Annotated in this window: 62 protein-coding genes, 3 tRNA genes and 1 pseudogene (1 of these 66 only partly in view); 35 read left to right on the plus strand and 31 right to left on the minus strand. The window is 44.6% G+C overall.

Annotation, left to right across the window (positions count from 1 at the left end; all coding sequences use genetic code 11):
- Positions 1-234: 234 nt before the first annotated feature.
- Both gap and KO531_RS06890 read right to left on the minus strand, forming a co-directional pair.
- Positions 235-1,245 carry a type I glyceraldehyde-3-phosphate dehydrogenase gene (gap, locus tag KO531_RS06885; RefSeq protein ID WP_006081590.1) on the minus strand — a complete coding sequence of 337 codons (1,011 nt, stop codon included), beginning with the start codon at positions 1,243-1,245 and terminating at the stop codon, positions 235-237.
- Between the two features lie 201 nt (positions 1,246-1,446).
- Positions 1,447-2,346 carry a DUF2989 domain-containing protein gene (locus KO531_RS06890; RefSeq protein ID WP_219250725.1) on the minus strand — a complete coding sequence of 300 codons (900 nt, stop codon included), beginning with the start codon at positions 2,344-2,346 and terminating at the stop codon, positions 1,447-1,449.
- Positions 2,347-2,549: 203 nt separating this feature from the next.
- Here KO531_RS06890 and KO531_RS06895 point away from each other — a divergent pair, with 203 nt between their 5' ends.
- From KO531_RS06895 to KO531_RS06915, 5 genes are all read left to right on the plus strand, one after another.
- Positions 2,550-3,983, plus strand: a complete 1,434-nt coding sequence (locus tag KO531_RS06895) for a glyceraldehyde-3-phosphate dehydrogenase (RefSeq protein ID WP_028759978.1) — start codon at positions 2,550-2,552, stop codon at positions 3,981-3,983.
- A gap of 374 nt (positions 3,984-4,357) precedes the next feature.
- Positions 4,358-4,433 (plus strand) — tRNA-Gly (locus KO531_RS06900).
- A 24-nt stretch (positions 4,434-4,457) separates the two neighbouring features.
- A tRNA-Cys gene (locus tag KO531_RS06905) sits at positions 4,458-4,531 on the plus strand.
- Positions 4,532-4,580: 49 nt separating this feature from the next.
- Positions 4,581-4,667: transfer RNA gene (locus KO531_RS06910), tRNA-Leu, on the plus strand.
- A 393-nt stretch (positions 4,668-5,060) separates the two neighbouring features.
- Positions 5,061-6,254 (plus strand): amino acid aminotransferase, encoded by a 1,194-nt coding sequence (locus KO531_RS06915; protein ID WP_028759977.1) that lies wholly within the window; start codon positions 5,061-5,063, stop codon positions 6,252-6,254.
- 113 nt (positions 6,255-6,367) lie between these two features.
- Here the strand turns inward: KO531_RS06915 and KO531_RS06920 are convergent, their stop codons facing one another.
- Entirely contained in the window at positions 6,368-7,288 is a 921-nt protein-coding gene (locus KO531_RS06920; protein ID WP_219250726.1) for a YvcK family protein, read from the minus strand.
- A 310-nt stretch (positions 7,289-7,598) separates the two neighbouring features.
- On the opposite strand from KO531_RS06920, the gene KO531_RS06925 reads away from it, so the two are divergent.
- On the plus strand, positions 7,599-8,411 hold the full coding sequence (locus KO531_RS06925; RefSeq protein ID WP_219250727.1) for a glucosaminidase domain-containing protein: 813 nt from the start codon (positions 7,599-7,601) through the stop codon (positions 8,409-8,411).
- Positions 8,404-9,027 (plus strand): DUF2987 domain-containing protein, encoded by a 624-nt coding sequence (locus KO531_RS06930; RefSeq protein WP_219250728.1) that lies wholly within the window; start codon positions 8,404-8,406, stop codon positions 9,025-9,027. Before KO531_RS06925 ends, KO531_RS06930 begins: the two co-directional genes overlap by 8 nt.
- 186 nt (positions 9,028-9,213) lie before the next feature.
- Here KO531_RS06930 and ttcA read toward each other — a convergent pair whose 3' ends face one another.
- The 11 genes from ttcA to ccoN form a co-directional block, all read right to left on the minus strand.
- The gene (ttcA, locus tag KO531_RS06935) at positions 9,214-10,182 is read right to left on the minus strand and encodes a tRNA 2-thiocytidine(32) synthetase TtcA (protein WP_219250729.1); all 969 of its coding nucleotides are present in this window, start codon (positions 10,180-10,182) and stop codon (positions 9,214-9,216) included.
- Between the two features lie 78 nt (positions 10,183-10,260).
- A complete protein-coding gene (gene uspE / locus KO531_RS06940; protein ID WP_105252478.1) occupies positions 10,261-11,193 on the minus strand; it encodes a universal stress protein UspE in 933 nt (310 codons plus the stop codon).
- A 222-nt stretch (positions 11,194-11,415) separates the two neighbouring features.
- Positions 11,416-12,168 carry an electron transport transcriptional regulator EtrA gene (gene etrA, locus KO531_RS06945; protein WP_006081599.1) on the minus strand — a complete coding sequence of 251 codons (753 nt, stop codon included), beginning with the start codon at positions 12,166-12,168 and terminating at the stop codon, positions 11,416-11,418.
- A 55-nt stretch (positions 12,169-12,223) separates the two neighbouring features.
- Entirely contained in the window at positions 12,224-12,916 is a 693-nt protein-coding gene (locus KO531_RS06950; RefSeq protein ID WP_219250730.1) for a sulfite exporter TauE/SafE family protein, read from the minus strand.
- Complete coding sequence (ccoS, locus tag KO531_RS06955) at positions 12,913-13,161, minus strand: cbb3-type cytochrome oxidase assembly protein CcoS (RefSeq protein ID WP_028759970.1); 249 nt, start codon at positions 13,159-13,161, stop codon at positions 12,913-12,915. The genes KO531_RS06950 and ccoS overlap by 4 nt, the downstream gene beginning before the upstream one ends.
- 38 nt (positions 13,162-13,199) lie before the next feature.
- Positions 13,200-15,599 (minus strand): heavy metal translocating P-type ATPase metal-binding domain-containing protein, encoded by a 2,400-nt coding sequence (locus KO531_RS06960; RefSeq protein ID WP_219250731.1) that lies wholly within the window; start codon positions 15,597-15,599, stop codon positions 13,200-13,202.
- A gap of 22 nt (positions 15,600-15,621) precedes the next feature.
- Positions 15,622-16,101, minus strand: a complete 480-nt coding sequence (locus tag KO531_RS06965; protein ID WP_105252481.1) for a FixH family protein — start codon at positions 16,099-16,101, stop codon at positions 15,622-15,624.
- A 110-nt stretch (positions 16,102-16,211) separates the two neighbouring features.
- The gene (gene ccoP, locus KO531_RS06970) at positions 16,212-17,180 is read right to left on the minus strand and encodes a cytochrome-c oxidase, cbb3-type subunit III (RefSeq protein ID WP_028759967.1); all 969 of its coding nucleotides are present in this window, start codon (positions 17,178-17,180) and stop codon (positions 16,212-16,214) included.
- The gene (locus tag KO531_RS06975; RefSeq protein WP_006081605.1) at positions 17,180-17,356 is read right to left on the minus strand and encodes a CcoQ/FixQ family Cbb3-type cytochrome c oxidase assembly chaperone; all 177 of its coding nucleotides are present in this window, start codon (positions 17,354-17,356) and stop codon (positions 17,180-17,182) included. The genes ccoP and KO531_RS06975 overlap by 1 nt, the downstream gene beginning before the upstream one ends.
- An 11-nt stretch (positions 17,357-17,367) precedes the next feature.
- Positions 17,368-17,994 carry a cytochrome-c oxidase, cbb3-type subunit II gene (gene ccoO / locus KO531_RS06980; RefSeq protein ID WP_028759965.1) on the minus strand — a complete coding sequence of 209 codons (627 nt, stop codon included), beginning with the start codon at positions 17,992-17,994 and terminating at the stop codon, positions 17,368-17,370.
- Between the two features lie 13 nt (positions 17,995-18,007).
- Positions 18,008-19,444, minus strand: coding sequence for a cytochrome-c oxidase, cbb3-type subunit I (gene ccoN, locus KO531_RS06985; RefSeq protein ID WP_219250732.1), 1,437 nt, complete (start codon positions 19,442-19,444; stop codon positions 18,008-18,010).
- A 257-nt stretch (positions 19,445-19,701) separates the two neighbouring features.
- Between ccoN and KO531_RS06990 the strand changes: the two genes are divergently transcribed.
- Entirely contained in the window at positions 19,702-20,154 is a 453-nt protein-coding gene (locus KO531_RS06990) for a hypothetical protein (RefSeq protein ID WP_105252482.1), read from the plus strand.
- Positions 20,155-20,214: 60 nt separating this feature from the next.
- Here the strand turns inward: KO531_RS06990 and KO531_RS06995 are convergent, their stop codons facing one another.
- Positions 20,215-21,786, minus strand: a complete 1,572-nt coding sequence (locus tag KO531_RS06995; protein ID WP_219250733.1) for a DUF3369 domain-containing protein — start codon at positions 21,784-21,786, stop codon at positions 20,215-20,217.
- Positions 21,787-21,966: 180 nt separating this feature from the next.
- Between KO531_RS06995 and KO531_RS22370 the strand changes: the two genes are divergently transcribed.
- Entirely contained in the window at positions 21,967-22,185 is a 219-nt protein-coding gene (locus tag KO531_RS22370; protein WP_105252484.1) for a hypothetical protein, read from the plus strand.
- Between the two features lie 61 nt (positions 22,186-22,246).
- Positions 22,247-23,542 carry a site-specific integrase gene (locus KO531_RS07000; protein WP_168827709.1) on the plus strand — a complete coding sequence of 432 codons (1,296 nt, stop codon included), beginning with the start codon at positions 22,247-22,249 and terminating at the stop codon, positions 23,540-23,542.
- 109 nt (positions 23,543-23,651) lie between these two features.
- On the opposite strand, the gene KO531_RS07005 is transcribed toward KO531_RS07000, so the two are convergent.
- The gene (locus KO531_RS07005) at positions 23,652-23,960 is read right to left on the minus strand and encodes a hypothetical protein (RefSeq protein ID WP_063882988.1); all 309 of its coding nucleotides are present in this window, start codon (positions 23,958-23,960) and stop codon (positions 23,652-23,654) included.
- A gap of 193 nt (positions 23,961-24,153) precedes the next feature.
- Between KO531_RS07005 and KO531_RS07010 the strand changes: the two genes are divergently transcribed.
- From KO531_RS07010 to KO531_RS07115, 22 genes are all read left to right on the plus strand, one after another.
- Positions 24,154-24,309: a hypothetical protein gene (locus tag KO531_RS07010; protein WP_219250734.1), complete on the plus strand. Its 156-nt coding sequence runs from the start codon at positions 24,154-24,156 to the stop codon at positions 24,307-24,309.
- A complete protein-coding gene (locus tag KO531_RS07015) occupies positions 24,306-24,533 on the plus strand; it encodes a hypothetical protein (RefSeq protein WP_219250735.1) in 228 nt (75 codons plus the stop codon). The genes KO531_RS07010 and KO531_RS07015 overlap by 4 nt, the downstream gene beginning before the upstream one ends.
- Positions 24,521-24,745: a hypothetical protein gene (locus tag KO531_RS07020; protein ID WP_198573985.1), complete on the plus strand. Its 225-nt coding sequence runs from the start codon at positions 24,521-24,523 to the stop codon at positions 24,743-24,745. The genes KO531_RS07015 and KO531_RS07020 overlap by 13 nt, the downstream gene beginning before the upstream one ends.
- On the plus strand, positions 24,736-24,915 hold the full coding sequence (locus KO531_RS07025) for a hypothetical protein (RefSeq protein ID WP_219250736.1): 180 nt from the start codon (positions 24,736-24,738) through the stop codon (positions 24,913-24,915). The genes KO531_RS07020 and KO531_RS07025 overlap by 10 nt, the downstream gene beginning before the upstream one ends.
- The gene (locus tag KO531_RS07030; protein WP_251068867.1) at positions 24,905-26,815 is read left to right on the plus strand and encodes a hypothetical protein; all 1,911 of its coding nucleotides are present in this window, start codon (positions 24,905-24,907) and stop codon (positions 26,813-26,815) included. Before KO531_RS07025 ends, KO531_RS07030 begins: the two co-directional genes overlap by 11 nt.
- Positions 26,794-26,994: a hypothetical protein gene (locus tag KO531_RS07035; RefSeq protein ID WP_198573983.1), complete on the plus strand. Its 201-nt coding sequence runs from the start codon at positions 26,794-26,796 to the stop codon at positions 26,992-26,994. Before KO531_RS07030 ends, KO531_RS07035 begins: the two co-directional genes overlap by 22 nt.
- Positions 26,987-27,217: a hypothetical protein gene (locus KO531_RS07040; RefSeq protein WP_198573982.1), complete on the plus strand. Its 231-nt coding sequence runs from the start codon at positions 26,987-26,989 to the stop codon at positions 27,215-27,217. The genes KO531_RS07035 and KO531_RS07040 overlap by 8 nt, the downstream gene beginning before the upstream one ends.
- Before the next feature lies 1 nt (position 27,218).
- Positions 27,219-27,605, plus strand: coding sequence for a hypothetical protein (locus KO531_RS07045; RefSeq protein ID WP_219250737.1), 387 nt, complete (start codon positions 27,219-27,221; stop codon positions 27,603-27,605).
- A 57-nt stretch (positions 27,606-27,662) separates the two neighbouring features.
- On the plus strand, positions 27,663-28,091 hold the full coding sequence (locus tag KO531_RS07050) for a hypothetical protein (RefSeq protein ID WP_219250738.1): 429 nt from the start codon (positions 27,663-27,665) through the stop codon (positions 28,089-28,091).
- The gene (locus tag KO531_RS07055) at positions 28,063-28,734 is read left to right on the plus strand and encodes a hypothetical protein (RefSeq protein ID WP_219250739.1); all 672 of its coding nucleotides are present in this window, start codon (positions 28,063-28,065) and stop codon (positions 28,732-28,734) included. The genes KO531_RS07050 and KO531_RS07055 overlap by 29 nt, the downstream gene beginning before the upstream one ends.
- A gap of 51 nt (positions 28,735-28,785) precedes the next feature.
- Positions 28,786-29,676 carry a hypothetical protein gene (locus tag KO531_RS07060; protein WP_219250740.1) on the plus strand — a complete coding sequence of 297 codons (891 nt, stop codon included), beginning with the start codon at positions 28,786-28,788 and terminating at the stop codon, positions 29,674-29,676.
- 254 nt (positions 29,677-29,930) lie between these two features.
- A complete protein-coding gene (locus KO531_RS07065; RefSeq protein ID WP_219250741.1) occupies positions 29,931-30,731 on the plus strand; it encodes a major capsid protein P2 in 801 nt (266 codons plus the stop codon).
- Between the two features lie 9 nt (positions 30,732-30,740).
- Positions 30,741-31,121, plus strand: coding sequence for a hypothetical protein (locus KO531_RS07070; protein WP_198573976.1), 381 nt, complete (start codon positions 30,741-30,743; stop codon positions 31,119-31,121).
- Positions 31,122-31,221: 100 nt separating this feature from the next.
- Positions 31,222-31,410 carry a hypothetical protein gene (locus KO531_RS07075; RefSeq protein ID WP_198573975.1) on the plus strand — a complete coding sequence of 63 codons (189 nt, stop codon included), beginning with the start codon at positions 31,222-31,224 and terminating at the stop codon, positions 31,408-31,410.
- On the plus strand, positions 31,350-31,748 hold the full coding sequence (locus tag KO531_RS07080; RefSeq protein WP_206766181.1) for a hypothetical protein: 399 nt from the start codon (positions 31,350-31,352) through the stop codon (positions 31,746-31,748). Before KO531_RS07075 ends, KO531_RS07080 begins: the two co-directional genes overlap by 61 nt.
- A complete protein-coding gene (locus KO531_RS07085; protein WP_219250742.1) occupies positions 31,748-32,542 on the plus strand; it encodes a hypothetical protein in 795 nt (264 codons plus the stop codon). Before KO531_RS07080 ends, KO531_RS07085 begins: the two co-directional genes overlap by 1 nt.
- A complete protein-coding gene (locus KO531_RS07090; protein ID WP_219250743.1) occupies positions 32,542-34,098 on the plus strand; it encodes a hypothetical protein in 1,557 nt (518 codons plus the stop codon). Before KO531_RS07085 ends, KO531_RS07090 begins: the two co-directional genes overlap by 1 nt.
- Complete coding sequence (locus KO531_RS07095; protein ID WP_219250744.1) at positions 34,098-34,799, plus strand: hypothetical protein; 702 nt, start codon at positions 34,098-34,100, stop codon at positions 34,797-34,799. Before KO531_RS07090 ends, KO531_RS07095 begins: the two co-directional genes overlap by 1 nt.
- Positions 34,753-35,148 carry a hypothetical protein gene (locus KO531_RS07100; protein ID WP_198573971.1) on the plus strand — a complete coding sequence of 132 codons (396 nt, stop codon included), beginning with the start codon at positions 34,753-34,755 and terminating at the stop codon, positions 35,146-35,148. The genes KO531_RS07095 and KO531_RS07100 overlap by 47 nt, the downstream gene beginning before the upstream one ends.
- Before the next feature lie 8 nt (positions 35,149-35,156).
- Positions 35,157-35,381 (plus strand): hypothetical protein, encoded by a 225-nt coding sequence (locus KO531_RS07105; protein WP_219250745.1) that lies wholly within the window; start codon positions 35,157-35,159, stop codon positions 35,379-35,381.
- A gap of 1 nt (position 35,382) precedes the next feature.
- Complete coding sequence (locus KO531_RS07110; protein WP_219250746.1) at positions 35,383-35,604, plus strand: hypothetical protein; 222 nt, start codon at positions 35,383-35,385, stop codon at positions 35,602-35,604.
- Complete coding sequence (locus KO531_RS07115; RefSeq protein ID WP_198573968.1) at positions 35,582-35,725, plus strand: hypothetical protein; 144 nt, start codon at positions 35,582-35,584, stop codon at positions 35,723-35,725. Before KO531_RS07110 ends, KO531_RS07115 begins: the two co-directional genes overlap by 23 nt.
- Positions 35,726-35,785: 60 nt before the next feature.
- On the opposite strand, the gene KO531_RS07120 is transcribed toward KO531_RS07115, so the two are convergent.
- Positions 35,786-36,280, minus strand: a complete 495-nt coding sequence (locus KO531_RS07120) for a hypothetical protein (protein ID WP_251068868.1) — start codon at positions 36,278-36,280, stop codon at positions 35,786-35,788.
- Positions 36,281-37,524: 1,244 nt separating this feature from the next.
- Positions 37,525-38,207 (minus strand): annotated as a pseudogene (locus tag KO531_RS07125) (transposase).
- A 35-nt stretch (positions 38,208-38,242) separates the two neighbouring features.
- Between KO531_RS07125 and KO531_RS07130 the strand changes: the two are divergent.
- Positions 38,243-38,407, plus strand: coding sequence for a hypothetical protein (locus KO531_RS07130; protein WP_219250748.1), 165 nt, complete (start codon positions 38,243-38,245; stop codon positions 38,405-38,407).
- A 223-nt stretch (positions 38,408-38,630) separates the two neighbouring features.
- Here the strand turns inward: KO531_RS07130 and KO531_RS07135 are convergent, their stop codons facing one another.
- Together KO531_RS07135 and KO531_RS07140 are read right to left on the minus strand one after the other, a co-directional pair.
- Positions 38,631-39,434, minus strand: a complete 804-nt coding sequence (locus tag KO531_RS07135) for a hypothetical protein (RefSeq protein WP_219250749.1) — start codon at positions 39,432-39,434, stop codon at positions 38,631-38,633.
- A complete protein-coding gene (locus KO531_RS07140) occupies positions 39,376-41,607 on the minus strand; it encodes a hypothetical protein (RefSeq protein WP_219250750.1) in 2,232 nt (743 codons plus the stop codon). The genes KO531_RS07135 and KO531_RS07140 overlap by 59 nt, the downstream gene beginning before the upstream one ends.
- A gap of 142 nt (positions 41,608-41,749) precedes the next feature.
- Between KO531_RS07140 and KO531_RS07145 the strand changes: the two genes are divergently transcribed.
- Complete coding sequence (locus KO531_RS07145) at positions 41,750-42,610, plus strand: WYL domain-containing protein (protein ID WP_219250751.1); 861 nt, start codon at positions 41,750-41,752, stop codon at positions 42,608-42,610.
- Between the two features lie 483 nt (positions 42,611-43,093).
- Here KO531_RS07145 and KO531_RS07150 read toward each other — a convergent pair whose 3' ends face one another.
- The 4 genes from KO531_RS07150 to KO531_RS07165 all read right to left on the minus strand — a co-directional run bounded on the left by KO531_RS07150 (position 43,094) and on the right by KO531_RS07165 (position 47,315).
- Entirely contained in the window at positions 43,094-44,629 is a 1,536-nt protein-coding gene (locus KO531_RS07150; RefSeq protein WP_219250752.1) for a hypothetical protein, read from the minus strand.
- A 132-nt stretch (positions 44,630-44,761) separates the two neighbouring features.
- A complete protein-coding gene (locus KO531_RS07155) occupies positions 44,762-45,016 on the minus strand; it encodes a hypothetical protein (RefSeq protein WP_219250753.1) in 255 nt (84 codons plus the stop codon).
- A gap of 17 nt (positions 45,017-45,033) precedes the next feature.
- Entirely contained in the window at positions 45,034-45,798 is a 765-nt protein-coding gene (locus KO531_RS07160) for a hypothetical protein (RefSeq protein WP_219250754.1), read from the minus strand.
- A gap of 35 nt (positions 45,799-45,833) precedes the next feature.
- Entirely contained in the window at positions 45,834-47,315 is a 1,482-nt protein-coding gene (locus KO531_RS07165; protein WP_219250755.1) for an alkaline phosphatase D family protein, read from the minus strand.
- 940 nt (positions 47,316-48,255) lie between these two features.
- Here KO531_RS07165 and KO531_RS07175 point away from each other — a divergent pair.
- Positions 48,256-49,335: a PE-PPE domain-containing protein gene (locus tag KO531_RS07175; RefSeq protein WP_219250756.1), complete on the plus strand. Its 1,080-nt coding sequence runs from the start codon at positions 48,256-48,258 to the stop codon at positions 49,333-49,335.
- A gap of 211 nt (positions 49,336-49,546) precedes the next feature.
- Here KO531_RS07175 and KO531_RS07180 read toward each other — a convergent pair whose 3' ends face one another.
- From KO531_RS07180 to KO531_RS07210, 7 genes are all read right to left on the minus strand, one after another.
- Entirely contained in the window at positions 49,547-49,831 is a 285-nt protein-coding gene (locus KO531_RS07180; protein WP_219250757.1) for a hypothetical protein, read from the minus strand.
- Positions 49,832-49,918: 87 nt separating this feature from the next.
- Positions 49,919-50,659, minus strand: a complete 741-nt coding sequence (locus tag KO531_RS07185; RefSeq protein WP_219250758.1) for a hypothetical protein — start codon at positions 50,657-50,659, stop codon at positions 49,919-49,921.
- Positions 50,660-50,918: 259 nt separating this feature from the next.
- On the minus strand, positions 50,919-51,512 hold the full coding sequence (locus tag KO531_RS07190; protein ID WP_251068869.1) for a DUF4157 domain-containing protein: 594 nt from the start codon (positions 51,510-51,512) through the stop codon (positions 50,919-50,921).
- A gap of 109 nt (positions 51,513-51,621) precedes the next feature.
- Positions 51,622-52,122, minus strand: a complete 501-nt coding sequence (locus tag KO531_RS07195; RefSeq protein WP_219250759.1) for a YbjN domain-containing protein — start codon at positions 52,120-52,122, stop codon at positions 51,622-51,624.
- Positions 52,123-52,144: 22 nt separating this feature from the next.
- The gene (locus KO531_RS07200; protein ID WP_219250760.1) at positions 52,145-55,777 is read right to left on the minus strand and encodes a DUF4157 domain-containing protein; all 3,633 of its coding nucleotides are present in this window, start codon (positions 55,775-55,777) and stop codon (positions 52,145-52,147) included.
- A gap of 135 nt (positions 55,778-55,912) precedes the next feature.
- Positions 55,913-56,320 (minus strand): hypothetical protein, encoded by a 408-nt coding sequence (locus KO531_RS07205; protein ID WP_219250761.1) that lies wholly within the window; start codon positions 56,318-56,320, stop codon positions 55,913-55,915.
- A 102-nt stretch (positions 56,321-56,422) separates the two neighbouring features.
- Positions 56,423-56,853 carry the 3' end of a hypothetical protein gene (locus KO531_RS07210; protein ID WP_219250762.1) on the minus strand. It continues 2,320 nt past the right edge of the window, so the window shows 431 of its 2,751 coding nt (coding positions 2,321-2,751); the start codon falls outside the window, past its right edge; the stop codon is at positions 56,423-56,425.

A 56,853-nucleotide genomic window follows, 5' to 3' on the forward strand; every position in this document is an offset into this window, starting at 1 on the left:
CGGAATTGTGGGCTGGGAAAGGTTATGGCAAGGATGGTTTAAACTGCAAACCATCCTTGAAGGTTACCAGCTAGCCTTGTCTCTTGAGCAAAAGATGTGATCAAGAGACAGACCATAGCGTGGGGATTTTTTATGTCTGTTGTTTTTATTAAAACTAAGGCAATAAAAAGCCCCGCAAATGCGAGGCTTAATTGAGTAACGCAGAATCTAGTGACTAGATTACTTTACGCTTACTTACTTGGCGTTCATCAGTGCAACCGCGTTATCTAACATACGGTTACTGAATCCCCATTCGTTATCATACCAAGACATCACTTTCACTAAACGACCGTTCACACGGGTTTGAGTGGCGTCAAAGTTTGAAGAAAACGCATTGTGGTTAAAGTCGATAGACACCAATGGCTCTTTGTTTACTGCTAACACTTCGCTCAATGGCGCAACGCTGGCAGCACGTTCAATAATGGCATTTACTTCTTCAACTGTCGTGTCACGGGCAGCGATGAAAGATAAATCCACGAGTGATACGTTAACTGTAGGTACACGAACCGCTAAACCGTCGAATTTACCTTGTAATTCAGGTACAACCAAACCTACAGCAGCAGCTGCGCCAGTTTTAGTTGGGATCATTGACAGTGCAGCAGCACGGGCACGACGTAAATCTGTGTGGTACACGTCAGATAAACGTTGATCGTTGGTATAAGCGTGAATGGTGGTCATCAGGCCTGATTCGATACCAATCTCGTCATTTAACGGCTTAGCAAAAGGGGCTAAACAGTTAGTCGTACAAGAAGCATTTGAAATCACTGTCATGTCTGACGTCAGTACATTGTTGTTCACACCGTAAACAACAGTGGCATCGACGTTTTTGCCTGGAGCAGAAATAATCACTTTCTTCGCGCCAGCGGTTAAATGTGGTTGAACGGTTTCTTTAGAAGTGAAGATACCAGTACATTCGAAAACCACGTCAACTTGCAACTCAGCCCATGGCAGTTTTGCAGGATCACGTTCTTGGAAAGTGAGGATCTTATCGCCATTCACATAAATGGCTTCGGCATCATGGTCAACTTTCGCATTGAAACGACCGTGAACAGAATCGTATTTTGTCAGGTGAGCGTTGATTGAAGCATCGCCTAAATCATTAATAGCGACAATCTTGATTGGGTAAGCTTTTTCGCTTTCGTACAAGGCGCGTAATACGTTTCTACCGATACGGCCATAGCCATTTATTGCTACACGGATAGTCATCTCATATCCCTCTGGTGATTATAAAATTCAACTGGTAGTAAAATTACCAAACTGACAGCTATCGTCAAGTTAAATCGGCATTTTACCGCTGTCTTGATTAACAAATTAGGTATTTTTTTTACATCGGTCGCGAAATCGCCATTTTTTACGCGTTTATTGGGTAAAAAATTACAAGATGGCAAACATTTTGCCATCGATTGCTTAGTCTGTTTTTTCGACTGGCGCAGGCAGCACAGCCTCGGTTTCAGTTGGCGCTTGGGCAACCGCTTGAGGATCAAGCCATTGTCTTACTGGACTCATAGAATAAGTGCCCTTTTTTAACACATCAATTAGGGCTTGGGCTTTTAAATCGAGTTCAGTCGCCAGCGTTTTATTGCCACCGAGCAAGGCTAGCATTTTTTCTTCAGAATACTTCTGCTGCGTAAGTAGTAAATTTGCTTTCGTCAGCATATAGGATTTATCTAAAACCTGTTGCTGGCGATAGGCAGATGCGAGCCCAAGTAACCAGTTAACGTCGAAATCATCGTATTGGATCTCCGCAAAGACTTTAAGATAGAGTTGTTGCGCTTTGATGGCATTTCGATTGCTGTAATAGGTTGCGACTTGGGCAAGTAGAAAGGGATCAGTCACTTCGCCGGCGTTTTCCTGTTCTAATAATCTATTTAACGCTGCGGTATCGCCAAAGCGAGTCCATTGGTAATAGGACATAAAAGGGTCTTGCCGTTCACGGGTTTGATCTTGTAGTAAACTTAAATTTTGAGTGCTTAGTCTAAAGGCTCTGGCTCTATCAGCTGTGCGATTGGTGTGGATGATATGCTGAACGCCAGAGGCGAGTTCAATGCAACGGCTGTAATCCTCAAGGTAGGTTAATTGTGAGTAGAGCTGCTTACCTGTGAGGTTTTCGTTGTCTTTTAACTTGTAGCGGTTTTGGATAAGTTTGGTCTTTTCAGTCAAACACCAGCTATCCTTATGCAAATCGGCACAAATTTCAGGATTATTTTTACAAATTGCTGAGATATTTCGGTCATTATCACAACCGAAAAGACCGAAAAAGCTCATCCCTAAGGTAAATGATGTAATTATTACTAGATTTTGTCTCAAAACACTCTCCAAACGATAATTTTTCTAATAAAATTACAGATTTACAGAAAATATCTTACTGGCAACAAAGCGCGACTTTCATTACAATGGCGCCGACCAAAACAGGGTTTTCCCTAAAACCCGCATTAGATTATTGGTCTTTTCGTCATGTTACTCAAACCTTTCAGTACATTTTATTGAAAAGTGAGATAAAGGATCTGTAAATGAGCGCTGATAAACACCTACAAAGTTGGCAAGAACGTTTTGAAATGGCAGAGGCGATGCAGCCTTTGTTAGGCAAGTTGTACCGTAACCAAGGCGTTGAAGTCGTGGTCTACGGCAAGCCGTTACTCAATGCTTCTACGATTGAAATCATTAAAGCGCACCGTTTAGTTCGTCGTCATGTCGGTGAAAAATTACGTTTACGCGAGAGTTTCCCCTTCGTTCAAGCTTTGAGCAAACTCGCAGTTAAACAATGTAAAGTGGATATTGGTAAGCTCGCTGTCAATTACTGGCGCGACCATACTGATGTCAGCGAAATTGAAAGCTATATGGCAAAAGAATTGGCCGATGCTATCGACCATGCCGATGATGTCGCGCCGCGTGACGTCGTGCTTTATGGTTTTGGCCGTATCGGTCGCTTATTGGCACGCTTGCTGATTGAACGCACAGGTCGCAGCAATAAGTTAAGGTTACGCGCTATCGTTTTACGTGGCGGTAAGAAAGGCGATTTAGAAAAACGCGCGAGTTTACTGCGTCGTGACTCAGTCCATGGTCCTTTCAATGGTTCTGTTGAAGTTGACGAAGAGAACAACGCCATCATAGCCAATGGCACTTATATCCAAGTGATCTATGCTAATTCACCCGACGAAGTGGATTACACTAAATACGACATCAATGATGCATTGATTGTTGATAATACAGGTATTTGGAAAGATGAAGCGGGTCTTGGTTTACACCTTAAGAGTCCAGGTGCCAGCAAAGTATTACTGACGGCTCCTGCAAAAGGCGCGATTAAGAACATCGTTTACGGTGTGAACGAAGGCGATATTACCCCAGAAGACATTATCGTTTCAGCGGCGAGTTGTACCACCAATGCTATTACGCCAGTACTGAAAGCTGTGAATGATAAATATGGTATCGAGAATGGTCACGTTGAAACGATTCATTCTTATACTAACGATCAAAACCTGATTGATAACTATCATACCGCTGACCGTCGTGGCCGTAGTGCACCATTAAACATGGTGATCACTGAAACGGGTGCAGCAAAAGCGGTTGCTAAAGCTTTACCTGCATTAGCCGGTAAGTTAACAGGTAACGCGATTCGTGTGCCGACGCCTAACGTCTCTATGGCGATCATCAGCATGAACCTGAATGCTGAAACCAGTAAAGATGAGCTTAACGAGTATCTGAAAGATACGGCGCTACAATCACCACTGCAAAATCAAATTGACTATACAGACTCTACTGAGATTGTATCGAGCGATTTAGTGGGTTCTCGCTACGCGGGTGTGGTTGATTCACAAGCGACTATTGCAGAAGGCAAGCGTGCCATTCTTTATGTATGGTATGACAACGAATTTGGTTACAGTTGCCAAGTGGTTGGCGTAATGCAAACTATGTTAGGTTTAACGACGCTATCTCTACCTGCGTAAATTGGCCCATGTAGTTTTTGCTCGAGTGATTAATGACTTTGCCTAACCTTTGAATAAAGCGCCCAATAGGGCGCTTTTGTTTTTCTATACTTCTACAATTTTATTGGACTCGACTCCATAGCTCACCATGATCCCTTGTTTATCTGCCGCATTTAATTAGCGGTAGCATCGGCATCAGTATCGGAAAAAAGCCTAAATTGATGAATGAAACATCAACTTTACTGAGGTGTGGCGGTTTATTGGGCAAACGATGCGGCTTAGATCATTTTTTAAAAATTGTTGATTGACTCTGAGGTCTAAATCGGTAGAATGCCAATCCGCAGTCAGGGGAAAGCATGCCGAGCATGAGTTCAAATGATTAAGCGCAATGATAGGCGACATTAGCTCAGTTGGTAGAGCGATACCTTGCCAAGGTATAGGTCATCGGTTCGAACCCGATATGTCGCTCCAAATTTTAATAAATTTGGCAGTTTGGGCGCGATGGCAGAATGGCTATGCTGCGGATTGCAAATCCGTCGATCTCGGTTCGACTCCGGGTCGCGCCTCCATAGATTAAAGTATTAATGACACGATTCCAGTTGTTAATATAAAGAGTTTGCCCGAGTGGTGGAATCGGTAGACACAAGGGATTTAAAATCCCTCGCTGGTAACAGCGTGCCAGTTCAAGTCTGGCCTCGGGTACCAAAAAACAGAAAAGCCCTGACTGATGTCAGGGCTTTTTTGCTTTGTAACTTCTACATCCACATTTTATGATTCTTAATCTAGTATCACTACAGCTATAGATTGGTTAGGCCCAAGCCTACTATTTTACTCATTCAGTATTGCGACTTCTGACCTGTTTCTTTTCTACAATACAAAACTGAGTGATTTTGTGATCTAGATGTTGTAAATCGCTTTATTTAAGTAATGTCACTATTTTGGTAATAATTGCGTAATAAAATGTACTTTTTATTGTTGAATCGACAATAGTGTAATAATTTCCCTAAGAAGGGACTTAAGTCGCTATTACCCCCTTAAAGACAGTGGTATAAATAAGCCGAAATTTCCCCCTACACGCGCATATTAGGATACGTAGTCATGATTTTCTCTCAAGTATTACTCGCACCCGCTGATCCAATTCTTGGTTTAACCGATACCTTTAAAGCTGATCCGCGTCAGGATAAAGTTAATCTTGGTGTTGGCATTTATAAGGATGAGGCTGGACAGACTCCCGTTCTGGCTTCAGTGAAAAAAGCCGAGGCCATTTTACTTGAGCAAGAGAAGACCAAAAACTACTTAGGCATTGAAGGCGTTCAAGCTTATAACCGTGTAGTACAAACATTGTTGTTCGGCGAAGGCAGTGCATTAATTTCTTCTGGCCGTGCTGCCACAGCGCAAGCTCCAGGTGGTACAGGAGCACTGCGTATTGCTGCTGAGTTTTTACTGCGTAATACCGATTCGCACACGATTTGGGTGAGTAATCCAACGTGGGCTAACCATCAGAATATTTTTGAAACGGCGGGTTTAACGGTTAAAGAGTACGGTTATTACAAAGCAGAAGCCCATGACATCGATTTCGATACCATGATGACTGATTTATCTAACGCGAATGCGGGTGATGTCGTGCTGCTACACGGTTGCTGCCATAACCCAACGGGTATCGATTTAACGTTGGCGCAATGGGAACTTGTTGCTCAATTGTGTGCTGATAAGAAACTCGTACCACTGTTTGACTTTGCTTATCAAGGTTTTGGTGCTGGCATTGAAGAAGATGCGGCAGGTCTGCGTTTAGTCGCGTCTAAAGTGTCTGAGTTACTGGTCGCTAACTCTTTCTCTAAAAACTTTGGTCTATACAACGAGCGTATTGGCGCCGTGACTGTGGTGGCTGAAGATGCTGATGCTGCCGTACGTGCTTTTAGCCAAGTGAAACGTACCATACGCGCCAACTATTCTAATCCGCCAGCCCACGGCGCACTGATCGTCAGCACGATATTAAATGATGCAGCTCTGAAAGCCATGTGGGTGCAGGAAGTCAAAGAGATGCGTGAACGTATCGCCGAAATGCGTACTCTGTTTGTTGATAGCTTAAAGGCTGAGGGCGTGACTCAGGACTTCAGTTTTATTTCTCGCCAAAATGGCATGTTCAGTTTCTCAGGTTTAAACAAAGCCCAAGTGGCACGTTTGAAAGACGAATTTGGTGTTTATATTGTCGGCTCTGGACGCATTAGCGTTGCAGGCATGACTAAGACGAATATGCCTGTTATCTGTAAAGCCATAGCACAAGTGTTGTAATGGTTATTGCAGCCTTATAGACAGACTAAAGGGACATTCCTTTTAGCTTTACAATATAAAGGACAGCACTTGCTGTCCTTTATTATTTCGATTGAATGATTAACAGGTAAGCGTTAGCAGGCAAGCGGTTGTTGAGTGAGATCATTGATCCGCAGCAGGGCGCTTAATGCATCTAATAAATTAGCTTGATCATGTAGATTGGGATTATGGCGGTTCTTCAACGGAAAATAGTTGATCAGTGGCCCTAAACGCGTTTGTTCACCGTGGCGAAGTACTTTGTGAATAATGGGTTTGCCAATCACTTGGTGACACCAAGCGATACGTTGCTCAATGCTAAACCGACCTGCGGGTGAGGCCTCTTCGGCAAGGTTATCGATAAAGATCACCTGTGCTTTAGTAGCAGCGAGGCTTTTCGCGAACTTAGGTAACAGCAGCGGCGGCATGATACTGGTTAAGAAGCTGCCAGGGCCTAGAATAACTAAATTTGCGTGCCGAACTGCCTCACAGGCTTCAAAGGTGGCATCGACCTGTGGCTCAAGGCAGAGCGCGATAGGCGCTTCATCCATACTGTCGACATTGATCTCCCCAAAGACTTTACTGCCACAGGCTTGCAGGGCCACTAAGTGAGTGGGCTGCTCTGACATGGGAATAAGTTGGGTTTCTATCTTAAGTAAGTTACGGATGAGATTAACCGCTTCTAATGGACGAACGCAGAGTTGATCAAGAGCCAGTAAAATTAAATTACCTAAATTATGGCCACTGAGTTCAGTGGCACCTTGGAAACGATATTCGAACAATTGCGAGCCAACGGAAGGACGATTAGCTAAATGGGATAAGCAGTTACGTAAATCACCCCAAGCAATACAGTCTTGCTCGGCTCTCAGTCGACCAGTAGAACCACCATTATCAGTGGTGGCGACAATCCCTGTAAGGCGGTTGCCTAAAAAATCGAGCGAGGATAATACTCGGCCTAAACCATGGCCTCCTCCGATGGCGACGACACGTTCAAATTGATTAAACATCAAATGCTGCATCTGGGTTTTTCCTTCCTGAATACCCGAAAATTTAATGTCATAGCCATCCATTGTCGCTATAAGCGGGATGACTCATGAGCCGTTGTGCAATGGTGATAACGCTAAGGAACCTTAGTATAAATACTCAGTCAAATGCTTGCATCTATAAATGACGGCGTAATAGCAAGCTCGACTCGATAATGGTGCCTCAGGCGTAATATTGTACCTGAGTTCGTGATCATGATGATGGGCAAATTTCGTGAAATCTGATAAATAGCTTATAATCCGGCCTTTATTTGCCCAATAAGGGCGTTACACCTAAGGTGAATGATTGAAAACGGGTAGAATCGGTTCGTTTACATTGGCATTAGCCATGGTCATAGTGGCGATTTTTGCATTACGAGTTTGGATCATTCCTCACTCGAGTGACTCATCCGCTATTGCGCCCCAATTCGTTAGCGATGTCGATCCTGTTACGCAAGTCCCTGACTTTTCAGCGATCAGCGACATTACCGAAAAGAAGAAAGCTTTTTTTGATTTCCTGCGGCCGATTGTTCAGCAACAGAATGCCATTATCTTGATGGAGCGTGGCTTTATCAATGAGATGCTTGCCTTAGTCGATAATGGTAAGAGTTTATCTGATACCGAATTAGCGCAGATCAATGCGTTACTTGATAAATACCAATATGCGGCGCGTAACGTAGATGCTAAGTCATTAGCAAGCTTACTTAAACGTGTCGATATCGTGCCGGAATCTATGGTGTTAATTCAAGCTGCGAATGAATCGGGTTGGGGTAGTTCACGTTTTGCCAGAGAAGGTTTTAACTTTTTTGGTGAATGGTGTTTTACTGCTGGCTGCGGCATAGTGCCGTCCTCACGTGGTTCGGGTAAAAGTCATGAGGTGAAAGTGTTTTCATCGGTCGATGAATCGGTTTCATCCTATATGCGTAATTTAAACTCTAATACTGCCTATGCGTTATTTCGCTCTATTCGAGCAGATTTACGTTCACAGGAGCTAGAGCCAACAGCGGATCAATTGATTTACGGTTTAGTGAATTATTCTGAAAGACAAGAAGCTTATATTGATGAGCTGCTTGATATGTTACGTCATAATGAAAAATATTTGGTGAATGTCGATGTATAAAAAACTGTTGTTTAGTAGCCTGTTTTTTTTGGCAACTAGCGCCGCTGCAGAAACTGTATCCCTTGAATATAAAGGCTTTTATGATAGGTTGAAACAAGTCAATAAAGGCGGTTATCAACTCGTGGAAGTGGCTTTTAGTGTTCCAATGCAAAAGAATTGTTTGATCCAAAGTGGTTCCATTTCCAGTGAAAAAACCTCAACGCCACTGACGTATACTGATGCTCAGCGGTTGTTCATTCCCTTAGATGATGATTTAAAAGATCAGCGAGCCTTGGTTAATCTGCATTTCGCTGGCAGCGCTGAGGGATGTGGTATTGCAATGCAAGTTAGAGCAAAACAGACATTAGCCGAGTACGATAAAACGCGCTTACAACAAATCATGACTGAGATGGACACGCTGCTCGGTGCTATGCAAGGCTTCCCGATGCGTTATTTTAGGGAATCCATTACTGGCTTAAACTTTGAATTCTCACCTGAACAAGAAGTCTATGTACGCCTTAATGGCCGTGAAGAAGCGATAAAAGGCAGTTATAAATTAGCCGCTAATGAGCTTGAAAGCATCACCACGCTAAGCTTCAGTGCCCAGCCATTAGTGCTGAGTCCTTGGGTGAAGTAATCATCTTTGTATCTTTGAATAGGCGTCTTGAAATAAGCGATTCACAAGCGCTGGCTCAAAGATAAACTTATTCTGTAGCCATAAAAATGCCCACATTAAGTGGGCATTTTTGTTGTGCTAATTTATCTTGTTTACTTTCGTTGCGTTAACTTCTCATACTGACTAGGGCGCTAAATTCAGTCTAAGTTAGACTTCGTAAGTGTTAACAATATCAATGCGTTTTGCTGTATCCAAATCGATACGACCGCTATTGGCGATATCAAGAAAATCGAATGCAGGTAGATTGGCTTCAGCAACATCACCACGCATAGGCGCATCTGGGTCACGTGTTAGAGACACAAAGTCGAATTGCTCACGGTCAACACCCTGTGATGGTGCGGTGTTTTGCATGGCGGTGAATATTGTTTCAATGCGGCCTGGGTATTGTTTATCCCATTGATTTAGCATGTCTTTGACTGCGGCGCGCTTTAAGTTTTCCTGTGAGCCACACAAGTTGCATGGAATGATTGGAAATTCTTTTAAGCTGGCATATTCTTCGAGATCTTTCTCGCGACAATAGGCTAGGGGACGTATGACGATATTAGCGCCATCATCCGACAGCAGCTTTGGCGGCATTGCTTTCATTTTACCGCCAAAGAACATATTTAAGAACAAGGTCTCGATAATGTCATCCCTGTGATGGCCTAGAGCGATTTTAGTGGCGCCGATACGCTGAGCAAAGCCATAAAGCGTTCCGCGGCGCAGGCGAGAGCATAGGGAGCAGGTGGTTTTACCTTCCGGAATTTTGTCTTTCACTATCGAGTAGGTATCTTTCTCGAGGATGTGATAAGGCACATTGAGCTTATCGAGATAGGCGGGCAATACATGCTCAGGGAAGCCTGGTTGTTTCTGATCTAAATTAACCGCAATGATTTCAAACTGAATGGGCGCGCGTTGCTGCAGATTCATCAAAATATCGAGCATGGCGTAGCTGTCTTTACCACCACTGAGGCAGCACATGATCTTATCGCCATCTTCAATCATATTGTAATCGGCAATCACGCTACCCACTTCACGACGAAGCCGCTTCTGTAATTTATTCAGACGGGTAGTTTGTTTTTTTGATAATTCTTCCGGCATAGGATTTACCGTAACTTCAGATATAGCTTCAAGCATAAAAAAGCGCCCAGTAACACAGTTTCAGGGCGCGTATTATTCCAGCTATCTTTGGCGGGGTAAAGAGCCGCGTATTGCTTAGGCTTCTTCTAACGGTGATTTATAACCGTCGGGCTTTATAGCCAATAAATCGCAGTTGATGCTATCGATAACATGTTCAGCGGTATTGCCTATCAATGCTGCTGAAAATCCGGTACGACCGACAGTCCCTAGGATCACCAATTCAGCATCAAGTTTTTCAGCCAGCTCAGGGATCACATCCTCTGGTAAACCTTCTTTTACATGGCAATGACTTGGATTAATATCATAAGCGCCCGCAAGATAACTCACGCGCTGCTCATGCTGCATGCGAATGGTTTCGTTGTATGACTGGGCATCAAAGTCAGGAAGCTCAATGGCTAGGTTAACTGGCGTGCCGGGATAACCATTGACTAAATGTACTTCAGCAGAGAACTTTTTCGCCAAATCTTTTGCATGTTCAATAATTTTACCGTTAAGCATTTGATGATCGGTATCTTCGGTTGCCACATTCACAGCACAGAGGATTTTGCCCGCGGCTGGCCAGTCATGGGCTTTCACCATCAACACTGGCACAGGGGCTTTACGCATTAAATGCCAATCAGTTGGAGTGAAGATCACCGCCTTGAGTTTGTCGTGGGCATGGGTGCCTTTAACAATCAAATCGTATTGCCCTGAAATAGCATGATTAATAATGCTTTCAAAGGGGCGATTATGCCAAATGACTTGAGTATCGATATTGAGTTGCAGATGAGTATAAGCGGCGAGTAAGTCTTGGATCCAAGCGAGCCGTTGATCTATGACACCTTGACGCATGGCTTCGCGTTCTTGATTCGACAAAATCGAAGTCATTTCGTAAGAGAAGTCGAAGATAGAAAGAAACACAGTGACTTGAGCGTTGCATTTACTGGCCAAGGCGACCGCTCGTGCAAGGGCAACTTGATTCTCAGTGGTAGGGTCAACCACAACCAGTATTTTTTGATAATCCTTCATGGGAGGTTCCTTTAGTCATAGGCTCAATATCATCATGAGCCTTTGGCAGTGAGCTGTATTGTTCTAGATCAAACTCATTTGAAATTGATTAAAACTCGCTTAAAAATCATGCCTTAATCTGCATGACATGTCTAGTAAGCACAGTTTTTACCATTAAACTGTTATGCTATTGGCGACAATTATTTAGGCTTGACCTCTCACGGTTAATGCTCTTGCGATTGACTATCTCGCGATGCGAGAATTACCCGCTAACAGATTTAGCTCTTGCGAGTCGAGGATAGTGATGTACTTACCCTTAACCTCAATCAAGCCTGACTTTTGGAAGCGTCCAAGTAAGCGGCTGATGGTTTCAACGGTTAAACCGAGATAATTGCCAATGTCACCGCGGGTCATGGTTAAACGGAATTCTTTAGGTGAGAAACCACGACTGCCGAAACGATTTGCTAAATTGCTGATAAATGCAGCCAGACGTTCTTCGGCATTTTTCTTACTGAGTAGCAGGATCATTTCTTGATCGCTCATGATCTCATTACTCATTAGACGCATGATCTGCTGACGTAACTTAGGCATAGTGCCCGAAAGTTCATCGAGGATATTAAAGGGGATTTCACAAACCATAGAGGTTTCGAGGGCCTGTGCAAAACTCTGATGTAACTGAGCGTGAATACCATCAAAACCAATCACATCACCCGCAAGATGGAAGCCAGTTATCTGCTCATCACCTTGCTCGGTAATAGTGTAACTTTTGATGGTGCCAGAGCGGATCGCAAACAGGGATTTCAACGCATCTCCTGACTTAAAAATTTGCTCGCCTTTCTGAATTGGCTTTTTACGCTCAATAATATCATCGAGCTGATCTAGCTCACTTGCATTGAGGGTAAAAGGAATACAAAGGGTACCCATACTGCAATCGTGACAATGGATTGTGCATCCGCTAGCGGCAGGACGACGATTCTTATTTTGTTCAATTGTCATGTTGATTCTCAAGTTTATCCACTGCAACCATGTTAAACCAATTCACTCACTTGGGCTAGTTTAGCTGCGCGAGTGCGATATATAAAGTTTGACCACCAAAGGCAATTAACAGTAAGCCGCTCAATAGTCTAACGGTTTTCTTTTGTACCCATGCAGCAAGGCGTTTTGCCGCCATGCCAGCGCTTAATAGGGCGGGTAAAGTACCCAAGCCAAAGGCTAACATAATCAAGGCGCCTTGGCTGGCAGAGCCAGATGCAACCGACCAAGTTAAGGTGCTATAGACGAGGCCGCAGGGGAGCCAGCCCCAAATGAATCCCGCCATGACTGCTTGGCTCGGATTCTTGATTGGAACAAGACGCTGCGCTAGCGGTTTTAAATATTGCCATAGCCATTGACCTACACGCTCAATTTGCACTATTCCAACCCAAATTTTAGCGATGTAAAGTCCTGTTGCGATCATCATCAGTCCGGCAATCATGCGCAGGACAATCAGATAAATATCCAGCTCAAATAAGTGACCAAGACCTGCCGACGATGCGCCCACTAAGCCGCCCGCTAAGGTGTAACTTAAAATACGGCCTAAATTGTAACTCAGTAAATATTTAAGCTGATGGGCCAGCTGGTTACCTATTTTAGGATGAGGGATTTGGGCGGAAAACGCGCCCACTAAACCGCCACACATACCAAAACAATGTGCCGCTCCCATCAAGCCGACGAGAAAGGCACCGGTGACATTGTACTCAATCACAAAGGCATGCCTTTTTGCTGATTTTTTATCGCTTGCTGCGCTGCGATGTCATCATGTTCTGCTGTTGACTGAATGGCGGGGGTGGCTAGATGGCCAGGTTTATCAGTATTTTCATCAAACAATATAGAAACACTTTGACGGTCAAGATCGTCAAATTGCTCAGATTTCACTGCCCAGAAAAATACCATTACCGCAATGGCGACGAAGATCATGGCAATGGGGATAAGCACATAAATAATTTCCATAATGACCTCTTACTATCTGGTTAAACGTTTTATTATGATCACACTTTTACCCGTAATAATCTCAGGCTATTACCGACCACAATCAAAGAACTCGCCGACATGCCAATCGCGGCAATATAAGGTGCCACATGACCAGTGACAGCTAAAGGCAAGATAAGGGCGTTGTAACCCAGCGCCCACGCTAAATTTTGTTTAATAATTTGCGTGGTCAGTTTAGCGACCGCGACAGCTTGGGTGAAACGGGATAGATGATCGCCCAGTAAAATCAAATCGGCACTGTTTTTGGCAATCGCACTGCCACTGCCCATGGCGACCGACAAATCAGCCCCCGCAAGTACTGGCGCATCATTGATGCCATCGCCAAACATCGCCACGCGAGTATGCTGTTGTAATTTCGTTACTAGGGCAAGTTTACCCGCGGGGGTTAATCCGCTGTGCACATCTTCAATTCCCAGCTCTTTGGCCAATTGATGCACATGTCCGGAGCTATCGCCGCTGGCGATACTAATGCGGCAACCTTGTTGCTTTAATATCTCAATCGTGGCCTTACTGTCTTGACGAATATTGTCTTGGATCTCAAAACTTGCAAGCACTTCAAGCTGCTCATTGGCTGAGCGTGCTAACCAAATCTTTTGGGTTGGGTCCTGAGTATCGACACGTGCACCAGTAAATACAGCATTACCAATTAAATAATCAGTCCCCTCGATACGGCCTCGAACACCAAAGCCGACTTCATGGTGAACTTGTTCTGCGACCAAGGTATTATCGGCAAATAGGGCAAATGCAGCCGCAATCGGATGACGAGAGCCCGTTTCCAGCGCTGCGGCAATAGCTAAGGCCTGCGTCTTTGTTAAATCGGCCATGCACTGCGTTTGCCCGATAGAGAGCGTACCACAGGTAAGGGTGCCAGTTTTATCAAAGACCACATGCTTAATCTGCGGCAGTTTTTCAAATACGCCGGCTTTGCGGGTAATGATCCCAAGACGGGTAAAAATGGCGGTTGCACAGGTGACGGCGGTCGGTGTCGCTAGCGCTAAGGCACAAGGACAAGTCGCGACCAGAACCGATAGCGTTACCCAAAAGGCATCCTCTGGGGAAATCTGTTGCCAAACCAAATAGGTGATCGTCGCGATTGTTAGAATCGTACCCGAGAAATAGCGGGATAATTTATCGGCTAATAGGGCTATCGCAGGTTTTGTATTGGATGCCAGTTCCTGCAGTCGAATAATTTCAGCCACGAGTTGGTCTTGCCCCAATGCGGTAACTTTAACTTTTATCGGTTGGTCGACGTTGATAGTACCAGCGTACACTTGCTGATCTTGCTGTTTTTCAATGGGCATTTGCTCACCTGTGAGCATAGCTTCATTGATATTTGTGTGGCCTTCAATCACCACACCATCGGCCGCAACCATTTCCCCTGGTTTCACAAGGATCACATCATTGAGGCGTAACTTTTTGGCCGGAATTTCTTCTTGACCATTTTCGGTGACTAAGTGTGCAGTGAGCGGCACCAATTTATGTAAATTACTGGAGCTGACCGAGGCCTTTTGTCTTGCCTTTTGCTCGAAGTAACGCCCAAGTAACAAAAAGAATGTAAACATGGATACGGATTCAAAATACACTTCGCCTGTGCCATTCACTGTGGCAAAACAGCTTGCGGTATAGGCACCACCAATGGCAATCGAAACAGACACATCCATATTGAGTTTGCCGCTGAGCAGGGTACGAATGGCGCTAAAATAGAAGGGTTGCGCCGAATAAAGCACCACAGGCGTGGCAAAAATCATGCTGACCCAGCGGAAATAGTCCCGATACTGCACGTCTAAATCGGTGAAGTAGCCAGTATAAAGGGCGAGGGCGAACATCATGACTTGCATAGTCGCAAAGCCAGCTAAGCCTAAACGCAGTAAAAATTTGCGACTATTGAGTTTATTGTTGAGCTCTTGTTCGTCAACTTGGTAGGGCGCGGCTTGATAGCCAATACGACTAATTTGTCCGAGAATATCGCTAAGTTTTACCTTGCGTTTATCCCAACTGATCATTGCGCGTTGGGTAGTTGAGTTGACTAGCACTTGGCTCACGCCCGCGAGTTGTTTGACTTTGTGTTCAATTAACCAAGCACAGGCGGCACAGGTGATACCATCGATGGAGAGTGATACTGATTCGACATTGTCCTCAGAATGCACAAAGTCTTGCTGCACTTCGGGCAAGTCATAGGCGCTAAATTGCGTTAATGCTTCGGGGACCAGGGCATTCTGTTTATTGCCAGGCTCAGTGCGGAACTTGTAATAACTGAGTAATCCCGCATCGACAATCGCTTGAGAAACCGCCTGACAGCCAGGGCAACACATAAGTTCATCACGGTCATTAATGCGAGTTACAAACTGCTGGCCCGTCAGAACGGGCTCTTGGCAGTGAAAACAACTTGGATACGTCATAGCGCTACTTATTTAACCACAATCAATTCAGCCAAAGTTGGACGTGATCTTTTAATTCAACGCGTTGGTGAATTCGCCATTTACCGTCGTAACTTTCGAGGCGTACTTCCCAAGGGCCAGTTAGGGTAGTAGGGATGCTAATGCGATACACATTGCTGGCATCGGCCGTCGCAGTGAGTTTCATATCTCTGTCGGCAATGGTTGGATGATAGAACTCGACTTTCAAGGCGGCTTGATATGCAGGTCCCCCTTGCTGCGTCAGTAAAATCTCATTATTGGCTTGATCGAGTGAAAAATTCATGCCTATTTGTTTGGCATACTTCACTTTACTTAAGTCCATATTAATGGCTTTGCCATCTTTGTAGTAATCCTCGGCGACTAAAGAGTCCGAGTTCGTAAGGGCAATTTTTAGCGTGGTAAAACTTGCGACGACGGCACATAAAGGAAGAATAATTAAAAACCAAGGCCAGAACTGCTTATACCAGGCTTGTTGTTCGCTCATGTCAGATACCCATTCAAAAAATTTGCGCCATTTTACCGTTAAAAGACGGTTTTAGCACTTTAAAAAAAAGGCCTCGAAGTCTTCGAGGCCTTAGTGTTACTTATACCTAATTACTTGTTTGACAAGCTATAAACATAAGCTGTAATGACGTGAACTTTCTCTTCACCTAGAACGTCTTTCCACGCTGGCATCACACCTGCGCGACCATGTTTAATGGTCTCTTCGATCATGCCACGGCTACCGCCATATAACCAAACATCGTCAGTTAAGTTAGGAGCACCCATAAACTTGTTGCCTTTAGCGTCCATACCATGACACGCAAAACAACCTTTCATGAATGAGCCTTGACCTTGTGCAGCGAGTTTCTCGTCATGCTCACGACCAGACAATTTAACAACGTATTCAGCTAAACCAGCAATCTCGCTATCTTCGATAGGCAAACCACCTTTGGGTGGCATCATGCCATGACGACCTGCCATGATAGTGGTCTTAATCGTGGCTAATTCACCACCATATAACCAGTCACCATCGGTAAGATTAGGGAAGCCTTTGCTACCACGTGCATCAGAACCATGGCACTGAGCGCAGTTTTGCAGGAACAAACGGCCACCCACTTTCAACGCTTCTTGGTTTTTCACTAATTCTTCTAGTGGTGTTGCCAAGTAAGCCGCGAAGATTGGGCCATATTTTTCATCAGCGTGTTTTACTTCTTGATCATACTGAACATAAAGACCTTCTTTTGCTGCTAGCTCAATCGCTGCGGCAGAATCGGCTTTAATGCCATGCTCTGTACCGATACTCTGGTTAGAACTCGTCCAGCCTAATAAGCCTTTGTAGTTACCTAAACCAGGAAATAGTGCCAAATAGATCAAGCCAAACACGATAGTGATATAGAACATATAACTCCACCATTTTGGCAGTGGGTTATTGAGTTCTTCAATACCGTCGAAACTGTGACCCATGGATTCGCCTTCTTTTACGTCAGTGGTGTTCTTAGAACACACACGCAGTAATAGAAAACAACCCGCGATCACGACTAACGAGAGTACAGTAATCCAAACACTCCAGAAGCTACTCATCACTTATTCTCTCCTGAGTCCTTCGATACCTTGCTGACTTCCTCATCGGAAAACACAAGGTTAGCTGCTTCATCAAATGATTTTTGACGACGCGAGCTATATGCCCAAGCAAATATACCGACGAAGGTCAGCATCACAATGATGGTTAAAATGCCTTGTAATGTGCCGTAATCCATATATTGCCTCCTTATTTGAGTGCGTGACCCAAAGACTGAAGATATGCAATCAAGGCGTCCATTTCTGTCTTACCTGCAACAGCCTGCTGTGCGCCTGCGATTTCTTCATCGGTATAAAGATCATTACCTTTGTAACCGCCTTTATGCAGGTTACGTAGGATAGTCATCTTGTCACCCGTTAGTTTGCCGTCTAACTTGTTTTCGGCTAACCATGGGAACCCTGGCATATTCGATTGAGGAACTACAGCACGAGGATCGATTAAGTGAACTTCATGCCATTTATCGCTATAACGACCGCCAACACGTGCAAGATCAGGACCCGTACGCTTAGAACCCCATTGGAATGGATGATCCCAAACTGATTCGCCCGCGACAGAGTAGTGACCATAACGTTCAGTTTCTGCACGTAAAGGACGGATCATCTGGCTGTGACAGTTATAACAACCTTCACGAACATAAATGTCACGACCTTCAATTTGCAGGGCAGTGTATGGCTTTAAACCTTCAACTGGCTCAGTCGTATCTTTTTGAAAAATCAACGGTGTGATTTCAACGAGACTACCGAAGCTGATAGCGATAACGGTAAAAATCGCTAACAAACCGATGTTTTTTTCAACTATCTCATGATTAAATTTCATCGAGTTTGCTCCTTTAAGCCGCTGTTGGTTCAGCCAATGCTGGCAATGAATCTTTAGAGGCTTTCACAGTACGGATCACGTTATATGCCATGATCAGCATACCGGTCAGGAAGAAACAACCGCCAAGGAAACGTACGAAGTAGAAAGGATAAGAAGCTTCCAGACTTTCAACAAAGCTATAAGTCAAAGTACCGTCAGCATTCACTGCGCGCCACATCAGACCTTGCATTACACCTGAAATCCACATTGAGACGATGTAAAGCACAGTACCAATAGTCGCTAACCAGAAATGGACGTTAATTAACTTGATGCTGTACATACGGGCGTGACCGAACAATACAGGGATCAAGTGATACAGAGAACCGATTGACACCATTGCAACCCAGCCTAGCGCGCCGGAGTGAACGTGACCGATAGTCCAGTCTGTATAGTGTGATAGCGCGTTAACTGTCTTAATTGCCATCATCGGGCCTTCAAAGGTAGACATACCGTAGAAAGACAGAGAAACAACTAAGAAACGTAACACAGGGTCAGTACGCAGTTTATGCCAAGCACCTGACAAGGTCATGATACCGTTAATCATACCGCCCCAAGAAGGTGCGAATAGGATCAGTGACATCACCATACCTAAAGACTGAGTCCAGTCAGGTAAAGCTGTGTAATGTAAGTGGTGAGGACCAGCCCAGATATACAGTGCGATCAGTGCCCAAAAGTGGACAATAGAAAGACGGTAAGAGTACACAGGACGACCTGCTTGCTTAGGTACGAAGTAATACATCATCCCCAAGAAGCCTGCGGTTAATAAGAAACCTACAGCGTTGTGACCATACCACCACTGCACCATAGCATCGACAGCGCCGCTATACAGAGAGTATGACTTGAACAGACTGACTGGTACTGCCATAGAGTTAACTATGTGAAGTACGGCAACGGTAATAATAAAGGCACCAAAGAACCAGTTCGCCACATAAATATGCGAAGTTGTTCGTTTGATAATAGTACCGAAGAACACGATAGCGTAGGACACCCAAACGATAGTAATTGCGATATCGATAGGCCATTCTAATTCAGCGTATTCTTTTCCTTGGGTGAAACCCATTGGTAAAGAGATAGCTGCTGACAGAATGATGGCTTGCCATCCCCAAAACGTAAATGCGGCTAACTTAGGTGCAAATAGTCGGGTTTGACAGGTGCGTTGTACGACATAATAGGATGTTGCAAAAAGGGCTGATGTACCGAACGCGAAGATCACCGCATTGGTGTGTAATGGTCGCAAGCGACTATACGTTAACCAAGGAGTGTCAAAGTTCAGCTGAGGCCAGATTAACTGAGCCGCAATTAATACGCCGACTGACATACCAACAATACCCCACAAAACTGTGGTTAAGGCAAATTGGCGGACAATGGCGTAATTGTAATCAGCGCCTGTTGGCTGGGAATGGTTCATCATAATGCTTCCACTGCTTATTACTTTTACTTTTAGTAAAGACAAGCTTTACCTGTTATAAATGACATAAAACTCAGCTTCCCTATTAAGGTTGCTGAGTGATGTCAATGCGTTACCCTGCATATTTTTGCTCAAATATGAGGTTTCGCAATGATACTTGAGCCATATCAAAAAAGATACCAAAGAAGGGGTGTGGAAAGTTGATCTAGATCAACCTACGCCATAGAATGTTAACATATTGCATCATAAGGTTAATCTTTGTGCTAACTCGTCTGAGTCCCTATTTATTTATTGCATTATTTAGCTTCAATCTCACAGCTTGTAAGGAAGATGCAAAGCAAGTCACACTTAAAAGCAGTCTTGATCCTTCACTTTGCCAATTTTCTAAGGGGGATTGTGTTAAAAAAGTTGGGGATGTTGAGCTCACTTTTCGCTTGTCACCAGGGAGTGCACCAAGCGAAAAGCCATTGACATTACAGTTGTTATCTTCCATGGCAATTTCTAATGTGCAAATCCGCTTAGAAGGAAGAGACATGTTTATGGGCGTTATTCCTGTAAATGTGAAGCAAACTGACGAAATGACTTATATCGGTCAGTTAGTCTATGGTTCTTGTAGTAGTGGCTACATGGTTTGGCGTGGCTTTGTGAGTTTTAGCGTTAATGGTGAAACTAAAACGGCTGTTTTCGATTTTCTCGCAGATGACAATGGTTAGATATATCTTTGAAAGTGCCTGATATGGATTTCTAAACATCAAGACAATCAACTATACAGATTAGTGATCCTTCCAGTTTTCTTTTACTTTGACAAAAATATCTACATTTTCAATAAAGAGCTGTAATAAGTGAGGATCAAAGTGTGTTGCCGCCCCTTTACGCATTTCAGCTAAAACCTCTTCTAAAGGCCAAGCTGTTTTATAGCAGCGGGCATGGGAAAGGGCATCAAACACATCTGCGATTGCCACAATCCGCGAGAAAATGTGAATTTCGTCTTGTTTTAGATTTGCAGGATAACCAGAACCATCATATTTTTCATGATGTTGCAGTGCAATAATTGATGCGGCCTTTAGTATTGGTCGCTCAGAATTTGCAAGAATTTGATGGCCAATCATAGGGTGCTGACGCATAACTTTCCATTCTTCGTCATCTAATTTGCCGGGTTTAAGTAGGACAGCATCGGGGATAGCAATTTTGCCTATGTCATGCATTGGTGAGGCACGGCGCAGTAAATCGGCTTCGTATTCACTTAAACCGGCGAGTAATGCTAATTGAGAACAATACTCCGCCATACGTTTCACATGATTGGCAGCTTCTTTCGAGCGGCTTTCAACAACATCACCTAAACGTAAAATAAGCTCTGATTGTGTATCTTCCACCTCCTGATTGAGCAGCAAATTTTCAAAGGCTATGCCCACGTTGATGGCAAAAATATCAATGAGTTTCTTATCAAGATCATCAATTCTATCAATACCATCCATATAAAGTAGATTGATTAAACCGCCTTTGGTGGGAAAGTAACCGATAAAACAATTGTCTTCATAAAGGCACCGCTGTTGGGTGAGCGCACTGCGCAGTAGACGATCAATATGTTCAGGTAGTTGCGTAATGTGGGATTTATTCGCAAATTGGCCAGTACCAGCAAGGATTTCTATATTGACAGGTTCAACATGACCACTAATCGCATCAATTGCATTACAAGTCAGCAGTAGCGTTTCTGAATCGAGATTAAGTAGAGTGGCCACTTGAGTCAGTAGCCCATCGGCGAATTTATGCAGGGTGCGCAGTTCAAATAATCCTGAGGTGGCTTCTAGTACTCTTTCTAAACCCTTACGATGATTTATTTGGGTGCGCCTTGCTTGCTCGATTTCCATGATATCGCGATAAGAGCGAAGGGCTGAGTAGACGCTGGTTATCAGCTTACGGGAATCGAGTTCAGCTTTTGCTTTGTAATCATTAATATCGTAATTGACGATAACGTCTTCTTCAGGTGCTTGCCCTGGCTGGCCTGTACGTAAGATCAATCGAGTGGTTTTATTCAGTAATTCTTCACGGATCCACTTTACTAGTTCTAACCCTGCATGGTCACTTTCCATGACAACATCAATAAAGGCAATGGCGATGTCATGTTCTTGATTGAGTAATTCTTTTGCTTGTTCGGCACTATAAGCATTGATAAAGGTGAGGGCACGGCCATCAAGTTTAAAGCGGGAGAGGGCAAGCTTAGTGACGGTATGAACATCAGGTTCATCATCGACCACTAATACCTTCCAAGGAATACCAGACTCTGTTGTCTCGGTAGACTTTTTACCGGAAAAAAGAGGGTTTTTCTTTGCAAGATCAATCAGCATCCGATACCTCATTCAAGTAAAAATAATGATCACATAATCAGTGTAGTAGACACATTTCAAAGCGGTGCAAAATCTTGCATAAAATAGCGAGGTGAGTGGTACTCCTTAAATTACATTGTTGATAACAATTCTCATTTGTGTATTCTATTACTATCAAACAATGATAGGGAGGGAAAGGGCATGACTAATCGAATTAACTTATCAATTTCAGCACATAAATTGGCACAGCTAATACATGATGGACACATCTGCGCATCTGACTTCACGTGCTTAGATAGCCAATCGAAACAGCAAGTGTGGCAGCTATGCTTGATCTGTTGCAAAAAGCGTATTACTTGTCAGCAATGTTCATTTTCAAGTTGCGCTAAAAATCTGACATATCTTGATGCCGATAAATAACATTATCGGCATTTGCGTTTAAGTATTATCATACAAGAAACTCTTATAATTCAGATGTAATATGCAACTTCCTCCAGTAATCCCGTTATTTGACTCATTTGAATTCATACAAGTTGGCAATAGTATTGTTAACCAATATATCACCCAAATTAGCATGAAAAAGGTGGTTGATGCGGGCTTAGTCATCGAGCATGCCAGTGATTGGCTATTTGAGCAAAAGCATAACGAAAACAACTATAAAGCTTATCGCAGTGAACTCACTACGTTTCTGCATTGGTGTTTTGATGTAGTTTCAATGTCTCCCATTCAAGTTACGCGCAAAGACATGAGCCGTTACGTTGATTATTGCCAAGCACCGCCGATAGCACTGATCGGTTATTTTAATGTGCCACAGTTTAAGTACGATAAACTGCATGATGAACGGGTTCCAAACTCGCAATGGCGACCATTTGTCGGCAAAAAACAACTCGGGCAAATCCAGCCTTATGTGTTAAGCGATAATGCGTTAAAAACAAAAATGGCCATTTTGTCTTCGTTTTATTCGTATCTGACAAGTGAAGAATATTGTGAGCGGAATCCTGCTCAAATCTGGCTTAATCACAGTCGATTTGCAGCAAACAGGCAATATCAGCGTCAAAGTCATGAAGATGAAAATAGTCTCGCATTCACTGAATTACAGTGGTCATATATTATGGCGACCGTTACTGGACTAGCAGAAGAATTTCCTGAGTTACATCAAAGAAGTTTATTCCTCGTTATATTGATTTATTGCTGTTATTTACGCATTTCAGATGTGTCTGCACGTGCGGGTTATTCGCCGGTGATGAACCAGTTTAAACGTAATCAGCAAACGGGCATCTGGAGTTTTCATATTCCGTTGAGTAAAGGTGGTAAAAGACGCAGTGTTGCGATTTCAAAAGCTTTGCTCGATGCATTAGTCAAATATCGTCAGTTTTTAGGATTAACGGATTATCCAGGACCAGACGAAAATCATCCTTTGTTTGTACGGCACAAAGCTGCTGGACGCGGCCGAGATGTTGGTATCCTCAATGCCAATCTAGGCATTCGTCATGTTCGCGACGAAATTCAAAAAATAATTAATCTGGCTGCAGAACGTATAGAAATCGATGGCTTTACACAAGATGCGGCGCAGATGCGCAAACTTACTGCCCACAATATTCGTCACACCGGCATTACGCACGATATCAATATCAACCGCAGACCGTTATCCCATGTACAAGCCGATGCTGGCCACGAAAGTATCGACACTACATCGCAATATTTGCACACAAGCCAAATTGAACGTCATGAAAGTGCATTCAACAAACCAATCGACCATTTGAAAGGCATAGAGTGATTAGATACAAAGCTGCGCACAATGTATAGATCGTTACATTATTGCAATTATTGTTAAGTTCTTTATTTCAAAGGTTTAAGAAGGGTAGTCCGACGAAACACTTTCTTGATTACTGACCTACCTCCTCACAAAATGAGTCGTCGAATTTAGCATGTGCTATCGCTTCAATTAGACGGCTTATTTGTGCTTTCGCTTCGGGATCTTTTTCTCGCCATTCAAGGCTATACAGCATTAATACCCCTGCATTTATCTGCAAGATTTTACCGAATTGGATTAAAACTGAATTCTTTGGAAAAGCGGTGTTATTTCGCCAGCACGATACGCCACCCCGAGAAAAACCAAATTTCTGTGAAACCTGATAGTCAGAAGTGAGGCTGTATGCGGCTCGAACTAAATCGAGTAAATCAGATGGGTTCATATTTTCTAAAATCCATTTCCTTGCCTTGTTGGCTAATTTTAGTCCATGTTTCAATCAAGTTTATATGTCAAATGCACATTTGACGGTTTAAAGTAAATTAAACATCATGTTCCTGCCTTGTGTTGGGCGCTGGTCGTAGGACGCGACCAGTTAGCCCAAATCCAAAACAAGGTTAAACACAGGAGCAGACTAAATGACCAGCTACAAGAAAGTACCTAATTCAAATATTGAAGTCCCCGTATGGATGGACGCCACAGCCTTAACTAAGCCAATCAGTAACGCTTTGCGCCAACGCAATGCGGAAATTATCCGCCGCCTGAAAGAAAAATTTTTCGGGGGTGCAAGATGATTATTCAAATGAACATCACCACAGAAATGCGCCAGCGCTTGGCTTTTGCTGAAACGCTTTCGGTTGATATCAGTGCTCACCCTGAAATAGCAGAGCTTAAGGCTGACTTGGTCGCCGCTCATGCGCATATTGAACATCTTCACAGCTTAGTCAAAAAATACAATCTGACGAGAAAAATTGCTGAGGTAGTTAGCGCTTGGGAGGAATCCCAATGTCAACTTTAGCCGCATCTTTTGAAGGCGTTCAGCGTCTAAACCCTAACCCTAAATGGTCGCATGTGCCGTTTTTCCTGTCGCAATGTGAAAAATACATTGAAATGTCAGAGCGCTACATTTTGCGTGGCCATATCAAATTAGCCGTCCAAGCATTTGATTGTGCGCAGGGATATTTGAGCCTTGCCAAAGATGCGGAGCTTAGGGGGCGTTCATGCAATTAACCGCCTACGCTCAGAGCCTTGTTGATTACGTCAACACACATACACGTTATGGCGAAATAGGTAGCCAAGTTTTTCTTGATGAATGCTTGGAGCCAAACTGGCGCTTAATGCAGGAACAGCCACCGATTAATGATGTGATCATTAGCGAAGGGGGCGACGATGACGAATAGCGCCGCCTTGCCACAGAATCAGGCCAAAACCCTACAACAGAGGAGTAATGAATTATGGACAACCGCTAAACCGATAAAGGGGGCGCGGGTGCCCGTTTCCAGTGTTGAGATAACAGAGGAAACGCCGCCGCTCACCTTCGAGCCGCAAGACCTAACCGCCCCAAGGGGCGGTATTTTTGTATCTGAATTTGAGCAAGCCGAAGCCGATAAATTAAAGCTGGATTTAATGCGTCGCAATGCCAGCTTTTTTGCTGAAATGGCACTGAAAAACCCAAGCCCCGCAGGGCGGCCAACGGCCGAGAAAGCTAGGCTAGTCAAGGATTGCAAAAGTCCGACACGCCACACAGTCGCCACGACAAACGCCCGTAAACAAGCCCGCATTGGCCGATATCTTGAACATTTACGCGCCAAGGATAGCGAGGCTCACGGCAGTGTTGCCGCCTCGCTTGGCGTGAATCTCGAAGCCTCAGAGCGTTTTATTGTTCGCGACATTTACGAAAAAGCGCCCGATACCGTTGCCCATGTACCTAAAGTCGGTCGGGTAAATCTGGAAACAGGCGAAATATTGCCGCCGATGGACAATAGCACTCGCCACGACAAAAGCGGGGTGGTGATCTGCAAGACGCCAGTTGTTAGAGTTTCCCACCGCGCATGGTCTAACGAATACCGCTTAAGAGTTCAAGCGGGTATGCCGCCAAGCGACGCGCCGCCGCAACAGTCGGGCGATAGAGTGACCAGCGATTTAAGCAGTCGCGGAGCCCGCAATATTTTAGACGCTGGCGCTTATATGGCCGCTGTCAAAGGCGGGTTTACCACGTTCTTAACCCTGACTTTCAATAGCGAAGCCCGCGAGCGGATCATTAGCGGTGACTCGACAATCGGCGCTGAGTGTTCGCGCTTCTTTGATGCCGCCAGTAAAATGTATCAGCGCGGATGGTCAGTAGATGGGGAAGTACTCAAAACTGAAAACGGCTTTGATTGCATTGGCGCGACGAATTTTGTCGAGCCGATGGGCGATAAGCTGGATTATTTATGGGTAGCAGAAGCGCCAAAGAATAAACAGGGTGAAGTTAACCCGCATTGCCATGTGCTGTTGCGCTGGCAGGTTGAGCCGTATTTGTTCCATGACTGGGCAAAGCGGATAGAGAATTTATGGGGGCAAGGCTTTGCCAACTTGCAGCGCATAAAAAGCGCCAATGCCGCAGGGGGCTATTTGCTCAAAGCCTTGGGCTATCTGACCAAAGGCGAAAAAGCCGACCAAGGCGAAATCAAAGGCAATCGCTATAACATTTCAAAAGGTGCCCGCGCCGAGCCGTGGGAAACCATAGCCAGCTATCACGCCGAACACATGGCCTCAATCATTGGCGAAATCAAATACAAGCTTGAAAACCGCGCCGCGCCAATCCGCAAAGAGATTGGCCGAGCCTATGGCGCACTCGAAAAGGCAATCCGCGACAAAGCCGTGATGAAAGCGCAAAAACGCGCCGATGCCCTCGCAAAAATCAATAAACGTATTGCCGAGCTTGAGCAAAAAATCAAAACCAGTAAAGCCGCGCTCAAAGCGGGCGAGGTTCGCGCCCAAGATTACCAACTCACGTTTAAAGGTGCCGAATCACTTGCCAAGTTTTTCAATTGGGCGATCGGAGCTCGCCAGTGGCAAGGCTTAAGCCGTGAGAGTGAATTTATCCAAAACCGTATCTGTAAGCGCCTTTGGACAAAAGGCATTAACGCAGCCCGCGCCACTTATAGCGCTGTGCGCAATCGTATTGCAGAAAAAGAGCGCCTTTGGTCGGCATGGCTGGCCGAGAAGTTAGCGCCCGAGAGTGATCGAGAACTAGAAACCTTAACCCACCAACAAAACCTGAAGGAGTACCACCAATGGCAATTCAAGACTTGCTAAAGCAACACACCAATATCGGCGCGACAATTGAAGCCGCGAACAAGGCTATGCCGTTTCAGGCTATGACCTTAGCGAAAAAAGCCGCTAACCAGAGTCACGAATTAATTGGCGATATTATTGACCATGTGAGCGACCTTGAAGCCCGTCTTAACAAAATGGAGGCGGCAATTAATGGGTAACGCAGCATATAAACGTAAAATGGCAGCCGAGCACAATGCCCGTTATGTGCAGCGCGATGCAGTGCGGCCGAAATTAACCCAAGTGCCAGGTCAAAAGGCGGAGAAAAAAATCAACCTAAAGCCAACCGAGCCAGAGCAAAAAACACCTAAGCGCAAAGGTCGCTTTGTCAGTTTGTTGATGGCTGTATTTGCGGCTTTTATGCCTGCGTCATTAAGGGGGTAACATGGCTAGAAAACCTAAAAACGACGATATAGGCGAAATCCTCTGCCCGTTCTGCAATGAAAAAGCGCCAGTGCGCCGCGACATTAACGGCAAACTTTATTATGTGAGCAAGGCGGGCATGATTAAACCCAATATGCCAAACGGTCAAGATTGGATGTTAGAGAATGCGGTGATCTGGTCGCCAACGCAAAAGGCTGAACACAGCGCCGTAACGGAACCCGAAAAAACCAAACCCATAACGAGTCCAGCGACCATGCTTAATGGGGTAAAAATCCCGCCAATACACGCCCGTGTACCCGTTAACGAGTTCACAGGACAAAACCCCGTTACAGAGTCAGAATCGCCGCCAGAGCAAAAACCAAGCTTTGTGAAGTGGCTCATCGGTTAAAGCCAACTCATAAAGCCCATTAACGGCGTGATGCCGTAACAGTCCCAAGGGGAAACAATGACACATCCTGACCAACTGCCAGAAGATGACCTCACCAACGTCGAACCCGAGCACTTTAGCGAGTTTGATGCCGCACTTGCCGCAGCCCAACAAATTGAAGGCGGCGAAATATCCGCAAACTCCCAAGGCTATCAAGCTGTCGAAGCCGCGCACGTATCGGGTGCCGAGTTAATCGCGCCGATTATCGGCCTTGCTTGCATGGCCTTTGCACCCAATTGGAATATTGCGCCAGAGGAGCAACAAGCCCTCGCTGAAAGTTACGGCGCACTTATCGACAAGTATTTTCCCGAAGGTGCGGGCGCGTTTGGGGTTGAACTCAACGCGCTAATCATCACAGGGGCGATTCTCGCGCCGCGCTTCAAAACACCACGCCATGCCGAAAAAGAGGTGAAAAACGATGACCAGACCACCGAAAAAGCGGGTTGATGTTAGCCGCAAGGCTGATGTGCGCGTCGTGTGTGGGGCAACGGGCTCGGCCAAGTCCAGTTATGTGAAAGCCGAGCTTAAACGGCTCAAATGCTCGCGGGTGATTATCTGGGATCCTGTTGACGAGTACGGCGAGCTAAACGGCATCGTAAAAGTGACCAGCGCCGCCGCGCTGGTCGATTTACTCAGGCGTTACCCTAAGGGCGCGTTAAAGGTGCGCTTTGTAACGACCAACTTTAAGTTGTTTGAAGTGTGGGCACAGTGCGCCTTTAGCTGGTGCAATGCCGCCGTGGTTGCCGAAGAAATTGCCGACGTAACCAGCCCGAGTAAAGCGCCGCCGTGGTGGGGGCAGGTTATCCGCAAAGGCCGCGCCCGTGGCCTAGCGCCTATCTTTGCCTTAACGCAGCGCCCAGCCGAATCCGACAAAACCGCATTAGGTAACGCGACTATTATCCGTTGTGGCCGCCTTAGCCGCGCCGCTGACCGTCGCATGATGGCTGCAGAAATGGATATCAGCCCAAGCGTACTGGCAAAGCTGGTGCCGCTGGATTATGTGATGAAGGATATGAATACCAATATAGTAGTGAAGGGGAATATAAAATCGAGGTCTCAAGAGATTATAAGTTTGGTAAGTTGTAGATAAATAGATAATTTTAATTTAAAGTGACGTAAACAAACTATTTGGTTACCGATTGTGAGAACTTTACTATTAGCTTTATTTTTTATTTCAAGTTTATCTATAGCCGCTGACACTACATCATCTGTTGATGGTGTGTTGGCTGAGCCAATACTGTCATTGAATGATATTGATGAAATTAAAAGTTTTGAGCTTGAAAAATTAAAAGCTGAAGTGAGTTATTTAAAGGCTCAAAATACTACTTTAGATAAGTACCTTGAGAGGCTGAACAATAGCTATTATGCAGCGATTAGCTTTGCTGGTGGATTTTTATTATTGTTTTTAGGCTTTAATTTTTTTAGCTTTAAAGGTCAAATTAAAGATGAGAAAGATGTTTTATTGACACATATAAACTCTCAAATTAAAGAGCTTGAAAATAAGCTTGAAAATAGTTTCTTTAACCATAGCAACAATGCAAACCTAGAGTATCAGGCTTTGCAGAACTCTTTGCCTGCTATTGTTTCTAGTCAAATATCATCTGAGCTTAGCGTTTTTGAATCAAAAATGTTGCTGAAACAAAAAGAGGGAGCGTCAAGCACTTTAAAGTCAATCTCTAGCATCACGGGAACCACAGAGGCTATACGGAAGGATGTTTCGAGAGTTGCAAACGATGTTAAAACGTTTGAATTTGATATTCGATATGATTATTACGAACTACAAATTGATTTTCAGAAAGTTTCAGATGCACCGAAATCAACTAGATTGAGAACGTATTTAAAGTTTATAAAGCTTCTTCAAGATACAAATAGGTATGTTTGGAAAATTAGTGATTGTTTGAATCAAGTTCTTACTCTCTTGAACAATGGCGCTAATTTTAACCCAAATGATCTTCCTGAAGTAGAGATAGTTCTTAAGTCACTGCAAGATTCGCATCAGGTAACTGTAAATAAAATTATTAATCTTCTTTAGACGTACCCGTTAACGGGTACGCTTTTCTCCTGCCTCAAATCCCCGTATATCTATAAACCGCAAGCCCGCCAACGCTGTGAAGCGTGGGCACTTTAACCCGCCGTGAGGCGTTCAATTCTGCCGTGAGGCAGTGCATCCCAAGGGGAACATCATGCTTAAAAAATACCTGCCATTTGTGGCGATTGCTGTCGGCGTGGTTTATGCCGCCAATCGTGTTCCATCCGTTCGCCGTTTAATTGGTTAAGGGGTAGAACATGCGCACAACCGTTAAATTACCCTCGTTTTCTAATGTCGCCGCTGGCAATACTGCTACGCTTGAGCTTCCAATCGGCCGTACATACGACAAAATCCACATTGCCTACACGGGTGTGACTTTGGCGCAGATGAAAAACATCCGTTTAGAAGTCAACGGCAAAGCAATCCTTGAATTTAAAGACGGCCAAGCCCTCGCAGACTACAACAAGTTTTACAAGCGAAACACCGCAGTCGGTGTTTTAGATTTTCATTTCAAGCGCGACGAAATGAAAACCTTGCTTGAATCTCGCATGTTTGGCTTAGGTACTCAGTCGGGTAGTTCAGGGATCATTTCAAACGTTACCATGCGTATTGAAATTGATGCGGCCGCAGCAACACCAAAGCTAGAAGGTTATGCAATCCAATCAGATAAAGCTGAAATTGGTTACATTACCAAAATCAAAAACTTCCCCGTTGCCCTCAATGAAGGCATCACCGAAATCGACAAAATCCCGCGCCCAGCTTCGGCAAGTATCGCGGCGTTTCACATTATCACCGCTGCAGTAGTGACTAAGGTCGAGTTAGAAATTGACTCGTTAAAAGCCTTTGAAAGTGGAAAAACACTTTTAGAAAAAATCCAAGTTGACCACGGCCGCAGCCCGCAAGCTGGCCGTGTAACGCTTGATTTTGTGCTTGAGGGCGACATGCTCCAAGCCATTCCGCTGGCTGGTTTGCAAGATTTGCGTTTACGGGTTTATACCGAAGGCGCGGGAGCGGCGACAGTTGTGGTGGAATACTTCGACGGCCTAGCGGGCATTTAAGGGGGCGTTATGGCTGTCGATTATCTGACTAGCTCATTTTCCGACATTATCAATTCAAGTGCGTCAGCAACTGCAACACAGTTGCCGAACGTTGCGCCAAACCCTTCAACAACGGGATGGTTTGACCGTGTGAATCAGGGCTTAGGCTCGGCGCTTGGTTTGTATGCGCAATATGAGCAAGTTCGCGCCTTTAAAAATGCCAACGGCTCAGGTGCAAAAGAGCACCTAGAAACATGGCAATCGCCAGCGGCGGGATATTCGGGTTATTACGAAACGCCAGCAGATGAATTGCGCCAGAAAATGGGGCAGGGTCTGCAAATTGGTACAGGGACGTTTTTTGTCGTCGTGGGTGCCGTGGCGCTGCTGTACTTTCTCAGTAATAAAGACTAGGGGGCGCTATGAATAAAGCGTTTGTGATGCAAGTTGCGGGAGCAGTCGTCGCGGGATTGATCCTTAACTACATGACCACCAAAAAAGCCGAGACAAAATAATGGGTCCGTCTGGTGGTATGTCGAATTCCAGTGCCGCGAGTTCAGGTACTGGTGATCAGCTTAATAATGCCGCCTTTCAGGGCGGCAATGTGAACTTTGGAATAGGTAGCGGCAGCGGTGGCAATTTATGGCTAATTCTAGGTGCGGCGGCGATTGCCGCTTACTTCCTACTGAAAAAGAAAAAATAGCCGCCCTTGCATGGGAAAAATTAGCGCCCGCCTTAAATGATGACTTGCGCATAATTCAAAGCGAAGTTCAACAAGGCGTGGCGCAATTAATCGCATGGGGAGATTGCGAGTTTTTTACCGTGGTTCGTGGTGAAACTGCCGCTAACGGTAAAGAACTGGTGATTGTCGCCGCAGCGGGTAAGAACTCGGTGCATTACCTTGAAACAATTCACACGCAAGCAAAGGCGCAGGGGTTCGCCAGCGTTAGATTTCACACTAAGCGCCCCGAAGCCATGCTAAGAATGGGCAAAGTTTTAGGCTATGAAAAAGCCGAAACGATATTAAGGGCGGTCTTATAATGGGCTCAAGTTCACGCAGCGCATCAAGCCAAACAACTAACAACACTTCGAATACGTTCGGTATTCAGGGCGCAAACAATGGCCTTGTGATTAATGGCAGTGGCAATACTGTCACCGACGGCGGCGCATTTAAACTTATTGGCGATTTTGTCGATTCGTTACCCGTTTATTTCAGCCAAGGCGCGGGCATGATTACAGACGGATTTAATGCCGTGACTGACGTTGCCATGATGGGCGAGCGTCAAAACGAAAATTTCCTCAATGCAGCGGTTGACCTCTTTGGCGAAACCAACTCAGCGCAACAAGATATGTATCGTGTAAGCACCAACGCTTTAACCGAGTTTGGCGACTTGCAATCACGCGGTTTTGAAACCTACACCAACGCCACCCGTGACAATCTCAGTGATTCACTAAAGTTTGCTGACGGTGCCGTCGCGGTTAACGCCGCCGTGTCGCAAGCCTCAATGGATAATTCAAAAAGCCTCGCCACTGTGGTCGCCGATGCACTTGCCAGAGCCAACGAAAACAACACCTACCTAGCAGGCAGCGCCATGAATAACAGCGCAGATTTGGCCGAATCATTAACGAAAGTTGCACTCGATTCAGGCAATCAAGCCAATAAAGACGCCACTGGGCAATTACAGCGTGGTTTTGACTCAATGATGGGCTTTGCCGAGCAATTTAGCCGCAGTGACGGCGCAGCCTTGGCCGAGTCAAACAATAAAACTATGTTGTATATGCTCGGCGGGACGGCATTAATCGCGGGCGCGGTACTTTTAGCGGGGCGAAAATAATGATTATTAATCAGACGATTAAAGACGGTTTTACCGTCGTCAATAAAACGGGTGCTTACTTTAGCCTAATCAGCGCGGGCGGAGTGGTGAACGTGAGCCTATCAGAAAAAGGCCGAACCGTTTTAGACACAAAAATGTGGGTCGGTATGTCCATCGACAAGGCGATCCCGTTTGATGAAATCACCATTAAAGGCGACGACGGCGCGGTCGAGTTTTGGGCGGGTGATGTATCTATGAATCAAAGCCGCGCAACCATTACAGGCGCAAAAGCGATTAGGACAAACAAGCTATTAGTAAATGGTCTTGTTCAGTTGACCAGTTCAGACTTTACCCGTACAGCGGTGAGAGTTCGCACCAATAAAGATGTATTCATCGGCGGCGCGGCCGTCAACGGTTCTGGTTGGCGTTTGGCTGCTGGCACAATGGAGGAGTTTCCTGTTGCTGGCGTCTTGTCTGCGTACAAATCGCCACCGCGTTTAAGTATCAAGGATTCACAATATATCGGCGAGGTTAACGATCTATTTAATGAAGGAGCTGAGGCAAGGGAATTGTTTATATCAGATGATGAAAAATGCCGTCTGTCATGGAATAAAACCCCTTTTGCCAGATTTCCAATTATTTGGACAGAAGACAATCCCGTTTGGTCTGCGCATCCGTCATTTGTCAATTTAGGGATTAATGCGGGGGGGTTAATTAACTCACCGCTAACCGATTCGGTATTTTTTGTGCGCATGACTGGCACAAGTGGAAGTAGGTCGTTTTCCTATTGCCAATACACTATTTATGAGTCAAAAGATGAAGGTAGAACCTTCTCACAGTATGCCTATATCAATGCAAACTTAAAAGTTGACCAGAGTTTGATTAATAATTCAGGTATTGGGTTAAAGCTCGCTATTGTCGGAAAGAGTATGACGATTTCGCAAAGCGGGATTGCTATTTGTTTCAATATTATAGACAAATCTTGGTCAGCAATCGGCGGGGGAAGTGTGCCAGCAAATTACCTCTCGTCTGGTTTCAGCAATTTTGTTTATTTATCAGATGACGCCAAAATGTGCGTTTATTTATCGCAGTGGGATAACAAATTAAGGCGCTCAGATAATGGCGGCGTATCGTGGCATGAAATTGGTGGGCGAAGTTTTGGCGATATCGTTTTTGCCGACGCCAATAATTACTTTGCAACCTCAGATGGGTCAAGTAAGAAAAATTTGCTCAGTAATGACGGCGGCTTAAATTGGACGCTGTTTGATGAATCATCTGTAAATGGTGCCGAGGATTACCCCATTTATTTAGCTGATGGGCTGTGGTTACGCTTTGATGGTCAATATCTAAAAACGATTTCGATTGATGAAAATGGAAATGCCGTAGTTGAAAACGCTACAGTTACACATGCGGCTTCAAGCTCTTCTCAGGATGGGGGCTATCTCACCAATAGCGGCGTTTATTATCGGTTGATGAATGTCAACGAAGGAGGCTTTTGCAAAGCGGATAAATGGCAGCTTGATCTAAAAGGCGACCTGAGCCCCGCAGTTGTTGAAGTCATGGAGTTATTAAGCTAATGCGCCCTTTAATTGTAATTACAGCGGGCGCGGCCATGGCAGCGGCGGGATATTGGTGGCTGAAAAATTCACAAAAGCCATTAACGCCCGTTGCCGTCAATACTGCGCCAAATCAAAGCACCTCAATACCGGTTAACTCGGGCAGCAAGCCGAGTTATGCCGACCTCAGCTTTCTCGATATTTTTTCGACTGACAGCTTTGAGGACATTATTTTCAATCGGGTAAAGCCTACGCCAACGGTGCAAACACCGTACTTGTATCCAGAGCCGCAGGAACCAGCCCCACGTCAAGAGGTCGGGAGCAGCATGTTACCGCCAAAAGGTATTCGCAATAACAATCCATTAAACGTCGAAAAAGGCGAAAACTGGCAGGGTATGACGGGCAATGACGGCCGTTTTGTTATCTTCCAAACGCCGTTTTATGGCATCCGAGCCGCTGCGCGTATTCTCAAAAATTACCGCGACAAATACGGCCTTAACACCGTAAACGGTATTATCAAACGATGGGCACCACCAAGTGATAATAATCCCACACAGAAATACGCTGATTTTGTGGCTGCTAAAGCAGGGTTACAAGTTAACCAAGTTATTCCAGCCCAATATTACACGCGTGTAGTCTCAGCAATGATCCACTTTGAAAACGGATATAACCCCTATGACCAAAGCACTATCAATACCGCAGTTGCCGCAGGGTTTGAATAACGGCCTAATCGCCGTCGCGGTGATTTATGGCGTTTACATGCTCAGCAAAATGTACTCAGTAGGGGACAAGCTTGCTGAACAAGTCACCGAGCCCATCGGGCAAGCGTGGTCAGATTTAGCCGCATGGACAAACGGCTATAAGCCTGTTGAGTTCAGTAATGCTGCGTTTTACCTCAACAGCAAATACGTTGCCGACGATGGAAGCATTGATCCAACGTGGCGGGCTGCCATTGAGCGAGGACATACAGGCATTGCAGCCTTATTCGCCACCATAGCACCCAAAGGCAAACTATTAAGTAAATACAATTACTTGATTAACGGCGAAGTCAGCGCCAAAACCGTAAAATAGGGGAAAGCATGAAAACATTAACCAACTACTTAACCCAGTGGTCAACATGGCGTGGCCTTGTGTTGATTGGTGCTGCGGTAGCGGGGATCCATCCCGACGCTGTTAACGCCGTCGTCAATGTCGGTGACATTATCGTTCAAAGTGTTGCAGCTACTGCGGTAGCAGGGGCGGGCGCGTGGGAAGCGTTCCGCAATGAGCGCAAGCAAGATAAAACCAAAGTATGGCGGGGCTAAGATGGACGAAGAAAAGAAAAAACAGCTAGAGTTACTCAAAGGTAGCGGGATAGGGGGTTTTGGTATCATCCTATTTGGCATGATGTGGAACATTCAAACCAGCATCAACGACCAGCAAACCAGCCTAAACAAAGTGATTAACGAAATAGACAAGCGCGTGGTCGCGGTCGAGGTTCGCCAGCAGCGGGAGGACATTTATAATGTTCAGCGGGTTACCAAGTGATTTTAGTGTGGCGGTCAGAACACCCGACGCTGTAGTGGTAAAAATCCAGCCAAGCCAAGAGCTAATCCTTATTTTTGCCGCCGTTGTTATCGTTGCCGCCGCATGGGTTAAGCGCAGATAGTTATTGTAAAACCCCAAATCCATCAATGCCGATAAGTCACATTATCGGCATTTGTCGTTATTACTTACTCCGTTTAACGGTTCGCTTGGCCGAGGTCGCAAACTGCTTTTTAGGCGCTACAATAGGCGACTGCTTCAATTTAGACAGAGTGCTGATGATAACGTCCAGTTCTTCACGAATGGCGGCGGCTTCTTCGTCATTTCGCAAGCTGTCCACCTGAGCAGCAAGTTTGTCCTTTTCGACACGGTCAAATTTATTGAACTGTTTATCAAAAAACACCATTAATAACTGTCCAGCGGTAAATGTGTGCCGCTTATATGGTGTGATCAGTTTGCCGTCTTGGCTAAAGCTAAAGCCGCGCCAATCTTTAGTATTGGGGATTGCACGCTGATATAACTCAACGTAACGATCAACCCAACTCGGGCATCCAGTAGACCACCAATTATTAATGGTGCGCGTTGTTACACAGAAGAAATCGGCGGCTTGTTGCGTATCAACAGTGCCATTTGTACGAATAAAATTAGTTAAAATAAAAGTTCGGGTTCGTGGTTTCATCGTTTGAAATCCATTTTCACTGTATTTATTAGATTCTTTTCTCATAACGTGGCCGTCCTGATATTCTATTTAGTTACTAATGTTGGCTTTGCAATGTCACAACGACACCAAGAGCCGACCTGTAGAAAAGTAATAAAAAATAGCGTTTCGCGACCATTCCAAAACCAATGTCATTTATATAGAACTTTGACATAAAGGAAAAACCTTCCTATGCGCACAATGTATATTATGTTAAATGAGTTCTATATGGTTCCCATTGCCGCTCTGTTTGTGTGTGGCTTGTCATTCCAAATGAATTTTGTGTCATTTCGTGATTCTGATTTTTGTTTATAGATATCAATACCATAAGTCACTCTATCAAAAAGCTTGCTCCATTATAGTGCAAAACTGTTCATCCAGACCGCATTAAACTTTGTGTTTGCTGCTTTTTGACAAAGTGCACTTCACACGCAGCTATGCGAACTCTTTTGAAGTATAGATGACGTGTTAGAAATGAATTTTATGAAACAATGCCCCAATCAAATCATGTCGCTCCATTAGAATGATTACTTACAATAATTCATCGGTTTACCAAGCTTAATTGAAATTGGTTCGTAGCTATATTTCCACTGCTTAATCTTACCGATTAATTTGTTGTAATGTTGATGACATGATTTATCAACATCAGAGTCGCTCGAACACATCACCAGTTTCACCTGACTGTATCTAAAACAATTTAATCGTCGCTACGTGAATACTTTGGCATATTGGACTCACAAAATAGCCAGAATCACCTAGCAGCGCGCTTATGCTCGTCCAAAAAGTCACAATAAAATACTAACATGTTGCTGATTTTGAGCCACCTGGACATAAATATGGCATTTTCAGGAGTTTTTATAGATATCGAGTGAAGCGCCCTAACCTTCTTTGGGACAAAAATCATTATGTGTACTAGCTCATATATGAACTGACAGTGTTGATTAAATAGCTAGACTTAATCGGACAATCTCAACGCTCCAGCACCATCAAGACGGCTTCATCTTTAAATGCTTGCGGATAACTCTTATGTGATTTTTTCAGACTCATATAGACCTCTTAATTTATTGACCATACTGTCTCAAAATTAAGTGTCCGATGGGATTAGACCAGAACACGTAATTGCGGTTGGATAAAGGGAAAAGCCAGAACTTTGTAGCATTACTAAAATTGGGTCAATGTTCTTATGTAGGATTTAGCTAGATGCCATTTTGCTAAGGCGTTGTTGATTAAATCATTTCATAGAACGTAATCGTTCCAAGGCTCTGGCCCAGGCGAACGGGCATACACAGTCTAATGACTTTGTTCATCGCCTTCACACCGGCCAATGCCTCTGCAACTGCCCATTGTAATCACGTAAACTTAGCATTGGACTATTCAACTGTTTATATCGGCCCATGGCGGTCTCTGCTAGAGAACGCTGGTGATAGCCGTTATCTATTTTCCATTGTTTCAGCTGACCCGCTTTCAGTGCTTCTACCGCTTCATTGCGTGGTTCCCATAACCCCGCATTTGAACGCGGTGGAATGGTAGCTTTGCAGCCTTTTGTATCATAAGCACCATCTGCCGATACCTGTGCTATCTTGTTGCGGTACTGAACATTGACTTTCTTAGCGCGTTTACTGATAGAGGTGTAATCAGGTGATGTTAGTGGAACATTCATCAACGTAAATAATGAGTTGAGAAAGCCTTCTAGCGCACGCAACGATAAACTAAAGATACCTTTGACCATCAACGCGGTTTCAATCGCCACATCACTATAGCTAAACCCGCGACCACGCCCGCCATGATGTTCATGGCAGTACCACGCTTTTACTGCAGCTTCATCCACCCAGAAGGTGAGCGAGCCACGGCTCACTAACGCTTGGTTGTATTGCTTCCAATTAACGATTTTACGTATTGATTTGCCCATGTTGCCGTCCTGAAGGTGAGTCAGGAGATCTGATCATGGCAACGCCAATTAGTTCACGGATTTGTTCAACAACGCCTTTTGCTAACGCGCAATGGGGCATAAAAGTCCTAGAACTGCTCGATCTAACACGAGTTTGGACCAAAGCGCGTGAGCCCGAAGCTCGCGCAAAATGCCAGCGTGATGAGCGTGAACCAGACTAGGGAAGTCTGATTCATCGCACGAGTAAGGTCTATAGCATTAATTCAAATGGTCTCAGCTTCGAAACAAAAACCGGTAACCTTTGTTTTTGTAAGCAATTGAAAAACTCTGATGCTGTCATCGGGGGATTCTTTAAGCTACTTCTATGCTGTTGAGCCGCTTTGATACTAGAATGGACAAAAAACAGTGAACCACTTCTCTAGTGAACTGAATCACAATCATATTTCAGAAAATATTATGGCCGAAAGTCTCTACAAAGCGCTTCAGCACGTTAGCACTCATATAGGAACAGTATTTTTGGTAGTCATCATCTTTATTAACATCAGCAAAGTCGCATACTGATTTAAGAGCAAATACTTTCGGTTTATTTCCTGAGGTATTTTCAACTGAAGAATAAAGCCCATATATCTCCATTTCAATACCAAGAACTTTTCGATTCTGGGATATAATAGTGTTTAAATAATCTGCATCTGCGACAACAGCCGCACCAGTTGCTATTGGTCCTAATAGCAATTTGGGTACTACATTTATATCATGTTCAAATTCTGAACTAATTTGAGACATCATTTCTTTATTTGCTTTGAAAAGCTCCATTTTTGATCTAATTTCAGTTGATGCCATTATTTGGTGAGGAGCAATTTCAAAAACAGAATTCCCTCCCTCTTTTTTTAATTTTCCAGATTGGTAATCCCATACGCATTCTGCAAAAATAACATCGCCAAAATTAGCATTTTTTTTAATGCCACCACAAATTCCAGTCATTACTATTACTTTTGGCCTTAATAAATTAATTATACTTGCTGATTTATTTGCAGTCGCAACCATTCCCATCCTGCTGCAATGCGTAGCACAAACGGAAAACTCTTTGCCCCCAGACTTAAATTTACCCTCGTATATAAAAGTATGATCATCAATAGGTCTTGGTGGCTCCCAGTTCCAATCTAATGCTAAGATTTCTGCTAGCTCAGGATCATCTAGTGCACATATAATTGCTAAGTACTGGCAAGTCCTCGCCAATTCGACTACCAATCAAACTCATAGGTTGTTCTAGGTAGATAGAATCTATATCTGTTTTGTTCTGGAATGGCTCAACGCCTTCAGGCCCCACGTAAGTCAAGGTATGATTTTCACCAATGGTGTAAGACGGTGATAACCCTGCGCCAGTCGCCTGGTAGTTAGTGATCACGGCCACTTTTCTCGTGGTCGTCTCTAACAGATCTAATATGGCTTGGAACTGATCGTTCCTAAACGAGGCTGCATTGATGTTCTCAAAAATTGTGACACCGAATTTTTGGCCCACGCAGGCCATAAAATCCATAAACTCACGGTTTCTATAGCTTTTATTAAGCATACAGAAGTGATATCGGTTGCTTGGGTGCAGTGAGAACTGACGAATGGACTCGATCAGCTTATTGGCTCTGTTAACGGCGAACTTTAATTGGCCTATATCCACGTTTAAGAGCTTACACAGTCCATTTTCAAGGAGTGCAGGTTGCAATCTCGCACCTCTGAAGTCTTGATAGAGTTCAGCAATACCGTCCCACTCCACACGCTCAGAGATGCTCTTCACACGAATCTGGATCTGGTTTTCTGCATATCTGCGCTTTTCGCAGTACTCCGTTTGTATCGCCGCTTTTTGTTCGGGATTGAGTAGAACTAAACGATCAGAAAGCACATCAGTGAGATACTCAAGATCAAAGTTATGGATTGCAGTGCGGCTGGTGGCTGTTGCACTCACGCCAAGAACTCGAGCCCCCGCAAGCACCCAATGAGCAAGTAAGCCTGTTGATGTTAATGCCAGTTCAAACGTGGAGGCTTTAGCGGTATTGTCTGTATCGCTGTACTTAGCAATGTTGGCAATTTCGAACCCGCTATCGTGAAAACTATATGCTTTGTGTTCGTTTTGAACTTTGAAACTTAGCCGGGCAGAAATTAACGACATGATGCTTGGCGTAAGCTCTACCAGCCCCAATTGATTAAGAATTTTCTCGACCAGGTTTTCTGTGGTGTAGATTCTTGGGTCTTCTAGCGTCTCCATATTCTTTTTCAGCTTGAGAATGGCACTTAACATCCCATTACAGAAGGTTCTGACAAGCTGGGCGCCGTTGTTCACAAATTGTATTGCACTCTCGGTGCCTTCAGGGCCAATTTCATGACTGCCTGACGCATGATTTATCTGTGACTTTAATTCTTCGTGCCTAAAGTTAATGGCATGAATGGACATCCTGTCAGAGAGGAGCGTGAATATCCGGTTTTGGTTTTCACTTCCTTTCTGAATCGTCGCAGCCGTGATGAACGGGCGATAGTTAACATGCCACTTCCCCTTGTAATCAGCGAGTGCGTTACGAAAACGGTCAAAACATTGATCAACCCCATTAAACTCAGGCGAGCCATGAATTATGAAACTGTCAAAACTTGCATAGAACTTACGTGTTAGGGCGATAATATCGTAGTCAGCGACTGTGTTAATCAGGTGAGTCAAAAACTCGCTTTGCTGACGGTCAAACTCATCCAAGATCAATAACAAGTTATCAAGAAAATCGCTAATTCTGTAACTTTTATCGATGCTATGCCACGGATAAAGCAATTTGGATGTGGTTAAAAAGAGTACCTGCGTTTTTTCCTGATCAATCCTTCGTGCTGGGAAAATTCGGTCGAGGACATCATTCAATGCTGCTCCATTGTGCTCTTTCCCTTTCAGATAAGCCTTCAGCCTAGTGAAAACCTTACTGTGCTGAGCACGTAATTCTTCATCTAATACCGACGTGTTGCTGGTACTCTTTGCCTGATTTAACAGAGTGACCTTATCGAGTATCGTTTTGAGGTCTCTTTGCTGCTGTACATCGAGCGCCTCGAATAGCGTCGCCCAATCTACCTCTGATAATTCGGCAATAGCAGTGTCTTGAGCAGGAATCCAAATGACATTGCGTTTCAGCTCTGCTTTTTCCACCTCACTAAGAAACGCTTTGCTGTCGATGCGCTCAAGCAATGCTTCATAAGCTTCCTTCACGTTAACTCTCAAGTTCGTGGAGTAAACAAGCGTTATTCTCAAATCGGCGATCAGGTGTGCGAGCTGAAGCTCAGTGGCTTGGTAGGTCTTTCCGAGGCCAGTCTGAGCATCAATGATGGCCAAAAAGCCGTCTTTTGACTGGCAAGTTTCAGGCCCTGCCATCTCTAGATAAGTTTCAAGTAATGCACTCATGACCCGCGCTCCGATATGATCCCTGCCCTGTCAGCTGTCTACCAACTTGACGATATGATGTCTAAAAAATAATATGTCGTCATTGAAGACAGGTAAATACTGAATACATAAACATGTCGAGTAACTAGACAGGAATCGAAGAATGACGAAATGGCCGATTAGGTGGGATTTACTCTTGCGATATCGTATGATCGAAATTGTCGCGCTTTGGGAGGGGAGATTAACCACCAATCACTTGATACAGAGTTTTGGTATCGGACGTCAGCAATCATCCAAAGACATCAATTTCTATCTAGCCGACATTGCTCCCGGTAACCTTGTTTACGACAAGCACCTAAAAGGCTACAAACCCAGCGACAGCTTTATCCCCAAGCTAACCTCTGGCCATGCCGACGAATACCTTCATATCCTCTCGCGCCGTGAAGACATGACAGTGACGTTTGCTGACTTGGATATGGGATTTGAACACACTGCTATGATTCGCCCAGTCACGCGCAATATTGCACCGGAGGTATTACGACCGTTGGTCCAAGCCATTCGAGAGAAAAGACGTGTCGATATATGCTACACATCGTTGAAAGATGGCGAAACCGTGGAACGTATCATTTCGCCTCACACTCTGGTTTGCACACCACTTCGCTGGCATGTTCGTGCCTATTGTGAGCATGCTGATGGTTATCGCGATTTTGTATTAAGCCGCATTCATGGTGTACCAGACATCAACGACAATACTGCGAGCGGCAAGCAAGATGATGGACTTTGGAATACTGACGTGACTATCGAACTCATCCCCGATCTCCGTTTTAACGAAAAGCAAAAAGCAGTGATAGAAAAAGATTACGGCATGCTCAATGGGAAGCTTAGCATTCCCACCAACGCTTCACTGATTAGGTACCTCTTGGATGCGTATAACATCGACATACACATGCAAAAAATCAGACCCCAAGGGCAACAGATAGTAGTGAGCAATATGGATGAATTGATGCCGTTTCTTACTTACTAATAACGGATAAACTAGCACCAAATGTTTTCTTGTAGCTATTGCGGATGTTCGATCGTTATAACTGGTCGTAATTTACAGTTCAAATCCCCTGACTGAATCACCACGACTTCAGTAGACAACTGAAAACCTCATATCAGAAAAAAGAAACTTAACATCAAGAGTTAGCGAATCAATTTGATGAATAACGATCATTTCTGCATTTTAATAACTGTTAAAGTGCAGTTTTCGAGTCTTTTAGCGCTTAATCAACGTATTTTGCGCATTATCGTGACACAATCGTGTAAAACTCAGCTTATGCATTGCGTTATGCATAACTAATCACAATTTATTAGTCTTAGACTTAACGTTAGTAGTGTAGTGCTCAACTAAATTTGGCCACAACAGTTTATCAGCAAGTGTAGTGATGTATAAATTTTTCATTTCTACTTTAAGGTAAAACCATAAATTTCGAATTTAAGCTTAAAAAAAACAGAGCATTGAAATTCAACTTTGTATGGTTCTAGTTACCTCATGTAACCAAGTTACACCTCTAAATAGCCTATTCTCTGCATCAACGGGAATAACATTGATCCGGTCACGAAACTGAAGTGATATTCTTAGGCGCTTAATAAGGCGCCTTTTCTGTTCTTCAGCTGTGCCATCAGTTTCTAGGCACACCCAATATAAGGACTTTTCTTTTTCCTCAATCAATTTGCGGAATAATCCATTGATATGACTGTCGTCTATGTTAAATCCATAGCCTACGACAACTATGGCTTCACATTCCGAATATTGGTCAAATAGACCCACGTATCGTCTGGACATGTCTACCGAAGTAAGAGGCTTTAGTCCACTTTGGGTCAGGACAAAAGGCACATAAATCTCATCTTTAGGCACGTTTTCTGGCCTGAGGCCAGAAATCACAGAGTTCTTATAGGGGTTGTAGTAATCAGTTACGCCACCATTCAGGTGCTGAACTGGAGGGATATCGAAGTTCAAATCCTCTGAGATTTTTTCAACAAGATTGTTGTAGTTAGATGTGCCAATCGCACCGATTTCGATTCCTAATTCTTTGCATTTTTCCAAATCATGGTAATAACCAGTATCAGGTAGCTCACCTACACTCTCTAATTGCTGCACGATGTATTCGCGAGTCGAGCGCAAGAATATAACCATTTTGGAAAACTTTGCCCATTCTGTGCGCGGGGAAAAAAGATATCTAAAATGGCTGTCAATCAAAGACTGATAGTCAAGCACAGTCGTAAAAATGTTCTCTAGTACTTGCTGCGATATCGCAGATAACAGATCGCATACATTACAGGCAGGTAAATCATATTCCTTATGTTTCTCCAGCAGCAGCTCTAAAGCGGTAAGTCCAGCCCGACTAAACTCGAGTTTGAACATTCCGGTTACGTCATCAAATATTGGGATATCATCTGGAGCTGTCTCAAAGAGCTCCTGATTTAACCTTTGAACAAGATCTTGCCCATGAGCACCAACTAGAAGTTGTAGGAAAGCACCGGCATAACGCTGTAACTCTGCGGTATTGTTACCGCTACTTATCACGCTGAGAATCGCCGAGTACGCTTCACTTCCGAACAGCTTAACTTCGTTAGCAAGGATTGGATTCATACGGATGGCTGCAGAGTATAAATGCTCACCATAGCCTGTTTCCATTCCCGCGCTAAATTTGTCAATCAGTGTCTTTTTCTCCAGACCAAACTGCTTTAACGCGTATTCGACTTCCCCATCAAAATCGTTCAACCGCCGAATAATTTCACCCTTACGATATTCAATTGAAGATTCGATCAAGGCTGTAAATTCGTTCTTACCAAACGCATGGATCCGTTGTGTTGCAAAACTATCAGGTAGCCAACTTGTCGCATAATTCGTCCTAGCATCAATGTTTCCAAGTTGTTCCCGAAGCTCTCTCTTCTCATTGCTAACATCTTGACGGAAGAGATCGATAGCAAACTTGCCACCACTTGGGAGGCCATATCCAATCTCAGCCCCTGCACCAAAGAAAAATCCTAATTTCATGTACATTCCTAGTATTGGTGCAGTCAACTGCACTCATCGATATATTCGCTTTCAGCTCCCAGCTGAGTGTGGAGCCAATTACAGATGCTCACTCACGTAAATCCAGGTTCCATCCTTAACACCGTGCCTTTGCTACATAAATGCTTTCATTACTTTGCGTACAACTTCTGAAACGTTCTCTAAATTCTCAGCAATGGCAGTGCGTTTAGCATTTGAATTACTGGCCAGACTAACGGCATGAATCACTCTTTTTAGCTCTTCCTGGTCAGCACGTTTTGGTAGCAACTCTGCTATTTTCTCATCGCTCAGCAGTACAAGTTTGTCTGCCGGGGAACTGAGTTCTTTATCTGTGGCTTTTGCTTCCTCACTCAGATCATATCGTCCCATTTTAGTGCTCTCCCATGTTAATCATCATTGTTTTGCAGGCGCGACTTTGCCGACTCGATTAGCTCCAAAAACTTCTCGATGGCTTTATCCGTATCTTCAGAGTTCAATGTGTCTGATAACTTGTCGTTGGCATCAGTCACTTTAGTCATGACTTTTTCGACCTTCTCCAGAGCAACCAGCTTAGACATAACCTGATCTTGCTTCTCTTTCAGCGCTACAGCTGAAGATAAGTAGGCTTTTATAGTTGCCTGCGAGCGCTGCAAGTCTGCAAAGGCACTATTAATCTGCGCCAGTACAAACCTTTCTTGTTCATTGAGGGGGTCAAGTAATGATTTGCGCTTTTTGCTGATTTGGGATTGCGCTTCCTGAGACCACTCAATCAGGATTTGTCCAAGCTTACTGGTCTCTGCAGCCACAGCTTGTTTCACACCCTCTAGCACAATTCGCTTTTGAGGCTCTTGGAGCTCACGACCTCTCCACTGCACAGAAACATCATCCACAGAAATGGAACTTGTCAGGTAGGCATCATCTAAATCGGAGCGAAAAGCACGGTTGTTGACCGCCTTCGATAAGAACGTAGGTGTCCATTTCTCATCTATAAAACGGTTAACATCGTCACGAAGTTTGCCATAATACAGTTGAGCAAATTTCACATGAGACTTTTGTAACTCAGCGACCTGATAGTCCGTGATTTCGGCTAACTCTACCGTTTCCTTTGGTGCCGACACACAGCCACTTAATACAAGCAGCATCAGTGGAATTAATTTATAGGTTTTCTTCATTTATCTCTCTCAAATGTCAGTTTTCAATGCCCGCATTACTGAAGCGGGAATGCAGGCTTATCTTTACCTTCATTTATCCAGTTGACCCAGAGTTTCGCATCTGTCCCCTCGAGCAACGTTACAAAATTGCGGGCGCGGATATATTTGTTTGAGCCCTGCGGCTTCAACATGTCGGCCGTGATGGAGCGGGTTTCTTCCAAATATTCGAGGTCATCATTTGTGACGGCCAGTATGCCTAACCATTCGAGGTAAGTTGGTGCAGGATGCACAATGCCTGATGACACCACCTGGTGAATACTTATAGGCTGCAGTGAACGTAAGTCCCGGATAATGCCCAGGCAGCCAACATGCACATCACCTGATAGCAGCACGGTTTTGGCATTTCGTATTTTCGCATTTTCCAAAAGTGCCATAATAAGTTTTAGGCGCTCCCCTTCATGCTCTTTAGCTCGCCAATGGTCTTTTAAATCATCTGTGAGCTCTTCCTCCCAAGGCGTGGAGTCAACGACACTTTCTGCAAAAGAAAAATCCCGGTACACCACGGGTACCGCAGTCATAACCAGCAAGTCCCCGTGGTTGCAGTCGTTTTCTAAGTACTGTTTGATGTCTTTCCACTGCTCACTGCTCATGACCTGAAGCAGCGTACGCTCGGAACGATTGTCCAACGCGAGGATGTTATATCCTCTAAAGTGCACCGCCATTGAGAAATGTGTATTGTCCCCGGTTGCCAATAAGCTTGTGTTGTCTCTGCCCCGAACCTGAAGTAAAGAGAAGTGTTTTCTTGCTGCTGCAAAGATGGCTTGATATACGTCACATTTCTTCTGTAAATCGTCCGGGTAACTGCCCCAACCATCAAATATGTCGTGGTCGTCCCACATCATGATAGAGGGAATAGATGCCAACATATGAGCTATGGGTTCTTTGTTCCATCTATCGACATAAAGCTCACTATAGAACCGATCTAACTGTGTTCGCATGTCTTTCGTTGCTTTGCGATTAACCTTCTCCTCCCGTGGAAGCTCATTCCAGGCTTTCAGCGTGCTCAGTGTCGTCCACATGGAGTCGGCATATACCTGATCTCCACCTAATAACAATAGGGAGAACGGTTTAGTAAAGTGCTCTGCGGCCATGTCTTTCCATAGGCGATATGGCTGCTCTGTTGTTGTCAGCATTTTATAGTCAGAGAAACCGTTACATGAGGCGTATGCAAACTTGGGTTTCTCATTGGCACCGGGCACATAAAACGTCCAGAAAGTTCTGCCAGCTTTGTCTTCCGCAGGCTCTGCATCTAATGAAATACTGTAGTTGACGTGGCGCTTGTCCAGCATGGCTACGGTTAATACAGCACGCCAGACATGCCCTGAGTAGATTTCGCCGATCAGCACCGCCTCTAACTCTTGGCCATCTGCATAAGTTACAGATGCCTGACTGGCATTTTTGTCAGAGATAAACGTAACGGTATAAAGCGTATCGGACTCAAGTCCCAGTACAGGGCCGAGTATTAGTTTTTTAGACATTTGTCATATCCTTATATACAAGATTAGAAATAATCCCTACATACAACCCAATTGTTTAAGCAAAGCCGCCGACGAATGCAGCGCTGGTAGGGGAAAATTAAGCTTTTGTTTTAACGTCTCAAACAAAACTGAGCTGGCACAGTAAATATCATTGCGCTTGGCCGATTGCTCCATGATATACGCCGTGGCCATCTTTGTTATAAATAGCTTTGAAGTAAGCTGACGGAACCTTATGGGTTTCATCGGCGGCATTTCTTTCAGATACAGAGGCCCAGTTATAACAAACAAACTATTTCTGAAACCTACAGCGGCTCCTTCTGCATCCTCAAGGGATTTCCATGGGCCTTGGTTTAAGTCTTCATCTTGCGGCGTGATATTGCTCAGGTAATTAAGTTCATACCAGTATTTTGAGCTGGCAAAAGTTGCCAGCGGCGCCTGATTGCCCCTGTCAGCCTGCAGTGCAGAGCTGCTTGCCCCTTTATAGTAGTCTTTTTCCAGTGTTTTACTTGGATGAATTAAGGGGCCGTCGACCAGTCACGAACGGGTGATACCCCAAAAATTGTGATATCGACTTCATACACCACCCAATCAGCGAACTTAGTTTGGTTATTATTAGAAAGCAGATATAGGTGGTTAAACATCAAGTCGTTACCATCTGGATTACTTTGACACCTAAGCGGGCAATGTACTGAGTAAATAGTAGGACTTGCCGGGAGGGTAAATGCCAGCAACAGTGAAGTTGAAAAAATGTCTTCGCAAATCCCATTTGCATGCGTCCTTTAATTTCGGTGTACCTATAACACAGCATTAGCAATGTGCTAACACCGCTGACAAACACTTTCTACTCTGCTAATCATATTACTGTTACTTGCAAATAATATCCAGCCATAACATCATCACAACATTTCCATAGCATTATTTCTATTAGAATGGGATTTTAATGATGTCTCAGAGCAAAGAACTCATCTTGTTTATTCCAGGGCTGTCCGGTGGAGAGCCTGAAAAATATTTAAAAAAGTTAACGGATGGCCTAGCAGATTATTGTAAAGGAACCGGCATCCCATATAAGAATATAGAAGACTTCACCTCCGCAGAGGGCGCAAGCAAGCGTCAAATTACGATTGATGTATCAGATGAAGCGCAGAAGACAATTGACATCCATGAAGTCTATTGGTCTGACTTAGCGCAAAACCTCAGTGTATCCAGCAGCTCACTAAAAGCCATTAGAGGCTTGTCATTAATTCTGTACTGGATGCGCTCACTGCCTGTCTGGGCAGCTGCGATACACAGCAAGTATATGTTTACGTCAATGTTGTTTACGCTACTTTTAATGCTGTTTTGGTATCTGGGCGTTTTTCTGGCTTTATTAACTGCGATAGGCACTACGCCAGAAAGCGTTTTTACATTCGAAATATCCGGAAGTGAGTCAGTAAATTTTGCTCCAATAATACAGAGTATAAGTGATTGGGCTAAAGAGCTGGGTGGCTGGTATATCTTCGCAGTATCGGCAGTACTTGTTGCCGTCTTTCCTGTTAATTCCGTTGTCGACATCTCCTATGCTACTCAATGTTATTTACTCAACCGGGATAATGTGTTTCACAAAATAAGAGGCCGGATAAACTCAGCGCTGTATGATGCAGTACGTGACCCAGCGTATGAGAAAATTACCGTGGTCGGATATAGCTTCGGAGCTGTAGTAGCGGTCGAGGCACTCGCATCCTATATGGGTAAGAAAGAGCTTAACTTTATAACACTAGGGAGCCCTTTACTGCTAATGGCAGCAAAATCCACACGGGTTAAGAATGCTATCGAGCAATTGCAAGGTAACGTACAGATCACTTGTTGGTCGGACTTCTATTCTGATCAAGATTGGCTGTGTACTAAATCACCAAGCACGATTGTCGATGAAAAGTTTAATAGCCAAAAAATCACATCGTCAGTACCGATGGACGAGAGATTGAAAGGTCTAAGCCATCAGCTTTACTTTGGAGATTGGGACGTATTGAAGCGCTTCATTTGATACTGTGATTTATGCACAATTGAGGTGTAGTGTTCAACAATGTTCGTGCGTTCGGGAACTGTTCTGCCACCCCGAAAATATCAATATCGCAATCCCCGTGCTAACTAAATTTCTATAATGTCAAAAATAAAGAACTCATTTTTGGACAAAAGATAGTGAGAGTCAGCTCCCCAGAATCCCTTTTTCAGATAACTTCTCGTATCCAAAAATGTCAAATTCCACCGCTGTCAGCTTTGCCTGATGATGTTTCTTTTACCCAGAACCATGCACCTTTAACAATGCTATCCAAATTCAATTCCAACTCTGTAATAACCAGCTTTGCCTGAAACAACGCCGTTATAGCTAATACAACTGTTAGCCACATTGTCACGTTTGTTCTTCTTCGTTCAGTAGCATCAAGTTGTAACAGTTCCATTGTTGTCAGTGCCTTACCTTTAATCCTGCACTCATATTGATTAACAAGTTCAATATCGCCCGATTCCGCCAATGATCTCATAACTAATAGCGTTGCTTGCTTTAACGTCGAGTATTGAGGGTGCAAGATAGCGTACATCCCTCAGATTTAACCCTAGTGCTTACTATATCAAGTCCATTGAAGAACCTTTCCATCGACTCTAGTGATGGGGCTGGCTGCTTGATAGAGTACCGGGCGACTACTGGTACCTCCGGCTGGCACCTCTTTTGTTCTATAATCATAATGTTGCTGAAACTTATCGGCCAGATTATTCACCGTATCTCCAGAGGGAGTGAACGTATAGTCGTCGCGATGCAAAATGTTCATGTAGTATCTGACTTCATAAGCTGTTCCGCCATTTCCGACTTTATTCTGAGCAGCATTCTCTATCGTGTGGTGCTGATTATTCATTGCAGCCGTGATCGGGTGAATGTTGTCAAACCCTCCGCCCCCGCCCAAGCGATCGTTCACCATGTGCCCTCCGACCCAAGTTCCTCCGGCGATTCCCGCCACTGCTTGTGCTTCCGCTCTCGGGCCAGCATCTACGCCAGTGCTTTGTGTTTCAGCTTGTAGCCACCCACTGTCGTAATTATTGCTAGTGTTGGTAACATTCACGCTGGTGACACGTTGGATAATCCCATTATTATATTTCAGCTGAATTCCTGTCATATCGGTTGCGGGCTGCAATTGAGCAATCGGCTTTACGTGATCACTATTACCCATCAACTTTTGAAGTTTTCTTTGTGCTATTGCTTCAGGCCTATTATCAACTAGCCCAATATGCTGTTTCACATTACTCGTTTTTTGACTAACCAAATTAGAAACCGCTTTACTGCTATTTCCCTTTGGCTTCTTAATTTGTGTCTTCATATCTCAATCCTTTGATTTGTCAGTGACGGTGATAGGAAATAAACGCTATTAAATCAGTCTAAAAGACGTTTAAATTACATTTAGCATATTTGGAGGCAAATAATGAATCCAATCTCTAACATCACCGTATAGCGACACAAAACTCAAATAGGAGAGTGTTATTTTGCTATGGTCCTCAATTTGCTTTTTGCACACTTACAGTTGGATATTTGCGTATTTTAAATGACAACATATTGATGTAACTCTGCCATATTTAGATTTAGCATGAAGCTTTACTCCTCTCAAACTGCAATGCTTTTTCTCCTAACTGGTCGGCTTCATTTTCGAGGGCAGCATTATCATTGACCGCCATACCGCTGACCGAAGTGGTGGGTTTTACCCTTCCTTCTGCTTGCTGTACAACATGGCCTAATTCATGGGGGAGGTGTTTCTCTTGGCCTGAAGCGAGATGTATGTCACTGCCTTGGGCATAGGCGTGCGCTTGCACCGCAGCAGGTTTACTGGAGTTATAATGCACATTGACATGATCTAGACTCATGCCTGATAACGCTTCCATGCCAGATTGAAGCTTATCCGGCAGACCTTTGCCAGCACCACCAGCATGATTAGATGCCAGTTGTAGTGCATGGGAAGGGCTTGCCGCATAGGATTTATGTTGAGCGAGTTTATCTTCCTCCTCCAAGCTTGCCTTGAGTTGCATCAGCTGCAAAGATTGCTGGCGATTATCCTGAATTACGCTTTTAGTCGCATCCTTAGCCTGTAAAGTGCCACAGATTTTGGCTTGCTGCTGCACGTGAGGTGCGCTTTCACTCGCTTTATGCAGTATTTTTTCCTTGGCACTAAAAGTAGGCATAATATCTTCCTTAATGACTCGCAATCTTGCTTAAAATCCTATGACTCAAGCTATATACCTTAAAATGTAGCTGTAGAGCGATAGATGACACATTCAGAACACACCTAGCTCAAGATATTTCAAGTCCAGCACTATGTTGGCAAACCGTTACCGCTTCGCGTGCAGACCTTCCATTGCTGACAATATCCATAAATGCACTGTAATAATGGGCTGCTGTATCAAAATTGCAACGGAGCAACTCCTCAAGCGCTACCTTACTTGGCGCGTCGTCTCCCGTCCAAAGCGTGGTGCGGCACACCAATTGGCCTCTATCTTGATCGAGTTCAAAACACGAACGGCGTAAACCAGTATTTACCCATGCAATGGCTTGCAATATTGGTTCAAGTTTATGGATGTCGAGAGACAAAGGCAGTCCGCTGTAAACAATAACTTCACCCGCTATCGGTACTACCCGAATGGCAACGGATAAATTACCATTCGATGCAGGCACTTCAAATAAGAAAGCAGAAGGGCTGCCCTCTTCTTCGAAATAGCGGATGCCATTTTCTTCCAGCATAGTACGTACTGCAACATGATGTGGACGGGCAATGTATTCGCTGTGATATGTCATCCTATTCCTACTTTTTTATTCGTTAAAGTTCATCAACCCAAACCCAAATCTTGCCATATCCACCAGGAAACGCGACAAGGTTACTTCTGTCTTCGACTTTAGTGACGACAAACGACGCGCCGGGTGGGAACAGCACTTCATCTTCAGTATGGTACCGAGATAACGTACGCACATCGACACCGCTTTTCAGGTTATTCATGATCCAATTAATTTTATAGTTAGGACCGGTAAAAAAGCCATTGGTGTTATTTTGAGATGAGCTAAAGAAATTATCTTTGTGATGCACTGAGCCGACTCTAAAGGTATTCATGAACACAGGCACATTCATAGGTACACCGCCATATTGCGCATTATAGGCCGTGCCCGCATAAGGCGGCAGTTTGCGCAGTCCAGATATGGCCGTTTGTATTTGTGGCACTTCTTCTATCAATGCTTGTCGCGCCGTTCTGCCATCTGGCAGTATGGTCGTTGCTACATTGGGTGAATTTAAAAAAGCTTGCCACGCGCCCTCACCCGCAACACCAGTATAAACATAAATCGCCGCTTTCTCTTGTACCGTTAAGCCTGCTAGACCTGGACTGTTGCCCCACCAACCCCAAAAGAGTCGATTGACCCTTTCTTGCCAGTAGGCATCGTTCACTTGATTACCGGTAAAGTGTGGATTGACTGGCGCGGGGGAATTAATATCGACATCTGGGCTTAATGCTGCGCCCACCTGCGCTTGCACATTCCTCACAGGATCGGCGCTGACATCAATACCTTGGCGTGCAGCAATCGATGACACCACCACATCAAATAAATGCGCACCAATATTGTTGTTAATAAATGCTTTTAAGTTATTTAAGGGGCCTGCTGTCCCTAATGCAGCCAGTGCAGCAATGTGGCCTGCGGGGGGCTGACCTGCAATCGTGGTGATATCGGCTATCAATTGGCTTAAATCAACTCTGGCCTGTGGCACTAAACCTCGCACCACCTTCTTAGGTACGCCAGCCTGAAGTGCTTGCACTGCCTCAGGCGTTTCAACTTCCCGGGAAAATACCGATTTGTAAATAAGGTTGCCATAGTGTTTACGTAGCAATCTGGCCAAGATCAGCATGCCCTTGTGTCCATCGGGGATATTTTGTTTTATCCGCGTCCAAATACTGGTTTTCTGCAGTTTCTCGTACTTGGCTTTGTTTGGTGCAATATGCAGAGATGATGTGGGATCTAAGGCAAGCCCCAATATCATACCGCCAAGCTGCGCCAAATCATCAATGACATTTTGCTTGAGACCGACCAACAACTCAGCGGGAATGCCATCAACATGGCCCGCCACATTTTCAGCTAACCCTGTGGTACGGGTAAGCAAATTATCCGCAGTGTTACCAAGACTTGCTTCAGTGGTAGCCACTAATAACTCTTGGTCAACCGTTGGCGCGATATGGTGGGCAACCAGCAAAAGCCCATACCAACGTTCGGCGTGGGTCGGATAATTCGTGGCAATATTGCGGTATGGCACTGCATCACGGACATGCATATGCGCCACCCGATTGGCTGCTTTTGCCTTAGCTTGAGCGACGGCATCACCCGCGGCTTCATCTTTATAGACGGTGCTAGTGACAAGGGCATCGAGGCGGTTAAGGTCGATAATCGAACGGGTATTCAACCCAGTAATGAGCCCATTATCAAAACCTTGGGCAATAAGCGCTAAACGCATAGGCGCGACATTAAAACCAGGTGGCTCTACATCGAGGGGAGCCAAGCCGCCTGCTAGCGCATCTTTGTTAGCGGCAGACAGAAAGTAAGCAGGGAATTGATTCTCGGGCAACACGTTTTGGAATGCAGTGGCTAGGTGTGGCTCATAGTTACCATCTTGTTCGTAAAAGCCACCTTTGTTGACTGGCTGGATAAAAGGCACGCCTTGAATTTCAGCCGCTTTCATAATCTCATAAAAACTGTGGTCATGGTTGGGCAGCATCCAACCTAACATAGTTAGACGGAGCATTTTTTGATATCCCGCCCCTGACAGCCCGACATTTTTGGCGCCGGCCAACATCATGCCAGTCGAGCCAGAAATGCCTGCTTCTAAGCGCGCACCTATGTCACTTGCCTGCTTATCAACATCGCTGTTGATCATCACTGAAATAGCTTCACGGCCTTGTTCCCATTGGATACGGCCATTAGTCGCTGTTTGCAGGCGGTTAAATTGCGATGCGGCAAACGGATTAAAACTCGTGGGTATGTTGGCTCTTTCGTACAAGAGTGCTTTTTCTTCATCGGTTAAGTCAGCGACATCGCCATAGGCAAGTGAGGTTTGGTCGGCAAAATCGGCACCTTCATTCGCGCCATATTCCCGGTCTTTATTGGCTAAATCAACTTGGGCAGCCTCGTGGGGTGTTCCGCGCGCAATACCACTGAACATGTCCGGTGCACCAATATGGCTAGCAACGACTCCTGGCCCGCCTAAATTGACATTCACTTTTTCATTTGCCGATGCCGTTTCGACCCGCGCTTTCAGTGCTGGATCCGCCAATAGTACCGCATCTAATCCTGAAGTGTGGGCGAATCCATGCCTGACTCTTTCATGCCTTGTGCCCGCAAGATTAAGCCCGACCTGAGTTCTCACATTATTGTCTGAACTAACAACTGATTGATCGTGACGCACAGCCGATAAACCAGCATTCACTCGCTCACTGTCTAACAAATCATCGGAGGCCACTTTCAACCATTTGGCCAAATTATTATTGCGTACCGCATTGTAAATAACTTTTAGTTTGGCGCGCATCGGCTTATTCGCCTGTAGCGGCTCCAAACTTCGAAACACCCTTTCCACATTGACCCCAGTCATTTTAAATGCACCGTAGTACTTATCACCGCCTTGAAATTTAAATTCTTGCGCGCACACGGTTTGAATACTTTGATTAGTTTGCGTCGCCCATGCTGTAACAATATTCCTGATTTTTACTAAAAAAGTATCCGCAGCGCCTACAGCGATACCATCAGTAGCAAGCCGCATCCCCAGCTGATATTCAAATTCCTCTGCTTTATCGGCATACATTTGCTCGGCTCTGGCGTCGATGTTTTCCTGACCCGTAGGGGAAAGACCCGCGTAATTAAGGTGTAAGGTTGGTTGGGCCCTGACATGTACCTTCATCGGTTCCCCTGCCGCAGCAGATCTCGCGGCTTGCTGCGCATCTAACTCAGCGGTGGCATCGGATGCATTGCCACTTTGCCGCTGCTGTAGCACATGGGCAACCTCATGGGCGACTAAAGCCAATGGCGGATTATTGCTAGCAAATGCAATGTCATTTCCCATGGCTGCGCCATTCGCACCAAGGCTTCCTAATGCTGAACTTTGGCCAAGATGCGTGCGTATTCCAGATAAATTCTGCCCTGAGCTTTGCTCTAATTTTTGCTTGAAAGGCACAGATGTCCCTGGGGTTTGAAAGGCGATATGCGTATGGGAAGTTGGCGTTTCTGATGATGTTGATGTTGCTGGTATACGTTGCTTTAGATCTGAACTGTCATTCGCTATCCCTTGCAATTGCCTTTGCGCAATCGCTTCAGGGCGATTATTCACAAACTGCGCACGAGACTTACCACTAAGCTTAGAAGCAGCCGTGTTCGCAAGCGCTTGGCTTTTATGCTCTTGTGTCTTATCTGCGTGAGTACCCATCAATATCCTTCCGTAGGCTTTATCTTAATAGTGCTAATCATTGGTATTGTTAATGGCTTTTTAGATAAATATTGACGGACATATCATCGACAAAACACCTATTTCAATCCCCGTAATATTCACGAAGATGCAGCGTTAGCTCTTTGTATAGTGGTTCCAGGTAACATCGGTAATCGCTTCATTGGCTGCTAAGGTCACAAATCCGGCAGCAATTGCATCGGCATCGGCTTGTGTTTTCTTGGCAGGGCCTGCGCCATGAGTGGGAACTTTGCCCAGATCCTCATCATGATTTGCATTTTCGAACCGAACGGCTTTGGTCACTGAGTTTGTAATAGTGATAGTCGTCACCTTGAAATATAAATGTTTTCCATGGCTTCCCTTTAATTGCACCACCGATTTACCTTGAACTTGCGGCTGAAAAATCGACCCCGCTCGATTATCCACAAAACCAACACTTTGCTTTGTATTCGCTTTTTTTTGAGTCACCGAGTTAGCAGCGGATTTACTATGACTCTTATCTGACTTTTTTTTTTGTGCATACATGATTAAATCCTTTTTAATTTGCCTTTGATGAATTTACCATTCAGAACTGGCTTCCCATTTACTGCATCCTTCAATAAAACCTTTTTCAACATTCCACGCTATTTACGGCAAGCTTCGACGCTTTTTAAGGGATAATTGGCGAAAGAAGTTATAGCCATAAATACCCAGAATAAATATAAACAAAAACAGCTGTTGTTGCTCCTGCCAATAGGGATCACAGCTAAATACCAAAATAATAAAAATAGAACTTAAAAGTAAAAACACCAAGAAATACCAGCGACTAAATAATTCTCTTAATGCGAATATCCAGATAGAGGCAATAACGTAAACTAATACTAGGATGGCAATAATAAAAAATGCCAGCCGCAGCGGCCACCTTAAAGGACAAAGGACATTACAGACTTCATCGGCAAACGCTACGGCAGGTTCAAGTAGCGGATATTCACTCACAGGCGGCGGAAAGTAGCTCTGCTCGATTGTTCCCATGGTTTGTGCTGTCAGCGGAAAAGACCAGAATGCTGCACCGCGATAAC

This window comes from Shewanella sp. NKUCC06_TVS, assembly GCF_019345515.1.
Taxonomy (GTDB): Bacteria; Pseudomonadota; Gammaproteobacteria; order Enterobacterales; family Shewanellaceae; genus Shewanella; species Shewanella oncorhynchi.

Excerpts from the sequence above, each read along its gene's own strand:
- gap (WP_006081590.1), bottom strand. The coding sequence starts at position 1,245 with ATGACTATCCGTGTAGCAATAAATGGCTATGGCCGTATCGGTAGAAAC.
- KO531_RS06895 (WP_028759978.1), top strand. The coding sequence starts at position 2,550 with ATGAGCGCTGATAAACACCTACAAAGTTGGCAAGAACGTTTTGAAATG.
- KO531_RS06915 (WP_028759977.1), top strand. The coding sequence starts at position 5,061 with ATGATTTTCTCTCAAGTATTACTCGCACCCGCTGATCCAATTCTTGGT.
- KO531_RS06920 (WP_219250726.1), bottom strand. The coding sequence starts at position 7,288 with ATGCAGCATTTGATGTTTAATCAATTTGAACGTGTCGTCGCCATCGGA.
- KO531_RS06930 (WP_219250728.1), top strand. The coding sequence starts at position 8,404 with ATGTATAAAAAACTGTTGTTTAGTAGCCTGTTTTTTTTGGCAACTAGC.
- ttcA (WP_219250729.1), bottom strand. The coding sequence starts at position 10,182 with ATGCTTGAAGCTATATCTGAAGTTACGGTAAATCCTATGCCGGAAGAA.
- uspE (WP_105252478.1), bottom strand. The coding sequence starts at position 11,193 with ATGAAGGATTATCAAAAAATACTGGTTGTGGTTGACCCTACCACTGAG.
- etrA (WP_006081599.1), bottom strand. The coding sequence starts at position 12,168 with ATGACAATTGAACAAAATAAGAATCGTCGTCCTGCCGCTAGCGGATGC.
- ccoS (WP_028759970.1), bottom strand. The coding sequence starts at position 13,161 with ATGGAAATTATTTATGTGCTTATCCCCATTGCCATGATCTTCGTCGCC.
- KO531_RS06960 (WP_219250731.1), bottom strand. The coding sequence starts at position 15,599 with ATGACGTATCCAAGTTGTTTTCACTGCCAAGAGCCCGTTCTGACGGGC.
- KO531_RS06965 (WP_105252481.1), bottom strand. The coding sequence starts at position 16,101 with ATGAGCGAACAACAAGCCTGGTATAAGCAGTTCTGGCCTTGGTTTTTA.
- ccoP (WP_028759967.1), bottom strand. The coding sequence starts at position 17,180 with ATGAGTAGCTTCTGGAGTGTTTGGATTACTGTACTCTCGTTAGTCGTG.
- KO531_RS06975 (WP_006081605.1), bottom strand. The coding sequence starts at position 17,356 with ATGGATTACGGCACATTACAAGGCATTTTAACCATCATTGTGATGCTG.
- ccoO (WP_028759965.1), bottom strand. The coding sequence starts at position 17,994 with ATGAAATTTAATCATGAGATAGTTGAAAAAAACATCGGTTTGTTAGCG.
- ccoN (WP_219250732.1), bottom strand. The coding sequence starts at position 19,444 with ATGATGAACCATTCCCAGCCAACAGGCGCTGATTACAATTACGCCATT.
- KO531_RS06995 (WP_219250733.1), bottom strand. The coding sequence starts at position 21,786 with ATGCTGATTGATCTTGCAAAGAAAAACCCTCTTTTTTCCGGTAAAAAG.
- KO531_RS22370 (WP_105252484.1), top strand. The coding sequence starts at position 21,967 with ATGACTAATCGAATTAACTTATCAATTTCAGCACATAAATTGGCACAG.
- KO531_RS07000 (WP_168827709.1), top strand. The coding sequence starts at position 22,247 with ATGCAACTTCCTCCAGTAATCCCGTTATTTGACTCATTTGAATTCATA.
- KO531_RS07005 (WP_063882988.1), bottom strand. The coding sequence starts at position 23,960 with ATGAACCCATCTGATTTACTCGATTTAGTTCGAGCCGCATACAGCCTC.
- KO531_RS07010 (WP_219250734.1), top strand. The coding sequence starts at position 24,154 with ATGACCAGCTACAAGAAAGTACCTAATTCAAATATTGAAGTCCCCGTA.
- KO531_RS07015 (WP_219250735.1), top strand. The coding sequence starts at position 24,306 with ATGATTATTCAAATGAACATCACCACAGAAATGCGCCAGCGCTTGGCT.
- KO531_RS07020 (WP_198573985.1), top strand. The coding sequence starts at position 24,521 with ATGTCAACTTTAGCCGCATCTTTTGAAGGCGTTCAGCGTCTAAACCCT.
- KO531_RS07025 (WP_219250736.1), top strand. The coding sequence starts at position 24,736 with ATGCAATTAACCGCCTACGCTCAGAGCCTTGTTGATTACGTCAACACA.
- KO531_RS07030 (WP_251068867.1), top strand. The coding sequence starts at position 24,905 with ATGACGAATAGCGCCGCCTTGCCACAGAATCAGGCCAAAACCCTACAA.
- KO531_RS07035 (WP_198573983.1), top strand. The coding sequence starts at position 26,794 with ATGGCAATTCAAGACTTGCTAAAGCAACACACCAATATCGGCGCGACA.
- KO531_RS07040 (WP_198573982.1), top strand. The coding sequence starts at position 26,987 with ATGGGTAACGCAGCATATAAACGTAAAATGGCAGCCGAGCACAATGCC.
- KO531_RS07045 (WP_219250737.1), top strand. The coding sequence starts at position 27,219 with ATGGCTAGAAAACCTAAAAACGACGATATAGGCGAAATCCTCTGCCCG.
- KO531_RS07050 (WP_219250738.1), top strand. The coding sequence starts at position 27,663 with ATGACACATCCTGACCAACTGCCAGAAGATGACCTCACCAACGTCGAA.
- KO531_RS07055 (WP_219250739.1), top strand. The coding sequence starts at position 28,063 with ATGACCAGACCACCGAAAAAGCGGGTTGATGTTAGCCGCAAGGCTGAT.
- KO531_RS07065 (WP_219250741.1), top strand. The coding sequence starts at position 29,931 with ATGCGCACAACCGTTAAATTACCCTCGTTTTCTAATGTCGCCGCTGGC.
- KO531_RS07070 (WP_198573976.1), top strand. The coding sequence starts at position 30,741 with ATGGCTGTCGATTATCTGACTAGCTCATTTTCCGACATTATCAATTCA.
- KO531_RS07075 (WP_198573975.1), top strand. The coding sequence starts at position 31,222 with ATGGGTCCGTCTGGTGGTATGTCGAATTCCAGTGCCGCGAGTTCAGGT.
- KO531_RS07080 (WP_206766181.1), top strand. The coding sequence starts at position 31,350 with ATGGCTAATTCTAGGTGCGGCGGCGATTGCCGCTTACTTCCTACTGAA.
- KO531_RS07085 (WP_219250742.1), top strand. The coding sequence starts at position 31,748 with ATGGGCTCAAGTTCACGCAGCGCATCAAGCCAAACAACTAACAACACT.
- KO531_RS07090 (WP_219250743.1), top strand. The coding sequence starts at position 32,542 with ATGATTATTAATCAGACGATTAAAGACGGTTTTACCGTCGTCAATAAA.
- KO531_RS07095 (WP_219250744.1), top strand. The coding sequence starts at position 34,098 with ATGCGCCCTTTAATTGTAATTACAGCGGGCGCGGCCATGGCAGCGGCG.
- KO531_RS07100 (WP_198573971.1), top strand. The coding sequence starts at position 34,753 with ATGACCAAAGCACTATCAATACCGCAGTTGCCGCAGGGTTTGAATAAC.
- KO531_RS07105 (WP_219250745.1), top strand. The coding sequence starts at position 35,157 with ATGAAAACATTAACCAACTACTTAACCCAGTGGTCAACATGGCGTGGC.
- KO531_RS07110 (WP_219250746.1), top strand. The coding sequence starts at position 35,383 with ATGGACGAAGAAAAGAAAAAACAGCTAGAGTTACTCAAAGGTAGCGGG.
- KO531_RS07115 (WP_198573968.1), top strand. The coding sequence starts at position 35,582 with ATGTTCAGCGGGTTACCAAGTGATTTTAGTGTGGCGGTCAGAACACCC.
- KO531_RS07120 (WP_251068868.1), bottom strand. The coding sequence starts at position 36,280 with ATGAAACCACGAACCCGAACTTTTATTTTAACTAATTTTATTCGTACA.
- KO531_RS07130 (WP_219250748.1), top strand. The coding sequence starts at position 38,243 with ATGGCAACGCCAATTAGTTCACGGATTTGTTCAACAACGCCTTTTGCT.
- KO531_RS07140 (WP_219250750.1), bottom strand. The coding sequence starts at position 41,607 with ATGAGTGCATTACTTGAAACTTATCTAGAGATGGCAGGGCCTGAAACT.
- KO531_RS07145 (WP_219250751.1), top strand. The coding sequence starts at position 41,750 with ATGACGAAATGGCCGATTAGGTGGGATTTACTCTTGCGATATCGTATG.
- KO531_RS07150 (WP_219250752.1), bottom strand. The coding sequence starts at position 44,629 with ATGAAATTAGGATTTTTCTTTGGTGCAGGGGCTGAGATTGGATATGGC.
- KO531_RS07155 (WP_219250753.1), bottom strand. The coding sequence starts at position 45,016 with ATGGGACGATATGATCTGAGTGAGGAAGCAAAAGCCACAGATAAAGAA.
- KO531_RS07160 (WP_219250754.1), bottom strand. The coding sequence starts at position 45,798 with ATGAAGAAAACCTATAAATTAATTCCACTGATGCTGCTTGTATTAAGT.
- KO531_RS07165 (WP_219250755.1), bottom strand. The coding sequence starts at position 47,315 with ATGTCTAAAAAACTAATACTCGGCCCTGTACTGGGACTTGAGTCCGAT.
- KO531_RS07175 (WP_219250756.1), top strand. The coding sequence starts at position 48,256 with ATGATGTCTCAGAGCAAAGAACTCATCTTGTTTATTCCAGGGCTGTCC.
- KO531_RS07180 (WP_219250757.1), bottom strand. The coding sequence starts at position 49,831 with ATGAGATCATTGGCGGAATCGGGCGATATTGAACTTGTTAATCAATAT.
- KO531_RS07185 (WP_219250758.1), bottom strand. The coding sequence starts at position 50,659 with ATGAAGACACAAATTAAGAAGCCAAAGGGAAATAGCAGTAAAGCGGTT.
- KO531_RS07190 (WP_251068869.1), bottom strand. The coding sequence starts at position 51,512 with ATGCCTACTTTTAGTGCCAAGGAAAAAATACTGCATAAAGCGAGTGAA.
- KO531_RS07195 (WP_219250759.1), bottom strand. The coding sequence starts at position 52,122 with ATGACATATCACAGCGAATACATTGCCCGTCCACATCATGTTGCAGTA.
- KO531_RS07200 (WP_219250760.1), bottom strand. The coding sequence starts at position 55,777 with ATGGGTACTCACGCAGATAAGACACAAGAGCATAAAAGCCAAGCGCTT.
- KO531_RS07205 (WP_219250761.1), bottom strand. The coding sequence starts at position 56,320 with ATGTATGCACAAAAAAAAAAGTCAGATAAGAGTCATAGTAAATCCGCT.